A 57671-nucleotide genomic window follows, 5' to 3' on the forward strand; every position below is an offset into this window, starting at 1 on the left:
GATTCTGTTCATTGCTGCATAGATGACAATCTTAAGCATCTGACGTGGTGTAGCCTGATTCTTTCTGATTCTGTTATAAGTCTCATAAAGATCAGAAAGATTCATTTCCTCCACAAATGCACTTACCAGGCGTACCGGATCATCGGATGGAATGGATATTTCTATGTCTAGCGGAAGTTTGATTTGATGATACAAGGAAGATACAGTATAATCTCCTTGTAAGATTTTGTTTAGTAGCATAAACTAATTTTACAGCAAAAATCGGGCTTTTCGAAGCCCGATTTTTGTGTTAAACACAGTATTTTCGCATACAAAAAGGGGCCTCGCACTAGTTTCTTAGTGCGACAGCCCCTTCCTACTTTAATCTTTGATTTACTGAACCTTATCAATTCTACGTGTCAAGGTAACCTTAATTGTCTCTTCCTTGTAGTCATTGTCATGTCTTGCTACTGTCACATCAACAGTAGTGCCTGCTGAAATGTACTTCATGATATTGTTCAATGTATTTACTGATGTTACTGTACGTCCGTTGAAGCCAGTGATAACATCCTCTACCTCGATGCCTGCCTCATCAGCACCTGAGCCAGAAACAACCTGTGCTACATAAACACCAACTGGTACATTGTACTGCTCTGACATCTCTGAAGTGATATCCTTACCAGCGATACCAAGGTATGAAGCATCAAGCTCTGATACTACATCATTGTCTACCATCTGCTGGATGATTGACCATGCAAAAGAAATAGGGATTGCATAACCCATTCCTTCAACCTCTGCATCTGCAAGCTTAACAGATACAATTCCAATAACCTCTCCCTTAGCATTCAAAAGAGCACCACCTGAGTTACCAGGGTTAACCGCTGCATTTGTCTGGATAAGAGAATTTGTAACTACATTTCCATCATCGTCCTGAACTGAAACCTCGCGGTCCTTAGCAGAGATAATACCGTTTGTTACTGATGTTCCATATCCCAAAGCATTACCAATAACGATGGCTGCCTCACCAACTACTGTGGAATCAGAATCACCAAGTGTTGCCACCTTGATAGATGAAAGTGTATCTGATGGAATATCCTTTACTGCAACTGATACTACTGCAAGATCACATGAAGAATCTGTTCCCTTGATTGTACCCTCTACAGCCTGGTCATCATTGAAGGTGATAGTAAGTGTCTCTGCACCGCTGACAACATGATTGTTTGTAGCAATGTAAATGTAATCATCATCCTGTGCAACAATGATACCTGAACCAGCTGACTGTGTAGGCTGCTGCATTGTACCAAAGAATGTCTGGTATTCTTTAATACCAACATTTGTAACCTGTACGATTGCTGGGAGAACATTCTCTGCTATCTCAGAAACATCTGTAGTAATCTTTGTAGCTGTGGTAGTACCTGAAGCTGTGCTTGTAGATTCTACCTTAGAGTCCTTGTCCTCAGTCTTTGTAGATTCGATAGCTGTTTGATTTGCATCCTCCAGCTTCCAAAGTCTATTGGTAACTGCCACAACTGACTGGAATGCCAATCCTGCTACAAGACCGAATACCAACGCAATGGCTGCTGCATTTCCAAGCTTCTTGCCAAAAGTGCTAGTCTTCTTTTTCTTTACTCTATTGCCATCATCATAAGGCGACCACTGATAATATGATTCACCCTGATTAATCTCGTCCTTCTTGTAAGAGTATGTTCCTGAGTTTTTCTGCTCGTCTGTGTTAAAGTCATTGTTGTTATTGAAGTAATCACTCATTTAACTCGCCTTCCTTTCTCATTACATGCCTGTAGTTTAAACCCGTAATGTGATAAGTAAGTGAAAGGTAGTAGTTCTTTTTGCGAAAAACTACTACCTTTATAAATCTTTTTATTCTACAGTAACTGATTTTGCCAAGTTTCTTGGGTGATCAACATCGTAGCCCTTACCAACTGATACGTAGTAACCAAATAACTGCAATGGAATAATTGCAAGTGAGTTAGTAAAGTATCTGTTTGTCTGAGGGATATACATTACAGAATCTGCAACCTTCTCGATATCCTCATTTCCAATTGTAGTAACAGCGAGAATGTAAGCTCCACGAGTCTTGCACTCTACGATGTTAGATACTGTCTTAGCATAAACATTATCCTGTGTAGCAACTGCTGCAACAAGAGTACCATCTTCGATAAGAGAGATTGTACCATGCTTTAACTCGCCGGCAGCATATGCCTCAGAATGAATATATGAAATTTCTTTAAGCTTGAGTGAGCCCTCCATTGAAATAGCATAATCGATACCACGTCCAATGAAGAATACGTCCTTAGCTGCAACAAATCTGTTAGCAAACTTCTGGATACGCTCCTTATTTCCAAGAAGCATCTCGATCTGATCTGGAAGCTTCTTAAGATCCTTGATAAGCTCCTTCATCTCCTCTGGTGAAAGAAGGCCTCTAACCTCTGCAAACTTCATTGCAAGAAGATAGAAAGCGATGAGCTGAGCACTGTATGCCTTTGTTGTAGCAACAGAAATCTCAGGACCTGCCCATGTGTACATAACCTTCTCAGACTCACGAGCGATAGAAGAACCTACTACGTTAACGATAGCAAGTGTCATATTGCCCATAGCACGAGCCATACGAACTGCTTCCTTTGTATCAGCTGTCTCACCTGACTGAGAAACAGCAATAACAAGCTCATTCTCCTGAAGGATTGGATTACGATATCTAAACTCTGAAGCGATATCAACCTCTACAGGAATACGAGCTAAATCCTCGAATACATACTTTGCAGTAACACCTGTATGATAAGCAGAACCACAAGCTACGATACGGATACGAGAGATTGCCTTAATCTCCTCATCTGTCATACCAAGCTCCTCGATATCTACCTTATCATTCTTGATACGTGGATTAAGAGTATCACGAACAGTCTTAGGTTCCTCGTGGATTTCCTTAATCATGAAGTGGTCATAACCACCCTTTTCTGCTGCATCAACATCCCAATCAATTGTCTTTGATTCCTTCTCGATTGGCTGTCCATCTACATCATAGAACTCAATGCTGTTCTCAGTAAGCTTTGCAATCTCCTCGTTCTCGATGAAGTATACCTCACGAGTATACTTAAGAACTGCAGGAACATCTGATGCAATAAGATTTCCATCTTTGCCCATTCCAACGATAAGTGGACTGTCCTTACGAACTGAGTAAATCTCATCTGGGAAATCTGCAAAAATAATACCAAGTGCGTAAGCACCCTCAACACGGTGCATAACCTTTGTTACGCATGTAAGTGGGTCGTTGCCCTGCTTGTAATAATAATCAAGAAGATGTGCAACTACCTCTGTATCTGTCTCTGACTTAAATGTATATCCACGCTTGATAAGCTTTTCCTTAAGCTTTGCGTAGTTCTCGATAATACCGTTGTGAACAACAGCGATTGTCTCTTCCTCGTTAAGATGAGGATGAGCATTTGTTTCACTAGGCTCACCGTGTGTAGCCCAACGTGTGTGGCCAATACCAATAGTACCCTGCATTGTGGCACCATCGTGAGTCTTCTCACTAAGAAGCTTTAAACGTCCCTTAGCCTTCTGGTACTCAATCTTTGCACCATCATATACAGCCATACCAGCTGAATCATAACCTCTGTACTCCAACTTGCTAAGTCCATCAAGCAAAATAGGTGCTGCCTGTGACTTTCCAACATATCCAACTATTCCACACATAATTTTAATCCTCTTATTTAACTGTTAATTAGCTCCATCTTTAGCCTGAGTTATCTCAGCACTTGATTCACTCAAGCCTGTCTCTGACTGGATGTGATCACTTATAACATCAACCATATCATCAGTAGGATCGTAATCTTCCTGATCATATAAGAACTTGTGAAGCTGAACAACATTTGATGTAAGTGTACAAGGTACAACTACACTACCTGTCTTCTTGCTAACTGTCTTTGTCTTAAGTGCAAATGGGAATCCTGAAGACTCTGCCATGTTGTACTTGCCAACATCTGTAGCCATTCCTACACACTGTGAGAATGAAAGGCTAGTAGCAATCTTAGGGAATACCTTATCTGCAATATCATTTAACTGTGAAGGTGAAGCATGCTTAGCCTTCTCAACAATCATCTTAATAACCATACGCTGATTCTCTGCACGACCATAATCGTTGTTTACAGCGTATCTGTTTCTACAGAAACCTACTACCTGAGCACCATTTAAGTGATATGTTCCTGGGCTATCGAAGTAGCAGTCTGAGTACTTCCATCCCTCTTCCTCTTTTGGATAGTAATTAAGGATGTTCTCAACCTCTGCGATGTAACCTGCAAGAGCATTCTGTCCTGTCTCAGGGTTGTTTGTGTCAATCATCTTCTGAGTGATTTCAAGATCGAGACCATCGAGACAGTCTACAATAGTAGCAAGTGCATAGAAGTCAACTGCCACATATCCGTCAATCTTGATATCAAGGTTTGTGTTGAGCATCTCAAGTGCCTTCTCAACACCACCGTGGTTATAAGCGTAATTACACTTACGATAAAGATCATCATCCACCTTAAGGTAAGTATCACGCTGTACTGAAAGCATCTTAACATCCTTTGTATCATTATTAATAGAAACAAGGATGATAGCATCTGAGTTACCACTATCGAGCTTTCCGTTAGAACGGTTATCTACACCGAAAAGTGCGATAGTCTTGTAATTGCTAAGAACCTCTTCTGTAGCTGCATCGAGGTTGTTAGTCTCGATATTATCAATATTGATGTTGTCCCAATTTACCTTGCCGAACTTGCTCCATAAGAAGAATACCAATGCAAGGATTAATAAGATAACAATCTCAACTATAATAATTGTTCTTCTCTTCTTTTTCTTCTGTGCTGCCTTACTCATCTTCTTTCTTCCGGCTGGGCGGCTGTTAGATGGGCGGCTACTTCTTCTATCTGCTGCAGCTCTTGAAGATGCGCGACCACCATCTGGACGAGTCACTGATGGACGTCCGTTTCCTGAGCGTGAGCCTGAAGGACGGCTGCCGGCTGGGCGAGAACCCTGTGGGCGGCTACCCTGTGGGCGGCTACCCTGTGGACGTCTTGCTGCACCCTGGCGTGACTGGCTGCTTCTAGAAGCTGCTGGACGAGAGCCTGCTGGGCGACGTGCACCGGCTGGTCTGCTACCTGCTGGTCTTACTCCCTCTGGGCGTCTGCGTCTTACATCTGGATCATAATCATACATATCTAGTTCATCATCGAGATCTAATCCCCTCTGGGAATCATAATCTCTGTCCAAGTCAAAATCGTAATCGTCAAAATTACTCATCGTACTTTATATTCTCCATTCCTTTTTTCACCAAAATATTATGCTGCCATATAATATGACAGCATTATGGTTAAGTCTACTCTAAAGCTTTGTTAGTTGTCAAGGAATCTATCATATTTAAACAATTCTTAAGAATTTTTAAGAATTACTCTGCTTCCTTGGTTTCCGGTTGTTTTTCAGTACCTGGAAGGATATAGTTTTCCACGCCGATTGGCAGATTTTTATTGTAAAATCCATCTCCCTTTTGAATCATCTCACCATGTTTTTCCATCAGCCTTTCATGGCTACTTTGGGTGGATTCCACATTTCTTTCTTTAAATCTAGCAATTACCCTTGGCACAACAACAGTCCTATAGCCCCTGGCTTTTGCCCTCAGACAGAAATCCAACATGGCATCCCTGCCACTAAGATTTGGATCAAAGCCGTGAAGCATTCTGTACACCTTGGAGTCAATCATGCAACATCCGCCATCTACCATAGACACATCTCTTGGCATGCTGCCCAGGCCATCATAGGTATCCCTGAAAATTCTCTGTCCATGAAAGGCAGGATACTCGGTGCCACTTTCGTCAAAAATATAGCCCGCATTATCATAGGTAAATCCCCTACCTAAAAAACGCACTCCAACTACAGCCACGTCTGGCTGACAAAGGTATCCGTACAGCTTCTTTACGTTATTTCTCGTGAAAAGCTTTACATTCTCTTCACGCAAAAACATATAGTCCTTTCCAAAACGTCTGAAGGACGTGTCATCATAATCAATGTGCCATTTCTTTAGGGACTGGTCCACTCTGCCTGAGCATACCACACCGGTGTTTCGTAAATACGATAATGCCAGTGCCAGATGCTCCTTGCAGGAATATTCTGCTTCTTTACGCTCCTCCTTATTCATTCCTTTTAAGGTAGTTCTCTTATGATACAGAAGGGATGGCACGTGGGCTATTTCCTTTTTCTTGAAGGCAGCCCTTAAAATATATTCATATATATAGGAATATTTTGCTTTTTCATTGAACTCTCCAATCTGCTTGATAAGCTTCTTGGAAATGCAGATAAACTCTCCTATATAATTCATCTGCAAAAATAATTCCTTATTAAAATCGCTCTTAAAGTGTGGGTTCATTCTATCAAGGCCCACCAATTCATCATGATCACTGTAGATGATATATTCCTCTGTTTCGAGAGACTGAAGCTTCTCATTAAGAGAGCTTAAGGTATTCCCACTCAGACGGTCGTGCTGTCCGAGAAATACCACATGGTCACCTTCAGCAAAATGAATTCCAACATTGTAAGCATAGGCTCCGCCATTTTTCTTTTTCAGCCTGCGATAATGAACCTTGTCCACGATATCAGGGAAGAACTCCTTGATGGTAACCTCCAGCTCATTTGTTGGATTGTTGTCCAAAATATATAATTCGAATTCACGATAATCCTGCTGATCTATGGACTCCAGCATATCCTTAAACTGATCCATGTCAGTATCGTAAGTCCAGACAATCAGTGAAAAATAAGCATCGCTCATTATTTCGAACCCTTTCCTCCAAGCACAACCGCAACAGTTTTAAGTAATATCTTCAAATCCAGGCCCAACGACCAGTTGGAAATATACTGGGTATCAAGAGCTACAACATCTTCGAAATCCTTGATATCGCTTCGACCACTTACCTGCCACATTCCCGTAAGCCCCGGCTTGATAGAAAGTCTTGCCTTGTGGTGCAAAGCGTAATTTTCATATTCATCCTCCAGTGGTGGACGTGTGCCAACAATTGCCATGTCGCCTTTTAGTACATTCCAGAACTGAGGCAGCTCATCGATGGAGTACTTGCGCATGAAACGTCCGATTGGGATAACACGTGGGTCGTTTTCCATCTTGAACATATTTCCGGTCATTTCGTTCTGGTCCATCAGCTCCTGCTTTCGTTCCTCAGCATCCATGTACATGGTTCTGAATTTATAGAACTTAAACTTTCTTCCGTTTTTACCGATTCTGGTCTGGCTGAAAAATACAGGTCCCTTGGACTGGAACTTTATTATTGGTGCAAAAATAATGAAAGCAATCACTACCAAAACAAGACCGATAATCGAGCCTAATATATCGCCAAATCGTTTACAAAATGCCTGTCGATTGTTAGCAATATGCATACTAGTGGTAAGTACAATGTATCGGCCATAAGTCTCCATTATTCTGTTAGGCATAAGATGGTCTGTGTGAATAAGGGACACATGAACTGTCAGTCCCTGTTCTACCAAACGTCCTGCAAGACTTTCCTCACTGGATATGGTGTTACCATCAAGGAAAACCTCATCAACCACGTTGGTTCTAAGATATTCAAATAAAGTATCAGCTGCGGCCACAACAGGAATCCCCTGTATTTCCTGTCCAGTCATATCCTTGTCCACAACAACCACACCGTTTACCTTAAATTCGTAATATGGGCTGTGTCCAAGATCTTCCAGACACGCATCTACAGTGGTAGATTCTGCCACCACAATAAGGGATGCCTTATTGACATCCTGAAGCATTCTTTTGCGAATGACACGTTTCCATCCACATCTGAAAATATATGAGATAACTACCATTGCACCGCCTGCTATACCAAGAGCAAATCTTGAGTAGAAGAAGGTAGTCTGCATTGCCTGCATGTATAACAGAATTCCAAGTACATTAACCAGACAATGACCTATGGTAGATACCGCTTCCTGATATTTGTTTCGTCGTAAAATTCCCGTGTAAGTCTCTGTAAAAAGAACTCCTGCCAAATCTATGAATGGCAAAAGCATCGCCATATCCTCATATAATGGATAATGGTCGAATCTGCTAATAAAGATAACTGCGCCTTCAAACTTAATGAAAACACCCATAAAAAGTGCAAGCTCTGCAGCTACCATGTCTAGCAAAATAAAGTCCAGATGCTTTACCCACGAGCGCTTCTTTTTCTTGTACAAGATAACTCTCCCCAACACACTAAATATGTAAAAACCTGATTACTTCCCCAAGTAATTTATTACCTTATATTATAAATGTTATTGACCTTATTATCTACTCAAATGAATAGTCAAATTTTGTCAGTGAAAGATTTGGATTGTAGTAAGGATCACCCTTCTCATACACTTCCTTCCACTTAGACATAAAGTACTCTGTCTCCTTGTCCATACGGGCTTTCTTCTCTGGATCCTCATGGTCTAAGCCACGACTAAGTGACTCCAAGTGATACCACTCTGAAAATGGAGTGTACACGCAGAGCAAATCCTTTGCTCTAAGCTTCAGACAGTAATCCACATCGTTAAAGGCCACTGCAAGCTTCTCATCAAATCCGGCCACGCTCTGGTAGTCAGCCTTGCTGGTAAGAAGACATGCACCAGTTACAGCAGATAAATCCTGCACACAGGTGCTTCGATAGAAATATCCTACCTGCTCTCTTCCGCTTCCATGGAATTGAGAATTTGCCACACCGCCAAGTCCAAGAATAAGTCCTGCGTGCTGAACGGTGTTGTTGCCATAGTATAATCTGGCACCTACTGCACCCACATCATTTCTTCTGACAAATCCCATCATCTCTGAGATAGCGTTTGTATTAATCATTCGTGTGTCGTTGTTCAAAAGGAGAATGTACTCTCCGTCTGACATTTCCACGCCATAATTAACAAGAGCAGAGAAATTAAACTGGCCCTTTGTCTCAGGATGTGCCGCTGTAAAATCAACCACCTTTGCGTTGATGTCTGTTCTGATTTCCAGCTCTTTATAGTAATCAAACAACGCTGCTTCAGTGGAATTATTTTCCACAATAACGAACTGAATATTCTTGTAGTCTGTGTGCTCATGAATGCTGTCGATGCACTGCTGCAAATCCCTGCAATGATTCATGTTAGGAATTACAATTGACAAAAGCGGTGTATCTGGCCACTCGTAAATAGTGCGGTAATATCCCAAATGTGTATCAAGCTCCACGCGGGCTGGCACACCTATTCTCTTGTAGTGCTCCTCTACTGCGCGACGACCATTCTCATATGCATACATCTTTGCCTCTGGATGATCCGCTGTAGAAAGAGGATGTGTACGCCAATGATACAGCACTCTTGGAATGTGATAAATATTCTTACACTGCTCAAGAATTCTAAGATCAAAATCGTGATCCTGAGCGCCATCAAACTCAGACTTAATGCCGCCGCTTGCCTTAACCAAATCAGCTCTGGCAACAAAAAGATGAGTGATGTAATTGTGTGAGCACAACAAATCAATATTAAAATCTGACTTGAAATGAGGAAGGAAATATTCCTTGCCTTCCATGTCAATTTTATCCTCGTCAGAATAGATAGCCTCGATGGTACTGTCCTCATTTAAAGCCTTTGCTATATAAAACATTGCATCAGGTGTGATGAGGTCATCATGGTCGGTAAAGCCAATGAAAGAACCAGTGGCAAGCTCCAAGGCTGCATTAGTATTTCCGGCAATTCCAGTATTGCCCTCCAGCTTCTTGTAGACAATTCTGTCGTCCCACTGTCCACCTGTAGCCTTAAGAATAATATCCCTCAAACCTTCCTTTGGACTTCCATCACCAAGGCAAAGCTGCCAGTTTGGATAGGTCTGTGCTGTGAAAGACTGAATTAACTCCACCAGGAAATTCTCTGGTGTATTATAAAGGGGAATGACTATACTGATTACAGGATTATACGTAAATACGGTATGGCGCTGCTTATCAAGTTCAGCTTCTGTAACAGGATGTGCCTTCAAAAATTTACGATAGCTATAGTGCTCCTGATCGTGACCGATAGCCTTTAAAAAAGTCTTGGTAACGGTTCTACGAACACCGTAGTGCTGAAGATACATCAGCCCCTTTTCAATTTTATTAGTTGGTTCTTTGTACTCTTTAATCTCGTTCATAATATTCCTTATTTTAATTTCAGTAATTGTTTTTCAAAGCAATGCCAGCTGATAAATGCCAATGGCACAACAACAAGTACAGATACCACAAAATTAAGATAGGTATCCATATAGTATGCGCGGTAGCCGTATGGGATTTCACCCAAGTATTCAATGACACGCTGCTGCACGAAGAAGGACATGATGTACACGCCGTAGGAAATATCTCCCACCTTATTGTAGTACTCAGAAATCTTCCAGTAGCTAAAGCCTATACACATAAGAATGTAAGTACCAAATAACGCAAATACGATTTCATAATCAAGGAAGTAGGAGCCAACAATAAATGCCACAACCTTCAGCCAAAAATATCTGTAGCGAAGAACTATTCTCTCACGATAGATGTAGTAGAGCACACCCATCTCAAAGTGCATTGTAAGTCGACCAAGATTTACCAGCACGTCTTTTGACAAGATAAAAACGGTAGCATCTGTCCATAGATAATTAAAATACAGATATACACCACCTGAAAAAGCTACCAGCAAAAATATAAGCTTGTTGCACTTCTTTAAAAATGGGAACAATACAATTACCAAAAGGTAGCAAAGTACTTCGTACTGCAAAGTCCAGATACTTCCGTTGGAGCTGCGATTAATATGGTTTGCAAATACTCCCGGAAGGCTGGTCTGAGATGAATTAAATACTAAATTCATCAGATAACCTTTTATATCTCCGGCAAAATATTCCTTCATAGAAAGACTTGTATAAATCGGTCCAAAAATAAAAGCTGTAACTAAAATAAAAAGCGCTAAAAGAGGCCAGATTCTAAGGAATCTAGCTCTAATATATTTGACTACATCGCCACTTCTTTCATAGCTTCTATAAATTAAAAAACCGCTTATTACAAAGAAAATATCTACGCCCACCTGACCAGAAAGTGCCTTGTGGAATGACAACGTGTACATAATATCTGCCTCAAGATTTGCCTGACATAAGGCAAAAGAATGCATGTACATAACCATCAAAGCGGCTATCAGCCTAACCAGATTTAAGTTGTTATTAGTGCCTTGTGACAAGTCTGCTAATGTGCGTTTATTCTTCATTAATAATTCCTTTAAATTACATATTTTTACGTGTGTCATTTTATCATATACCCAGACCACATACAAATTTACCTATTTTTTCATAGGTCACTATAGTATAATCACAATGAGTTAATTTTGAAATTTACCATCACATTTTGAAGGGAATAATATAAATGAAACAGTCCAAAAACAACGCAATTCAGGGACTTCGATTCTGGGCTATCACCCTTATCATCCTGTCTCACTGCGGTTTCCTGGCTCAGGGTGGATTAGGAAATAATATTTTCTTTGCCATGAGCGGTTTTTTCGTTTGTCAGCCATTTACACAAGACAATTTCGAATTTAATTACTTTACCCCAAAGGCATTTGGTCACTATTACCTAAAGCGTTTCATGCGTATCATCCCAGCCTGCTGGCTGTGCATGTTCTTCGGTACTTGGGGGCTAAACTTTTTTGATTTTAGAAATTTCCAGACTGACAATAGTCTTTTGTTAAATATGTTTTTCATCAAGAGTAAGAACCACCTCTGGTTCCTTCAGCAGGAAGTATTTTTCTATCTGGTAGCTCCATTTATAATTTTGATTATTGCTGCCTTCAAAAAGCTACTCGGAAAATTAGGACTTGCTGCGCTTCAGATGAACCTTGCAGTATTTGCATTTTTAAATCTGCTTGTATTTGTAAGCTATCAGCTTTTGCCAAAGGCACCAGCCCTTTTCCTGAATGGAAATGGTTATGCCTCTCCACTCAGACTGTGGCTCTTTCTTATAGGTATGTCCTTTGCCTACATGCTTAAGCTTGTAAAGCTTTTGGCACCTAAGGTATCTGCCGCTGGAGTTCGTACTTTAGAGATTGTTGGTTCAGTTTATGTAGTTATCTGCCTTATACTTTCTATTGTCAGCTCCGTGGATATTCTGACTCTTATAGATAAGCGTCTGTCAGATTGCTACGTTGGATGGGAGCATCCTGTTCTCATCACTTATATGGCAGCTTTGGCGATTATGATTTTATGTCTTCTTTCTGAGGTAAATATCGTTCGTCGCTTTATGGGTAACAGAGTTTTCACTCTCGTTGGAAATGTAAGCTTTTCAATGTACCTGCTGCACTTTATGCTGATGCTTCACTTTTCTGACCTTTCAGCTTACAGAATTTTCGTGGTTGTTTATTTGCTTTCACTGGCTATGTCTATCGCCATTTATAACTATGTGGAGCAGCCACTTATTAACAAAACAAAGGAGTACCTGAATTGATTTCACGCCTCAAAGATAAAGCCTTCAGACGAGGGCTTTTCACAATTATAAAGTTCATACTTGCCGTAGTTCTGACAGTAATGACTTACTTTACCACAAGACATCTTGCATACGTTACTGTTGGACTTGCTGAGCTCGCACTTATTTTCATTATTTATAATCTAATCGTGGAGAAGAAATGGGGGCGAATCCTTGCCTGCATACTATTTTTCATCTATGTAGGACAGATGACTGTGCTCTATTTTGGAAACAGCTACGTGACTCTTACCATGCTTAAGAATGTAAAGTTTTTACAGGATTTAGGCGGACGAGCTGTTGCTTATATCTTAGGAACTGTTTTAGCACTGGCAATAATTTTCCTTCCTGGAAAAGCTGTCATAAAGTTAAATAAAAGAATTATCCTTTATTTTGTTGTTGCACTTCTTATTGTGGAAGTAGCCGTAAACATTGAGTATAAGCGCTTTAGTCCCGTACAAAGCTTCGCTACAATTTTTGTAGATCAGCTTCGTTACCAGCATGTTAAGCGTGCAGCTGCAGACCCACAGGTAGCTCTTGCCACCTTCCATAAAGACTCTGTTGAGGATGGAATAAATAAGCCAGAAGGCTTGCCTGAGAAGCCAAATATTATTGTTATTTTCACAGAAGGTCTTAGCTCAAACATTATTTCAGACGAACGTGAAATAATGCCAAGTGTAAGGGAGTTCGAGAAATCCTGCATCTCTTTTAAGAATTATTACAACCACACCTTTCCTACACTCCGTGGTGTTCAGGGTCAGCTCTACAGTGGTTATAAGCTGGATGATGACAAAAAGGCTAACAATCTTATCTCCCTTCAAAGTGTTTTAAAGGACCAGGGATACAGAACAGCCTTCGTAAATACGGAACCCTTTAATGAGGAGTTCACTCAGTATTTAAATAATCTTGGCTTCGATGAAATTGTTGAAGATAAGGACAATGTTACTGGCCTTGCTGATGGCATGACGGATGGAGAAGCTTACAGACTTCTCACTCAGACAGTTCATGAGATGGAAGAAAGTGATGAACCGTTCCTCCTTGGAATTTATACCTTTGGCACCCACGTTTCCTTCAACTCAAAAGAGTATCAATATGGTGACGGCGCCAACGGCTTTTTAAATAAGTTTTACAACTGTGACCAGATGTTTAACTACTTCTTGGAAGAGTTCAAATCATCTAAGCTGGCAGATAATACAATACTGGTTTTCACCACAGATCATTCTACTTACGCTGATCAGTCTTACACCGATTTATTCCCTGACCACAAGCGTGATTGCACAGACTTAGATGAAATGCCATTGTTCATCTATCACAAGGATATTCAGCCACAAGAGATAGATGTAGAGGGACGCAATTCTCTTTGCTTCACTCCTACTATTTTGGATTTGCTGGATATCAATACTGAGAACTACTTCCTGGGCACCAGCCTTTTTGACAAGAACGCCAGCAGTTCTTTTGATAAAATGTTTTATGATGCCTCTTATCTTATCAGTACAGAGGACGCCCAGATACGGTATCTGGAAGAGCTGGAAAAAGAAGAATTCCTAAGCCAGGTGTTAGCTTACTTTAGCGCACTGGAGGCAGAAAGATAAATAAAAAAGAAGAACCTGCATTTTCGCAAGTTCTTCTTTTTTTGTTTTCTATAATTAAGCACTCTGCTTCTCGTTGAAGTAAGACATTTCCTTCTCAAGAATCTTAGAGATATCATTAAGATTATTTGCCTTCTCAGAAAGCTTGCTTACTGTCTCAGCAAGTTCAATCATAGATGCACGAGTTTCCTCTGTGCTTGCTGCATTTTCCTGTGAGATAGCTGAAAGTGAATTAATTGTATCAGCAAATACCTTTGTAGCCTTATCAGACTGGTCTACGCTTTCAACAATCTTCTTTGTTACAACAAGTGACTCGTCAATGTTACCAATCATAGTGTTTACAACATCGATCGTTCTGTTAAGAACCTCACCCTGCTTCTCAACTGACTCCTGTACCTGACCTGCATTAGTCATTGTAGCCTGTGAATCAGCAGAAAGAACATTCATGATTTCCTCGATATTCTTTGCCGCTGTAGCTGACTGCTCAGCAAGACCACGAATCTCGTTAGCAACTACTGAGAAGCCTCTACCAGCCTCACCAGCTCTTGCTGCCTCGATACTAGCATTAAGTGAAAGAAGGTTTGTCTGAGCTGCGATAGAATCGATGATTGCAACTGCCTCTACTACAGACTCAACAGCCTTGTTTGTCTTGTCAATCTTAGAAACGATATCCTCGATTGCATTAATTGTCTCCTCAGTAGAAGCCTGAAGCTCCTGTAAAGCAGCTGAGCTTGTCTGAGAATTATCCTGCATGTAACCTGCAAGCTTGTTCATGTGATTTGTATTATCAGTGATGTTCTGGATAGCATCATTGATTTCTTCAACACTTGCAACTGCTTCCTGTAAAGAATCAGCCTGATTTGAAGCACCGTAAGCAACGTGATCTACTGCACTTGTTACGTTCTCAGCTGTCATAGAAATTGTCTCAGCTGTAGCTGAAAGGTACTCTGCTGATGTATCAAGCTCTGAAGATGAGTTTTTAGCACTACCAATTACATCTCCAAGCTTATCCGCAAGGGAAATAATAGCTCTTGCAGTCTGTCCAAGCTCATCACGTCTACGTACAATCTTCTCATTAATTCTTACTGATAAATCACCTGTAGAAAGCTGATTAATAGCCTCAACATTTGCCTTAATAGCATTTGAAAGCTTAATTGCTGCATAAATAGCTATTGAAATAACAATTGCCATTGCAACAAGACCTGTTATTAATGTCTTTAACATCATGCTATTGATGTATGAAAGAAGTGTAGTCTTTGGCATACCTACAAAAGCCATTCCATAACATACATCGTTATAAATAAGTGGCTGGTAAACTACCATGTAATCTACACCATTAATCTCAGTATTTGCATCAGTATATGTCTGATATTTACTTAAAACTGCATCGGCGATTTCACCTTCAATGACGCCGCCTTCACCACCTTCAATAGTTGTACGCTCAACCTTGTTTCCAAGAAAGAATGTGTACTCATATCCGGTAGAGTCATGTAACTCCTTCTCAAGAGTAGAGTTATCTACGTTTGCATTATGCTCTGTTATATTTAGCACCTGCTTATATGTAAGAGATGCAGCCTTGAGTCCCTGCATAGTCTGGTACTCAAGACCATCCTTCAAATTCTGCGCACCAAAAAACAAATTGATTAATTCAAGAGTACCAAGTGTGAATATTACCATACCAATTAGTACTACTTTAACCGATTTTACTGAAACTTTCTTCATGATATTACCTTTCAAGTTTTGTCTAAATTACTAGTTAATACACAACAAAAGGTAATATACACAGTTTCGTCACAATATACTATGGTAAAAATATACAAAAAGTTATAGATTGCATGCAATTATATTATTGATACTCAATCTATAACTTTTTACTCTTAGCATATATTTAATTTTTCCCCTCAAGGGGAAGCCTCTATTCTTCTTTTAATCTATACCATCCATCAAGGATTGAGAGATTTGGATTGTAGTAAGGATCCCCTTTATCCAGAATATCTGGCCATCTCTTCTCAAGCTTTTCAACCTCAGAATTAAATCTGGCAACCTTCTCTCCTGTGTCCTCATATCCACGTGACTTTGACTCATAGTGGTAAAGCTCTGCGTGTGGATTGTAAACAACAAGATATCCCTTATCGCGAACCTTCATACAGAAGTCCACATCATTAAAGGCTACAGCCAGCTCTTCTGTGAGCCCGCCAACCTCTTCAAACACATCTTTACGAACCATCAGGCAGGCAGCTGTAACAGCTGATAAATCCTGAGTTGTAACGGCACGAAACATGTAACCTGGCTCGCTTCTCTCAAGGCCTACAAAGGTGTGACCTGCGATTCCGCCGATTCCCATTACAACGCCCGCATGCTGAACTGTATTGTCAGGATAGTAAAGGAGCGCTCCGCAGATACCTACGTCTGGGCGGAGACAAACATCTACCATCTCTCTGATACAGCCCTCGTTGATAATCTCTGTATCGTTATTTAAAAGAAGGTACATCTCACCACTGGCTGCCTTTGCACCGCAGTTGTTGATTGCAGAGAAATTGAAGCCTGGTGTCTCATAGCGAACAATCTTCACATCAGGGCGACCCTCGATAGATTTGTAGTACTCGAAAGTCTCTGGTTCTGTGGAATTGTTCTCCACGATAACATATTCAATATTCTTGTAATTGCTCTTGGCATCAATTGACTTAATGCATTTGTCCAGATCATCGGTATGATCCTTATTAGGAATGATGATGGAAACTAGTGGCTCCTTATCCCACTGATAAATTGTGCGGTAACATCCGTAGAAGGTATCCTGCTCAACCTTAGCTGGGATGCCAAGTCTGTCGTAGTGTGCCTGAACTGCACGAACTCCAGCATCAAAAGCGTAAAGCTTGCTTTCTGCCGACATGGCTGTAGATGCAGCATGGCTTCTCCAGTGATAGAGAGCCTTTGGAACGTGATGAACATTTCCAGCAGCCTCACAGCAGCGGAGAATGAAATCATGATCCTGAGCACCATCGTACTCTTTATTAAATGCGCCCACCTTCTCATAGATATCTCTTCTGAAGATGAAAAGGTGACAGATATAATTTACGGAACAAAGTAAATTTAAGTTGTAATCTGGCTTGAACACTGGCTCAAAGTATTCCTTTGAGTCCATAGAAATCTTGTCCTCGTCAGTGTAGATAACATCGATGCTGCGGTCCTTGTTGATAGCAGCCACGCACTCGTACATTGCGTTTGGAGCAAGAGTGTCATCGTGATCTGAAAGAACGATGTAATCACCTGTAGCAAGGGCAATGGCAGCATTTGTGTTATCTGAAATGCCAAGGTTTGCCTCAAGGTGTGTATATTTGATACGGCTGTCGCTGCCATATTTCTTCTCAATAAATTTTCCAATGCTATCATCTGGGCTTCCGTCTGCAAGACAAAGCTCCCAGTTAGAATATGTCTGAGCAACGATTGAATCCACAAGCTCTACCAGGAACTTCTCTGGAGTCTGATACATTGGAACCACAATACTCATAAGTGGATTGTAATCAAACTTCTCGTCGCGCTGACGCTGAAGCTCTACCTCTGTAGGGCCAAAGCTTGTAAGGAAATCCATATATGTGTACTTTGGTGCATCAGCATTCTTGAATTTATCAATGGCATGCTTGATTGTAGCGCTAAGTCCGTTGTCCTGACGGTAAAGTTCGATACGCTCCCACAAGGTCTTCTTTGGAAGAAGATTTCCTCCTGTAAGCACATGTGGTGTGTCTACCTTGCAATCATAGACCTGACCATTTGCAGTAATTGTAAGACGAAGCTTCTTGTAATCACCCTTATCAAAAACGATTTCTAATCCTGAATCGCACTTTTCTGTAAGCTCTGGATAAACACCGTAAACATCCTTTCGAAACATACGCTTTACGGAAATTGGGATCTCTTTGTTTCCATCGTAAAGGTGGAACTCCTCAGGAACATTTCCAATTGCCCAACCAAGAATCTGAATCTTGTCATCTGTAACAGCTGCACGCTCGAGATTATACTCATATTCCTTCTTAAGCTTTTCAAGGTCGCGGCCAGTAGCCTTATAAACCACGCTTCTTGTATCACCGAGGACACAGATAAGCTGTAAAGACTTCACATCCTTTAAATTCTCAGGAAGTGCTATCTCACCCACATATTCCTTTGAAACACTCTTATGAGCTGCGATGTAGCGGCGGCGAACCTCATTACCCTCGTTGATGGTGATATCCATCTTGTAAGGCTTTCCGTTCATCTCTGCTACAAGGTCGTAGCCCTTAGGGTTGTCGAAGGGATAAAAGCCCTGGAACAATAATGTATTTTTCTTTGTTAGATGGTATCTGATAAATACCACATTAAAAGTATCTCTCAATATTACACCTCATCAGTCACCTAAAGGTGACAGCTTTCCCTCAAGGGGAAGCCTAGTCAACCTTCCATGAACCTGTTTCTACGTCAAATCTCTGCACTCCGCCACGTGAGTAGCCGTCCTCCACTGTAAGGGACTCTGCAATCTCAGGTGTTAAAGTGCCAGCTGCAATTATATCATAGAATAAATCTTCTACAAGTGCCGAGTCTGTGACCTGCTCCTCCGCCATGTGCTTAGTAGAAATAGCATACTGAATGACATAATCCAAAATACCCTTCTGGAGCTGTTTTACTTCGTCGCTGACATAGTCATCTCCCTTGAAGGATGGCTTTGGCTTGCCATTTTCCATAGTAAAATTAATAAGCTGGCCAAATGGCGCAGATAAAGCATTCTCAAGGAATAGCTGATATCTCATCAGCTTGCTGTCATCTATCAGACGTCTGTCTTTAATTTCAAAAATTGCATCAGCCTTACCGCCGATTCGCTCTGGCTTATTAGAATGAAGAGCTAGATAATGTCCTCTAATATCACGTCCTGTAAGCTTCATAAGGAAGTATTGAATTGTTCCTGAAAAGCCTACATCTACAACTGCAATATCCTTTGAAGTAGCAAGAAAATCCTCGGCATAATTCAGATATGCAGTCTTTTCTGTGGAAGCCTTGGCAAAAATCTCTGCCTTATATGGCTCTAAGGCCGCCATCAATTCCTCTGGCTTTGTCTCGTAGTCAAATTCACGGTCAGCATCATCAGCGTGAAGCTCCAGTCCGAAGCGCTCCACAAGAAGATTGCTAAAGGTACCCTGATATTTCTGAGAGACAAGCTCTCTGATATCTTCATCATTTTCAAGAGCTGGTACTGCACAGGCTCTGCGTGAGGTAAGGAAATAATGGATATCTGGAACCTGGATTCCCTTTCCCTGACAGTAGCCACGGATGAGCTGCTCCAGCATATAGCCTTCGCGGGCCAAAAGCAGTAATCTCTCGCCACTCCTTTTATTTTCCTCAACTACCCACTCAATGAAACGGGCCATAAGAGGACCCATAGTGGTGTAGCCCATGTCATACATATTCCTAAAGTGAAGCTTTCCATGCTCATCAAAGGCAAATGGAGAATTGAAGATACCTCCATTTATGGCCTGTCCTACAACTACCGAGTCAGCCAGACTTCTCTTTGCAAGCTTATCAAAATAAGCAAAATCAGAAAGCACAAGTAAATCACGTGGATTCAGCACAATATGAGTAGCCACATGTCTATCCATAAGAATCTGTGAGTCTGAACGGAAGTTATCTCCTACGTGGATAAAGGTGTTTGCAGGCACATTTGAAAGTACCAAATTCCACATAGAACCATCATCCTTGCGTGCGCCTACCTCGCAGGAAATCAAAAGCTCATCATAATAAGCTATGCCACACTTGTGTAATAATCCCACAACCTCCACGCGGTTAAGGTACATGTCACTGACGAGGATAACACGCTTGCCCATTGATTTCAGAGCATTGTAAACCTCCACCATGTCCTTTCTAGGAATGCATACTGCAGTCTCCACTTCGATTTCCAGCTTCTTAATATCCATGGCGATATCGCCAATAGTCTTGTCCTTGGAAACCTCTACATAAATCTTATCGATTGTAGTAAGCGCGCCATACTGGGCGGTAGCAGCTGCTTCAGCTGATTTTCTAAGCTTAACAAAATCTACCTGCTTGCCAAATTTATTAGCGATAGCTTTCTCCACGATTCTAAACACATCATCAGGCTCATAAACTGTTCTGGTGATAAGTGTATCGAAAATATCAAATGAAATAGTCTCGTATGCAGAAAGCTTCATAATAAGAAGCTCCTTGTCCACCTTGAAATTGCTAAAGAATGGACGAAGACTCTTATTTACCTGCGTATCCTTGTCCTCTAAGTAGAGGATGTAATCGTCATAACCCTGCTTTCTTGAAACAAATGGAAGGATGCGCTCCAAGGCGTGAGCAAGTGTGCCATCTGTCTGACCTGCTTCCTCAGGGAAATCCTCGTAGGTATAACCGTGGTCGAAGACTGGCTTTAAAGCATCCGTACGCGCCCAGAAGAAGGAGCCTGCTGGATAATTGAATACAGAAGGCATATCGCCAAGGTCGTACTCAGCAAAAAGCTGCTGACCCAGTCCTGCATTTGCAAGCCATGAGTAGGCAATCATTGGCACTTCCTCATGAATATCTGGGTATACCAAACCTGCATTTTTATTCTTAAATAAATCAAATATAGAATTAACTTTCTCAGGAGAGCCTAATAAAATCTCTAAAGAAAACTGTCTCCAGCCGTCCTTTTCCTGACCTGAGTAAAGTGATTTCTTACTATGTACATGAAGGAAATAATCGTGCTGCTTTATCTCCTCAGCAAAAGCTACGTAAAGTGGCGCAAGGTCTCGTCCTCTGTTCTGAAGAGGGCGCACAACGGTCTTGTTTGCCATTTTAAGTTCCTTCAGACCTGCCTTAATCACATTAATGTCTGCATCAGGCTGACAGGAAATGTAAAGATCAAAGCGGAATGGGATATTTGAGAAGTAGCTTACAAACTCTGGCAATAAATCCACATAGAAAAGATGAAGATGCACTGCAACAGAAGGCGCTTCCTCTCCTCTGGTCACAGCTTTCTTAGCTTCTTTTGCCGCAAGCTTCGCAGCCTTCTTAGCTTCCTTCTCCGCTCTTTTTGCATCCCTGGCTGGGCTTGGCTTTCCACGAAGAAAAGATGTGAAAGCTCGAATACTCTCTAAAGTTTTGTAGCCTCTGGTATTAACAGTGTTATCGTATATTGTGCGAAGCTGCGCATTTACAGCCTCGATATTTCTGATGTGAACATCCTTTGCAGCAATCAGTTCCTGAAGCTGCTTTATCTGGTAATCACGACTGGCAATAGCAAAATCAGTGCTGGTCTTACTGCGTCCTTCAGCGTGTTCTCTAAGCTCCTTAAGATTCTTCACATCCTTGAAGCAGTATTTGCTCTGGAAGTGATCCTCCATCTTTTGGTACTCTGCCTTTTCTTCATCAGAAATGGCTACCAGATTGCCCGGAAGTTCGCTGAATTTAACCACACGGTAAAGCATGTAATTGATTGGAATAGGGAAATCAAAAGTCCATTCGTAATCAATAATCTGCCATCCTTTATCAGTCTTGATAATGTTATCAAAAATTAAATCTATATCTAAGAATTGACTAGCAAGCACTCCTCTAGGCAAGTCTACATGTCCGAAGACTTTCTCGAACTCTGGTGTGCTTACAAACTCACTGGCCTTTGGGATAAAGGCAGCCTTTACTGCTGCAAGGAAATCCTCTGCATCAGCTGCGGTAAGATGCTGTCCCTGAAGGAATTCGCTTTCGATAGAATCTCCAACAAGCTTACTGTCATTTACGCAAAAATCAGAGCCCTGCAGTAATTCCTGCAAGCCTCTGTAGCTATTAAATACTCTATGAATATGCTCCACAGCCTCCGAGTCGTAAGGCCTTTTCACAACAACCTTTGTGCCGTCACGCTCTACAATATCTGTGATGATGTTATATTTTGGGTTTCTCTCATTGGAGAGCTTCTCGTATAGTAATCGTTCCATTTTTTATTTAGCAATGAGCAGATAGTCGCCTGCTCCTCCCCCTAAATAATCCTCTGCATATATTTCTGTAGTGAATAAATAATCAGGGCTCACTCTGAAAGTAGTGATGTCATTGAAGCCCGCTTCCTTCAAAAGGTTCTTAATAAAGTTTGAAAGTCTGTCCTTTTCAGAGAAGGCATACACCAGTCTGCCGCCCTCTGACAGATGTTTCTTCAAGGTGGAAGGTGTCTCTGAAAGGTGCCCTAGATTGATAATTATATTAAATCTTTCTTTAACTTCTTCGATGGAATCTTCCATGGCTACAGTAACCTGAGCAGCCTGCTCCTGAAGCCACTCTACAATAGACTCACAGTCTGGCTGAATAATCAACACGCTGTCTCCCTTTGTGATTCCAACTGGAGAAAGAACATTACTCCTCATATGGCTGAGATTTTCAATTGCATCAATGGTTCCGGCTTCAAAGATCTGTCTATTATACTTTTCTTGTATCATAGGCTCTCTCTCCTTAAATCAATCTTTAACTTTTGTTACAGTAACCTTTGAATTCATATCATAATATCCAACAGTGTTCTTCGTGCTAACAACTGTGATATTCATAACATCGTAAAGTCTGTGATATGCTACGAAATCCACTCCGTCATAACCTGTGCAGCTGATAGACATCAGGTACTCACCGCCCTGCATATCCATCTTCTGAGTGAAGGTAGCCACGTATTCGCTGCCTTCCTTGCAAAGTCCCACATCGCACTTTTCGTACATGGTGTTAGTGCCTGTTACATCAATTCCCTTAAGAGTCTTGAATGTAAGTGTGAAGATTGGATTCTCGATATCTGTATTGAAGTGCACCTTTGACTTAACTGTAAAGGTGCTGCCCTTCATAATGGCGTTGGTGTAATTGCCATTGTCATCGATAACTGCAAAATCAACAATGCTGGCTCTGCCATCGCCGTACTCATTAACGTTTGGATTAATCTGGTAGTTGGACTTCCAGTTTGTAGAGCCTGTCTGCTCTGACTGGCCGCCATCTGCTGTGCCGTCAGTGTTAAAGGCATCTGCCAAATCTACCTTGCTGGAAAGAACTGGCTCCTGTCCAACAAGAATCTTTTTATAGATATCAATCATATCCTTTGGTGTGCCCTCAGCCACCTTATCACCCTTGTTGATAAGAACTGCTCTGTCGCAGTATTTGCTAATGGCGCCCAAATCGTGGGATACGAAAAGAATAGTCTTTCCGGCTGCCTTGAACTCCTCAAACTTCTTGTAGCACTTTGCCTGGAAGAAAACATCACCTACAGAAAGGGCCTCATCTACGATAAGGATTTCTGGATCGATGTTGATGGCTACTGCAAATGCCAAACGGACAAACATACCTGAAGAGTATGTCTTAACTGGCTGGAATACGAAATCTCCGATATCTGCGAAGCTAAGAATGTCATCCAGCTTTGCATCGATTTCTTCCTTGCTATAGCCAAGCATAGTTCCGTTCAAATATATATTTTCAATTCCTGTGTATTCCTGATTAAAACCTGCTCCCAGCTCAAGGAGTGCTGAGATTCTGCCATCTACGTGCACATCACCCTTCGTAGGGGAAAGTACACCTGTAATAATCTTTAAAATGGTGGACTTTCCAGAACCGTTAGTACCGATAAGTCCTACACATTCTCCCTGCTTTACAGCAAAGGACATATCTTTAAGAGCATAATGCTCCTTATAATTCTTCCTTCTGGTGAGGCCCAGAGTATCAGCTACTCTCGCCTTATTGCTATCGAAAAGCTTGTAGACCTTGTCTACGTGATTAACCTCTATAACGTAATCGCTCATATCGTCTCCTATGTTGCTATATGAGTCAATTCTACCATAATTTCAAAAAAAAGGACACCGGTTTCCCGATGCCCTCTTTTATCTCAGGTGACCCCAACACCTGAGATGGGTGAAAATTTAGCTTTATAATCATGGCGACTACATGGTTATTGAATTTCCACGTAGTCAGTGATTACGCCGTCAACACCAAGACGCTGCAGAGATAACATCTGCCCTTTTGTCTCTGGTGCATAAGAATAAACCTTTCCCCCTGCTTCATGAATAGCTCTTACGGTTCTAGGTGTAAGAGTCTTCATGTTAATTCCATAGTACTCAGCTGGGTATTTGGTAGGAAGTGTAGATTTTCCAAAGGATGCCAGTTTCATAATTGGCTGATTTGGATTAATCTCCTTAATTCCTGACAGATAGTCATAATTAAATGATAAAAATACTACCTTGTCCAAAAGTCCGTATTGCTGAACCTTTTCATATACTTGACCTGCGAATGCTGGATCTTCTCCAATATCCTTCAATTCGCAGAATATACGCATATTTGTAGACTGTAACAGATTTAATACCTGATCCAGTGTTGGAATTCGCTCCTTGGCATATTCCTTGTCATACCATGCCCCTGCATCGAGCTCCAAAAGCTCTTCGTAGGTATGGTCTGCAATTGTTGTTTCTCCGCCGTCAACCTTCTCTAACGTATCATCGTGATAGATTACAAGCTCTCCATCTTTTGTCTTTCTTACATCAAACTCTACCGTTTTAGCCCCGTGTGCATAAGCCCCCGCAAAAGCACTAAGGGTATTCTCCGGATAGGCTCCCGAGTATCCTCTATGAGCCACTACCTGAACTACAATATCTTCATCAGCATCAGCTGGTAAATAATTGAATTCATTGCAGAATGCAAAAGAACAAAGCAAGGCGACCATGCTGATTGCGACGGTTCTCCCTACTCTAGAAAATAACTTACCCCTCATACGCAAGTCCCCCCTTCTCTAGCTAGTTATATTTTACCATATCGCCGCAATTTCAACTCTAAATTGAGCACAAAAAAATGCCCGAAATCATCGGGCATTTTTTATGCACAATTCAGCTTGTTAGTTACTGGCTTATTATTATAAAACATCCGCAAATTGAGACTGTAATTTTTTGAATACATGTGTACCTAATATAAACACGAGGGCTGTGAAAACCCAGAAGTAGGCTGTTAGTACTGGACGTGTCCAGAATCCAGTCTGTCCTATGATACTGTCGCGGTATCCGCTGGTGATGTAGAACATTGGATTAAGCTTGAGCACATAGTTAAGCCAAAGAGGAATTGAACCCTTATGCACCATATAATCAAAGTTCCACATGATTGGGGTAGCCCAAATACCTACCTGAAGGAAGATATTAATGAGCTGAGCCATATCCTTAAAAAATACACAAAGTGCACTGGTGAGATAAATCAATCCAATAACCAGCACCATCATAGCGGCAGAATAATAAATGCACTGGAAAATATACGGTGTGAATCCAAAGCCATAAAGAAAGGCTACCAAAAGTGTGAATAACACGAAAAAGCCATGCACAATCAAAGATGAAACTGCCTTTACGATAGGAAGCACATTAATTGGAAATACAACCTTCTTAACCAGATAATTGTACTCATGAAGTACCACTGTTCCAGCTGAGAGCACCTCACTGAAATAGAACCAGGATACAATACCAGCTGAAAGCCAAAGTACAAATGGTGCATCAATACCGCCCTTTGTACCCTGAGTGCCCTGACTTAATGCCTTGTCAAAAACAATCCAATACACAAGCACTGTGATGACAGGCTGTACAAAAGCCCATATAACTCCGAGAGTGGAGCCTGCAAACTTCTGTTTAAAATCGTTCTTGGCAAGCTTTGTTATTAACTTTCTGTTTTTGATGATATCATTAATCATACTTGTAAATCATTACCTCTGAATTATTAAATACTAATTTAAGATTTTTGCTAGTTGCTTTATAATTGGGATGTTTCTGCTTTGTAACCACAAGATAATCTACTCCCGCTACCCCGAGGGCTGCATCAGCCTCAAAGAAATCTTCACTGTAAAATTTCTCATTCATCGAAAGCTTTGCTTCTAACTGATCCTCAGCTATATCTGAATAATCGTAGCCTTCCAAATAACACTGTCTCTCAGAAAAAGCGCTGGCATAGAAGTAAATGCTTCTGTAATCCAGCTCCTCTGAAAGCCTGTCTACAGCAATAACAGAATCCTCTGGAGTGTTGTCTCTAAGCCAGAAATAAGCTTCCATGGTATCTGCTGATACTAAATCCGCTCTGTCACCAGCCTCCTGCTTATAAACAGCGTTTTGCTTAACATCTGCGTAGCAGAAATATACCACATCTACTGCAAGCAGCAAGGTTCCAATTACAAACCAGGCATGCATCACCTTAAAAATAGGCTCCATACGATGCTCAATCATATATCTTACTGAACAGTAAAACAGTAGTCCTGCTCCAGTAATCACGAAATATCCCTGAGAAAGCCCTGGTACGCTGACAGCAGAAAAACCGATAATTCCCATCAGCACCATACCAATGGCGAACCAGTCGAAAATGTCTCCGATGACACCGTCCTTAATGAGTGCTCTTAATTTCTCTACAGTAAAGGCTACGAACGTAATCACCGTAGGACCCAAAACGCAGATGATAGATAAAATCACCGCAATAACCACCCATGGGAATGCCATGTAATCAAGACCAAGCTTAGTGAAAAGCTGTCCTACTCTGCCTGCCTCAAGAGTACCCTGAGCTGTAACCACCATTGCTCGGTTGTTAGCACCTGAAGGATTAGTTCCAACAGTAACTGTTAAGTATGTAAGCACAAATCCCAAAGTTAAAGTTACATTATATAATAACTTTGGAAGATGGAATTTCCTAGTGATAGCCAATTCTATAACGAACACTGCCCATGTGATACCTACAAGCATAGTAGCTGTGGTGCCCTTAAAGCCTGTGGCTGCCACAGAAAAAATAAACAACAAAATGAGATTTGAAACAGCAAGCTTGTCGTACCAAATCTCTGCCAGCACATCGATTACAAGAATGGTGATGGCAAGAGCAAGTCCCATTGCATTTATGTTGCTGAAAATGTGATTGCCCAGCCATGATACCGGAAGTGTAACACCTGCAAATACAAGTGGTAGCATGCAAGTTCCGGAAATCAAAAGGCCAGAACAATAGAAGAAATATCTGAGAGGCGAAACCTCTTTAAGTCCTCTGATTCTATCGCCAAGTGTAATCAGTGCCATTGTCAGTGGAAAATCGCAGATTATAGCATTTCCATTGAGGTACAGCTTGAACGCATCCATCCCGAAGATGTGCTTGCACATGGCAAAAATCAATTCATAAAAATAATGATAATAGAATGTAAGTCCTTCAATTCTGATGTCAGTATTTGGGAAAGATCTGCTCAGCGATACGATATTTCCCGTGTGGAACAATGCATCATGGTATACCTGAGTGGTAGCTCCTGACAGAGCAAACAGGTATTTAAACTGGAAATTCAGCATTGAAACCACATATATAAATGCAAAGATAATCACATAAGTCCATCTAAAGCGCTCCAGCGCATTGAATACAGATGGTCTGTCATTTTTGAAGTAAACAAAAATCCCAAAAGCTGATGTCACTGGTCCAGCAAACATTATTATGCCTTTGATACCAGTCAATGACTCAATCAAATATAAAATTGCCAGGTATATAAAACCAATAAAAAAGCTTGCCAAAAGTCTTGTCGAAAACTTGAATCTTCTCTGCAAGAGCTTTGTGCATAAAAGCATTCCCGGAATCTGAATCCAGAACACACAATATAGTAGAAATATGAAAGTTATTGGTAAACTAAAAGTCATCTATCGAAAAACCTCTTAATTATCCTTAAGTTGTCCAAGCTTAAAATGCTTTCGACATAACGCCACGTACGAATCATTTGCTCCAAGCATAACCTGTGGGCCTGAGCGAACTACGCCATTCTCATTGTAGCGGCAATTGCAGGTAGCTTTGCGACCACACCAGCAAACTGTCTTTACCTCATGAATAACATCGGCAATTGCGATGAGTCTCTTAGAACCTGGGAACAACTCATTTTGGAAATCTGCACGAAGTCCATAAGCCACCACTGGAACGTCCATAAAATCAACTATATCTGAAAGATAATCAATCTGCTCAGGTGTAGCAAACTGCACTTCATCCACAATGATGCAATCATACTTCTTAATCTCGTCCTCAGACATTTCAACAAGATCCTCAAGAAAGATGCACTCATTCTCGAGACCGATTCTGGAATGAACAACTCGTTCCCCATCTCTTGTGTCCACCGCAGGCTTCACAAGAAGAGCATTCTGTCCAACCTCCTCATAATTGAAGTGTGTCATAAGCGCATTTGCGGTCTTTGACGAACCCATTGCACCGTAGTAAAAATAAAGCTTTGCCATAAAATTATTTCCCTTTTCCCCTTACATAAATTGACAGAAGGCAACTAAACTACCTTCTGTCTAATTAATTACATATTTTAATCTTTCTTGAACACGCTGTCAAAATAGTTTTCCAGCTCATAACCATTGTGAATAAGCTTCACGTTAGCCTTTCCGTGTTCCTTAACATAATATAGAGCATAATCAGCTGCATTAAGATAATCCCACGCTCTATTCTGTGGCTCAGGAACTCTGTTAACAATTCCCTGGGATACTGAAATCTTATCTAGTCCAAGCTCCTTACCAATGTTGGCAACCATATCTCTTATTCGGTCAGCCACAAGAAGAATCTCGCCATCCTCCATATCATAATAATAGAGAATGAATTCGTCACCGCCATAACGTGCCACGAAAACCTTGTCAAAATCTTCGCTGATTTCTCTAAATCCACGGCCCATTGCTGCAAGAAGCTGATCGCCCTTAGCATGCCCGTGGGTATCATTAACCTGCTTGAAGAAATCCACGTCCATCATCTCTACGCCAAGCTTCTGACCCTTTTCAGATGCCATCATAAATAGCTCGTCGATAACGTTATTGAGCTTCATTCTATTGGCAAGTCCTGTAAGCGAATCAGTCTCTGCCTGCGCAGATAAGAACAGGTTCTTTGTCTTCTGCTGAACAAGCTCTGTCTTGAGACGAAGAGTTGTAGTAAATGACTTCTTATTTGTACGATTCCTAATAGAATCGTATCTATAGTAGTTATAACAGCTCTGAGCTATCTTAACCTTGTCACCAACTGCCTCGTACATCTTGATTTTCCAGCTTTCCAAACGAAGTCGGATATTAATTACCTCATCTTCTGCTGACTTTAAATCAATATGACCAAGAATCTGTTCAAGCTCCATGTACTCTCGCTTTTCTAACAGCAAGAGTACCAACGCTTCAATTTCATCAAAGTAAGGTACTACATCTGAAACGTCATAAAAGGCTTTGATACATTCATCCTTGTACATTTCTGCAATTTCACGCTCTTTTATGGCATCAAAATAATACCATCTGGCTAATGAAGCACCAAAGAAATTACTTTCATCTGGATAATCATTATCAAGTTGATTCATCTCCTCAAGAATTGCCTTTGCCTGCAACAAATCGCCTCTGAAGATATAAAGCATCGTAAGCTTGCCATACTCTTCTACCAAAAGCATATTCTTGAGCTTTTCATCTTCGATGAACTGACAGCACTCAATTGCTCTGTAGTGATACTCAAGAGCTTCATTTCTCGCACCCATTTCCTGACAAAGAGAAGCAAAGTTACCGCAAGCAATTGCTTCCTGGAAATACATACGATGGGCTCTCGCCATATCTATACTATTAATATAATTTTCCTGACTTGTTATGAAATGGCCCTCACTCCGCATTATGATTCCCATTTCATTATAACAACGACAAATCAAACGATATTCATCAGTGTTTACTATTCCCTGCAAGCCTGCAGATAAATAATAAACAGCTTGAGAAAGCTCGTTATTCTGACAGAGGGCATCTCCGAGGGTACAACTTGCAAAATTACGCAAATCCTCGTTGCCTTCTTCTTGAGCCATATCAAACAGATCGCACGCAAGATCGACATACTTTTCATTGTCCTTCTTGCGGACAGCCTCCATCTGTTTAATAAGCTCCACCACCTCTGGTGATTGTTTACTTAATAAAACATCATTCAAAACTATCATCCTCGCGTATAAATCAAAATACCTCGGATAGTATATCACAGAAATCGTTACATTTCTACACTGGATGTAAATTAATTCTCTAAATATAACGCCGCGGTAAGAATTCCGCCTGCTGCATTCTCGTAAACAATAAGGTTTTTGCCGTATGTATTTTTAAATTTCAAATCCAACTCATTTCCTGAAATCGTTGCATCCCATCCCTCAGGAAGATAATTAACAGGAAGTGAATGTGGATGTCTTTCGGTGGCCTTCACTCCAGCTACCTTCATAGCTGCGTAAATTGTTGAAGAGACCTGACACACACCGCCTCCAACTCCGATTGCATGCTCCTTATTAATAAATACTGGTGCATCTACAAAGCCATTGGCATGTGTTCTTGGACCGATTGCCTTATTAGCCGAGAATGTCTGACCTGGCGCCACCACTGTACCATTTACGTGTGATGCTGCAATCTGGATATTACCACCACGGGCAGACTCTGGATCATATTCTGTTGCGTACACACCTAAAAGTGTGTAGGTACTAGGAACTGATACCTCTGCTCCTACAGAAGGTGTTGCATCTCTTCCTTCTGCCTTTCCTGAATAAGCATAATGGAAGGCATAGCCTGGAAGATAATCACCATACAATGCTTCCAAATCTGCATTTTTATTCTTGTAATCTGTCGCATTGAAGGTTGCTGAAGCATTTCTGCCTTCATAGATTCCCACTCTGAGATAATGATTTAAAAGCCATAGCTTGCTACCGTTTGATGCTGCTGCAGCATCTGGATACATGGTTGCATAATAATCTGCATCAAAAATCTTTGAGCAGGCCATAAGCTCATCATTGTATGCTGCTTCTGCATTTAGCTTTGGAGCTATGGATAAAGCAGCACCTAACATAACAAGTGACAGAACAGTTCTTACTTGCATTTTCTTCATAATCTTACCCCCTTAAACGTTAAGAATAGTCTAACATTTTTGAGTAAAATAAAAAAGTGTGTCACACAAATGACACACTTTTTAGACATTTTCATATCAAATTAAATTTCGTTTTACTTCTTCTTGCTTTCAGCTTCAAGCTCTTTGCGCTTATTCAAAGCCCAAGCTCTAAGACCCTTTTTCTTCTTTGCATCAACTGGTGCATTGCCACCGCGAAGACCACGAACCTTTGTGATGTAAAGACCTGAAACAGTAGCCTTTACTTCCTTCTTAACTGGCATCTCATCGAAAATCTCTGCATCGCAGATGAGAGTCATCATCTGAGGACCAACCTTAGCCTTAACTACTGGTATCTTAGAATTCTTAGCATACCAAGGTGTAGCTGCAATAACTGACTCAGGAAGACCTGAATTCTTCATCTTTAAGCGCTTCTTATCAATGATAAGCATAGACACCTGCTGTGCTACAGCATCCATCTGAGCCTTCTGCTCTTCCTGACGTGCCTGTGCTTTCTTTCCCATAAAGTAAAGAGCAACCAATGCTGCAATCATTACTACCAGGATCACAAGCAATACGATAATTCCTGTGCTCATTAAAACATCCTCCAATTTCTAAGCTCCTATGGAGCCACACTAGATTGTATTCTAACATGACGGAGACTCAAAATCAATATCAGCATGTTACGGTCTCAAGCCTTAGCACTTCACTTCTCCGTCATGTTTCATTAACGTAGCTGTAGTTACTCCGTCGACTGCTGCAATCTCATCAACCATTGCGCTGCCATCTTTTGTTTTTACTTCTATAATAAGTGTAGTTGCGTATGCTGTTACAGACTTTGAATCAACCTTCTTCTTGTCTGCATATTTGTCCACAATTGTCATTGTGCGCTTTTCAGCCTCGCTGCCCTCCACCTTTACAATCAGAAGCTCAGGTGATGTCATCATTGGAACCATATCCAAAATCACAATGCCGATAGTAACAAAGGCTGCCATAATCACACCCATAGCAAAAAGCCCTGCACCTACCACAATACCAGTTCCAATAGACCAGAAAAGGAAAAGCAAATCCATTGGCTCCTTGATGGCGGTACGGAATCTTACAATAGAAAGAGCGCCAACCATACCAAGGGAAATCACCAGATTTGACTGCATTGCCAAAATAATTCCTGCGGTGATAACTGAAATGATAGACATGGAAACTGCGAAGCCCTTGTTGTAAAAAGTGGTTCTGGTTACATATCTATATACTACAAAGATATAAGCTGCTATTATAAATGTCTCAATCAAAATAACTGAAATTGCTGTAGCAGACATATCTGCTGCACTAAAATTCTCTAATACTGATTTCTTAATTACGTCTGTAAAACTCATCCTAACACCTCTCTAATTGTCGCATATTTTGAAAATGATTGTCTTTGCAGGTTGTTGATATCTACCAGCTGCAAAATGTGTCTTGGCAGGAATTCATCGTACTTAACCTCTAAGATGTGCTGCCCAGCCGGAAGTACTGGTATGGTGCATTCAGTCTTTGAATCCAGAAACCGTTCCACATCAAGACTGCCGCGAATGTTCTTATCAAAGGTGATTCGTACATTACCAACTGGCTCTACAAATGCGCATCTGTCATATTCCACGATGCATTTTGGTTTCATACCTGTCTTTATAGATGCTGCCCAAAGCTCGGTAGTAAGCTGTCCTGAAGCAGACTCTGGCACTGCCTCGAAGCAATTCTGCACATAAGAGGCATCCACAAGCTCTGAAACCTTTTTTGTCATGCCGCGAAGCTTGTACTTCTTTTCCAGATTGATGTAGTCCTTGTTGTCACCGTAATACCTGATTCGATATTTATACCTGTTGTCCGTTCCCGCAAGATTTTCGTTGTAAAGGCTATCGTAATAATCGTCAAAATACAGGCTTCTGATGGTGTAAAAATCATCCTTGTGATGTTCATCCATCTCCATAACAGCACTCAGCCTGTATTTCAACTTTTCCAACGTAATCTCGGACACCAGAAATTTCAGCTCATGTCTGTATTCCAAATTCTCTGTCCTCTCCGTATTTACGATTTGTTTAATACACACTTATTGATATAATGATAATAATATCTATTTCGAAAGGCAATTATAAAATGATTTTAAATAGAAAACAAGTTTCCATTTTTGTAGTCATTATTTCTCTGTTGGTCTTGTCCGGTGGGTTATATTTTTACACTCATGGCAAGACTACCAGACAATTTGATGACCTTTATATTTCCGATAAAAAGCTTGATTCTATGCTACATTCCTACACTCTTTCCCAGTCACCACTTTCTACCTCAATAGTGATGAATGGTCAGCAGCTGATATATGATTATAACGATAATATTTTCTACTATTCTATTGTGCCTGAGGATGGTGAGTTTCCTACAATCACTGTTTTTAATGATGGAAGCACTGGCAAGAAGATAAATGTCTTTGCTCATGGGGCTAAACTTTCTGCTGAGACAATCTCAAGCAATACTCCAATTGACATCATTCTTACTGATGGGGATTCCATGAGTGTTTCGTCCCTCGCGTGCACCACACTTCCTGTGATGAATATTTCTGTTTCTGCTGAGACGGTAAACGAATTGGGGCTTGATGAAACCTACGCAATCAGCGATTATGCTCCTTGCGAAATGTATCTTTACGATAATGAATCTGATTTTGAGGGTGCTTCCAGAGTTACTACCAGCTCTGCCAAAATCCACATGCGAGGTGGCACTACTATAGGCGCACCTCAGCATAGCTACCGTTTGTCGCTTCTCAAAAATGCTGATGATTTTGACAAAAAGAACAAAGCAAATCTTCTGAGACTTCGAGAGGATGATGACTGGATTCTCTTCTCCGCCTATTCAGATTATGAAAAGATTCGCACCCCATTTTGTATGAACCTTTGGCACGATATGGCTGCCGGAAATAATGAATGGCAGGCGCCCAATTCAAACCAGTATAAATACATCGAACTGTTCATTAACAATCGTTATCATGGACTATATGCCCTTACCTATCCTATGGATAAGAAGGTATTTTCCATAAAAGATGGCGAATCCTTATTCAAAAAGAAGGACTGGTCTGGAACCGAATTCTCTCAGGATTTGGAATACTTTGAATACGAAGGCGGTGGCGGCTTCTACTATCTGCCTGGCTATTCTGTGGAATACGGAACTTCCGATGATTATGAGCCTCTTCATGAGCTTTATCACACCATGGCATATTCCGAGGATGTTTCGGAAATCAGAAGCACCTGCGACATCGATAATGCAATAGACCTATGGCTTTTTTATAAGCTCACGCAGGCAGTAGATAACGTATATGCGAATCAGGTTAAGAATCTATTCTCCTGTGTTAAACATTCTGAAACAGGAATGGCTGGCTACAAGGTTTTATTTGCCCCTTGGGACATGGATCAAACCTTCGGAAATCGCTTTGTGGATGGTCAGGGTTCTCACGGCATTTCTAGCTACTTCAATGCTCCTGATTGGGATTTACCTATGGAATGGAGTCCTGTTTATTTCCTCATGGCAAAAGGAGAGCCAGATATTATTGCGCAGGTAAAATCTCGCTATAGCAGTCTTCGTGCTACTCAGTGGTCTGACGAGGAAATGTCAGCGCTGATTGATGACTATGAATCAACCATCTATGATTCCGGCGCATTCAAACGTACTATGAATCGTTGGCCTGATGGAAATTATTATGAGGAAGCGATAGGTCTTACAGACTTCAAGACCTTTGTTTTGGAACGACTGAAATGCATGGATTCATATATTGATAGCCTGCAATAAATCATTTAAGAAAGGCAATTATTTTGCTTAAAAGAAAACATATTTCAATTTTATTAATCGTTATTTCTGTGGCCTTTGTAATTATGGTCGCAAAAACTCAGAAGCCTCAGGAAGGCTATTCCTCTACGGATAGCCTTTATATTTCTGAGTCAGATTTTAATGCTCTTTCATCATCGTCTAATATATCCCAAGTGCCTTTGACCACAGAAATTTATTTCAACGATGAAAAGCTCTTATATGATGATGTAGATAATACTTTTTACTACTCAGTTTTGGAAGGCTCAGATAAAGGGCTGTCGCCGGAGGTTACTATCACCGGTGAAGGTATAAAGCTTGTTCTCTATGGAAATCAGATGTCCTATGAACAGATTGCATCAAATACCCCACTTCAATTAATTTTGATACAGGGTTCTAATGTCAGCATTACAAATCTGATTTGCACCACTCTTCCTATTATGAATGTGGAAATTGGGCAGGATATCATTGATAGTCAGGGACTGGATCTGACCTATGACATAGAAACTGATGCTGCTAGCTCTATCTACCTTTATGACAACAGTTCCGATTTTGATGGTCCTAGCAGGACAATTGTATCAGATTCAAAGATTAGAAAACGCGGTCAGACAAATTCCACTAATCCTGCAAAGGGCTACAGGCTCACGCTTCTAAAAGATAAAAATGATTTTAATGGGGAACGCGTAAAAGAAGATTTACTTGGTCTTCGAAAGGATGATGACTGGATTCTCTATAACGGTTACAGGGATTATGAAAAGGTTCGTAATGTCTTCTCCATGAATCTCTGGCATGACACCTTCTACAAGGATAATGAGTGGAAGGTATCGAATTCCACAGAGTATAAATTTTTAGAGCTGTTTATCAACAATCACTACCATGGTTTATACGCGTTGTGTTATCCACTTGATAAAAAGGAATTTGACCTGAAAGAGGATGAAGCACTTTTCAAGAAGATGGATTGGACTCACAGCGAGCGCAACACCGAGCTTGAATATCAGGAGTATTACGATGGTTCCGGCGGCGATTATGTCTTGCCAGGATATGCTGTTAAAGCCGGAGATATAGAGGATTTTCAAACACTTCTTAATCTTTATGTAAACATGACCTACTCCACTTATCCGGAAGTAATTAGGATGAGTTCTGATGTTACCAACGGCATCGACCTTTGGCTTTATTACAAAGTTTCCGAAGCTGTGGATAATGTTGCAAACGGCGGTGCAAAAAACATGTACGTCTGCATAAAAGACAGTAAAAGTGGTATCGAAGGCAAAAAACTTCTTATCACACCATGGGATATGGATCAAAGCTGGCGTCACGTTTACGAAGGATCTTCCGGAGGTCAGTACTCTTCTAGCACATATGATATGCCTGTAGAATGGGGACTTGTTTATTCCTTGCAAGGAATTGACGACCCACAGATAAACTCTGATATAAAGGCGCGTTACAGATATCTACGCGAAAATGTCTGGTCAAACGAAAACATCCTCGCAGCGCTGGATGGCTACGAGGATGATATATACAACTCAGGGGCTTTCGCTCGTACACAGGCACGCTGGCCAGAGGGGTTATATAACGATCGACGCCTTGGGCTATCTGAGTTTAGGGATTATGTGATTAAAAGGTTTGAATATATGGATTCTTATATTGCGGGGCTTTAATACCCCGCATTTTTTATAAATGCCAAATATCATTGTTGTACTGCTCGATTGTTCTGTCTGATGAGAAGAAGCCTGCGTTTGCAATGTTCTTAATCATCTTACGGCCCCACTCTGTGCGGTTCTCATATGCCTTGTAAGCCTTCTCCTTTGTCTCGCAGTAATCCTTAAAGTCTGGGAATGTCATGAACCAGTCCTTGTTAAGGAGCTCATTGTAAAGACGCTCAAGGTTCTCCTTATGACCAACTTCCACAAGCTTGTCAGATACGATGAAGTCTACACACTTCTTAAGGTTTGCATCCTTCTCATAGTAGTCGCGTGATACATAAGAAGCATCTGCGTAACGCTTGATTACTGTGTCTGAATCCTCACCGAAAATGAAGATGTTATCATCGCCTACAAAGTCGTGCATCTCTACGTTTGCACCGTCCATTGTACCGATAGCAACTGCACCGTTAAGCATGAACTTCATGTTTGAAGTACCAGATGCCTCCTTAGATGCAAGTGAAATCTGCTCGTGAATATCGCAAGCTGGGATAAGCTTCTCAGCAAGTGTAACGTTGTAGTTTTCTACCATAACAACCTTAAGGTATGGGCTAACCTCTGGATCCTTTGCGATGATTTCCTGTAAGCAGAGGATAAGGTGAATGATATCCTTTGCGATAACGTAAGCTGGAGCTGCCTTTGCACCGAAGATTACAGTGATTGGACGAGCTGGCTTCTTGCCCTCTTTAATCTCAAAGTACTTGTTGATTACATAAAGTGCATTCATCTGCTGACGCTTGTACTCGTGAAGTCTCTTAATCTGAATATCGTAAACAGAGTTGTCATCAATCTCGATTCCCTGTGTCTTTGCAAGATAGTTCTTAAGAACAGTCTTACGGGTGTTCTTAACATCAAGGAACTTCTGAACAACTGCATCATCATTCATGAACTGCTCAAGCTTCTTAAGCTCTGTAGCATCCTTCTTGAAGCCTGGTCCGATAAGCTCTTCGATAAGCTTTGCAAGCTCTGGGTTGCAATATAATAACCAGCGACGGAATGTGATACCGTTTGTCTTGTTGTTGAACTTCTCTGGATAGAGCTTGTAGAACTTATTAAGCTCTGTCTCCTTAAGAATCTCGGTATGAAGTGCAGCAACACCATTGATTGAGATACCATAGTGGATATCCATGTGTGCCATGTGTACAAGGTCATCCTTGATGATGGCTACATCTGGGTCACTTACTTTCTTTGCGATTCTGTTGTGGAGCTCGCGAATTATAGGCATGAGCTGTGGAACTGCCTTCATCATGAAGTGGATTGGCCACTTTTCGAGAGCTTCTGCGAGGATTGTGTGGTTTGTGTAGGCAGTACACTTAGAAACCACATCAATAGCCTCGTCCATTGTAAGCCCGCGAATCTGAAGGAGTCGAATAAGCTCAGGGATAACCATTGATGGATGTGTATCATTTATCTGAATAACTGCGTAATCAGCAAGGTCATAAAGGTTTGAGCCCTTCTCAACTGCCTCATCTAAGATGAGCTGAGCTGCGTTACTTACCATGAAGTACTGCTGATATACACGGAGCAATCTACCATTATCGTCTGAATCATCTGGATAAAGGAAAAGTGTAAGGTTCTTTGTAAATTCACCCTTATCGAAGTTGATTCCATCCTTAATAATACTCTCATCTACTGTTTCAACATCGAAAAGATGAAGCTTTGTAGATACTGAGTCATAACCTGTTACGTCGATATCGTACATTCTTGACTGAACGTTGAAGCCACCGAAATCAACCTGATATGTCTTGTCTGTCTTTGTCATCCAGCTATGCTCAGACATCCATGGATTTGGAACCTCGTTCTGAAGATTGTTTTCAAACACCTGCTTGAAAAGACCCATGTGATATGCAAGACCTACACCATCACCATTAAGGCCAAGTGTTGCGATTGAATCAAGGAAGCAAGCTGCAAGTCTTCCAAGACCACCGTTACCAAGTGAAGGCTCAACCTCGATTTCCTCAATCTCTGCAAGTGACTTTCCGCAAGCCTCAAGCTCTGCCTTAACCTCATCGTATAGGCCAAGGTTAATTAAGTTATTTGAAAGAAGCTTTCCAATAAGGAACTCTGCACTGATATAGTAGAGCTTCTTCTTGCCGCCCTTGATTTCCTTATCCTGGGCCTTATCCTTTACATACTCCAATAAACCAATGTAAATCTCTTCATTTGTACACTGGTCCATGTGTCTGCCAAATCTTACCTTGATGTACTCATTTGCTGTCATGTTTATCCTCCTTGTTACGTTCGAATTCATATGATAATAAGAGTATACTGCTAAGATATTCGATTTTACTTGCGAAATTCTATTAAAAAGTGATACTATTCTATCATGATTAATATTAATGAGTATCAAGCCATACACGAAAACGTCAGTCACTTTGACTACAACATACCGTACAACACCTACCCTTGCACAATCCCACTGGACTTTGAAAGCGTGCCTCTGCACTGGCACGAGGATGTGGAATTCATTTATATAAAGAAAGGCTCAGGGGTTATTGTAATCGATGGAGATGAACATATAGTGAACACTGGGGATATTGCTTTTATTATTCCTGGCACTGTTCATGGAATCTTTCAGAACAAGGATGATTCCATGGAATACGAAAACATCCTATTTGATGGAAAATTATTTTCTTCCAGCACCGATGACTTTTTTGATACTTTTCTGCTACCTTTTTTCGGCAATACTGTAGAAGTGCCTCACATCTTTAGACACGGCATTGCCGGCTACGAGAGTATCCGAAAATATCTTGATAGCAACGACAACATTTCCAGCCACCGGGAGGGTGCCTGGGGACTTGCCATAAAAGGAAATCTTTATCTATTGTTGTTTGATCTGGTGACTCTTTACGAAAAGAAGATTGATTCTTCTAATAAGAAAAAAATAGATAAGCTGAAGCCAGTCATTAAATATGTAGAGCTTCATTATAGTGAACAAATGACTGTGGCTGAAATGGCTGACAGGGCTGGCTTTTCTGAGTCCCACTTTATGAGATTCTTTAAGGAAACCTTTGGCGTCAGCTTCATTACTTATTTGAATGATTATAGATTATCCATGGCAGCCCGCCTGCTGCTTGCTACAGAGGATACCATCCTGGATATCTCACAGCAGGTCGGCTTTGAGAACCTGTCGCACTTTAACAGAAAGTTTAAGGAGAAGTATAACAAGACCCCCAAGGAATATCGTGTAAATAAGTAAAGAAACCATATAATATGTATCATGAATGCTGCTCAGGTAATGAAAAGCTGGGTAGCATTTTTGTATTTGCCTAAGTGACTTCAAATCCACAAACACTGGAGACAAGAGCGTTGATAGAATAATTAAAGCTGGAGTTAACATTCCCAAAAACTTCTTGCCAGATCCTATGATGCGTAATGCCATCGAAAAGAAAATAGTTGCCAACACGTATAAAATCAAGGCAGGGAGCTCTTTTGTCGCAGTAGTAAAGGTGCCACTGTAAATAAGGCTGATTACAGTTATTATAGAAGGTGCTATAAAAGCTACAGTGTAATAACCCAAATCTCTGCAGAATCTCATCTTCGAATGCCACCAGATAAACAAACCATTTTCCTGATCTTCCAGATAATACATGGATGTGGCAATTCCGCAAAGCATCAACCACATTGCAAGAATACCTCTAAGTGGCATCAAAATTACTGGCGTTTCATTCATCTCAGAGGAATCCATATAGCTTGCCTTGAATAAACTGTCAGAAAGACCAAAGCTGTCAAAGCTCTTTTCTATGTGAGAAATCTGCTCCGCAGACATTTCTCCATCTGAAATACTTAAGCGCATATAGTTTATCAAAAGCTGCTTTGCCACTGATGGATAGATTCGACTGCAGATTATTTCCTTGCCCAAAAGATGTGAGAGTCCAGCTTCACGGATTATTACCTGTACTCGCTCTGATGGATACTGATTGCTTGCCACCTGCTGCACCAATGCATCTAAATCTTCTGGTACAATCCACCCTTCCGTAAGAATCTGATTTGCCACGTCTGATTTCAAGTCATCTTCGGAATCATAAAACTGATATTGAATAGCACCGGTTTCATGTTCAAGGTTTTCTCTTAACGCCTGAGAGCTGGCATCCTCTCCTGGAATATAGACTCCAATAGACATAATACTATTCTGACCATGGCCAACTTCCTTTAATAGAAATACCATAAGAGGTACCAATAGAAGCATCAATATGTAGCTTTTCTTTCTGAAAAATCTTTTCAGTAAAAGTAGATATCTCATTTTCTAATCTTACGTCTCCTGTTAACAATTGCTCCTAATACAAAAATCACTGTGTAGCCTGCCATTATAAATATATATTTTGGAAGGCTGATATATTCTCCCACAATCATCTTGCTTGAAACTAATGATGAAAATGACTCCCTATGTAATCCTTCCATGTAAGTGAACACCACACCTGTTGGAAGAATCCTTCCTACTTTTTGAAGTATATCTGGGAAAAATGACTTCGGATAAAAGTATCCTGATATATAAGCCATGCCAATATATAGTATAAAAGCTGCCAAAAACTTGTTTATAACCCCTGTTACTATCTCAAAAATGAAAAATCCCAGGGCCGAGAAGAGCAAAACCACAATTATAATATTAAACTCTGATTTAATAAGAAATGTATCTCCAATAATTTCGATGTTTTGTAAAGTAAGCATTCCAAGTCCTGAAAGTCTTCTCACAAAAAATATAATCAACTCCACACAAAAAAGATTCATTAAAAAGTAGGCAAAAAATTCTGCCACAACTTGCCAACCCGCTCCAAGACCTTTTGCGCTGATAAACTGATAGGTAGCATTTTTCTTGCCAAGGAAGAAACTGACACTACAAAAAGACATCAAAAGCAAGAAAAATAAGCTTAAGGAAATGCTGTAATATTCGGGTGTTGTAAGCCCATTGGCAAGACCGAGCTCAGAAAACTCTACCATATCTCCTCTAGCTAACATTGCCCCTACATAAAGCAGTAAAAGCTGGTCAATCTGAGGGTTTACAGCCTCTGACGGAAATCCTGCATTTTTCATTTCTGCCTCAAGTGCTAGTAATCCTTTTTCTGAACTTACAACCAATTCAGATGCAATATCAGCTAGTTCATCCATCATGATGCCAGTTATGCCTCTTTGTCCCGATGTGGCAAAATATTCTAAACTTATATCATTAGATAATGCATTCAACGAATTTATGAATTCGTCGCTTACTAAAACATAGGCTGAAATCTCTCCACTTCTAAGAGCATCCCTGGCCTCCCCTTCATTATCAAACTGCTGGATATCAAGCATTAGCTTACTGTCATCATTGTTCTCAAGCAGGTTTACCCCCATTGTCAGCATGTCATCCTCGGTGGAACCAACAATACCAAGCTTGTATCTCATCTGCTGATCCTTGTAGCTATCGCTGTTTACCACAGCATAGCCTATAGCTCCCACTACTAGACCTACTATCACTGTCATTATCAAAATTCCAGGCAACAGCTTCAGCACTCTTTTCAGTTGTACGATAAAATAATCCCCAAATCTCATTATTCCAGTATCCCAATCAAATGCTGTAAATCACCATCATAAGTATATGGATGAAGCACTCCACCCTTCAAAATAAAGCACTTATTGCAAAGCTCAATCTCCTGAATCTCATGCGTGGAAATTATCATTGCACCACCACTGCTTCTGTAGCTTTCAAAATAATCATAGATTTCATTCCTGCACACCATATCAAGAGCTGCTGTAGGCTCATCCAAGAGCATTAGCTTTGGTCCTCCCTTCATGGCGCAGCCGATAGTAAGACGCTTCTTCATTCCACCTGACATCTTGCTAACAGGAACTTTCAGGAATTCATCGATTCTAAGAAGCTTCAACATGCCATTCTTTAGCTCCTTATCCAGCTCCGCCCTGCTATACCACATTCTAAGATTATCCCAAGCATTTAGCTCCTCTATCAGCGGATTCTCCTGTGGAATATAAGCCAATGTGTTATTCCTCAGCTTGGAATCTTTCAGCAAATCCTTTCCATCAATACAAAAAAAGCCGCCATTTGGCCGCTCTAATCCCGCAAGAATGGATAGCAGTGTGCTCTTACCGCTGCCATTTGCTCCCAATATTCCAATTATCTCACCAGGTCCCAGGGTAAAGCTTACGCCCTGCAGAACCTGATGCTTTCCATAACTTTTTTCAATCCCTTTAATTTCAAACATTATAAAAGCCCCTCATAATCAAAATTTCTATAGAAGTCGCACTCGATTGCAAGATAATCCTTGTAATTTTCCTTAGTCAACTGGTCTGTTCCACTATACAGCCATCCTAAAATCTGAGAATTTATCCAGTCTCCGTGGTGGCACTCATCATTATAGTTATCCAGATTTGATGTTACGTCAAATTCGTTGTTGAAGGAATAAAGATGAATATTATCACACTCCAGCATAAGCTCGATGGCGTACTGCTCCACGGCAAACCAACGGTCCATTACTCCTAATTCCTTCTGTGAGCCCCACCATGCCACAGAGTATGGTGTGACATAATAGTAAAAATCTATATCCGGATTTGCCTTGGCAAGGTCAGTTACATTCTGGGTAATATTGGCCTTCACCATTTCCTTTACTTCATCTACAAATGGCTGAACCTTCTCTGGCGCCTTGTATTCTGTACGACCCAAGAGAGCCGCATCAGGTCCGAACTCCTTTCCCTCCATCCAGTTGGCATAATCATCAAAGGATGTGATTCCTGCTGCTTTTCCGTGTCTTGCATCATCAAGCATAGGAAGGCAGATTTTATAAAAGATATCCTTGTTAAAAATATAATTTACGTCATTGAAAGGATTATTATCGTAAAGATACTCTGGATAATCACCCAGGTCATCTCTAACCTTGTCAGCATCATCCATAAAATAAGCATAGTCCAATGTACGAATAACTACCTTCAAATCCGGATTACACTTGATAGCCTTGGCGATGTTGTCGTTCTGTTCCTTGAAGGTACCTCCAGCGAATGGGACCTTTATAAAGGTACCGCCCCAAAGCTCTTCCGCTTCGCTGGTCTTGAAATTCTCAGCCATGGAGGTTCCTATAATCATCCCATCATATTTGAAATGGCGAATGATACCATCATTCTGGCTTCGCTCATTATTTAGTTCATAGTAAAGATTTGCCTGTGGACCATGATAGTGAAAATATGGATCCACATATATAATCACTGAAGCCACCCCACCAAGAAGTAGGACTACAGCTAAAAGCAAACCAATTAACCAGTTTCTAGATTTCATTCGAGCTCCTAAAAATTAAAATATAAAAATGTACTTATTCCACTGAAGGATAGCACGCTTGCCGCCAACAATACCGCAGTCCAAAGCATATTCTTTACGTTTGGCTTAAACATCATCATTCTCTCATGAGAATTTCTAAAGCCAAGCACAAGTATCAACGCAAGGAAATAATAAATGCCCACATAAATAAATGGCAATGAGTGGGTCACTGGCGTACCATCCAATAAGTATTTCAACGGTGATGTCTGGAATGCATAGAGGATATTCACATCAATATTTGTAAAATCCACATAAAGCATCTGCTTAATAACCTCCACGGCATCACTGATAGTCTCTGCTCTAAAGAATACCCAAGCAAGACAGGTAAATGTCTGTGTGATAATCCAACCAAGGGCTGGGTGCATAGCGTCAAACTGCTTCTTAAAGATTCTGTTGATGATGACAAAGATTCCGTTCATCACACCCCAGAGCACAAAGGTCCATGCAGCACCATGCCACAATCCACTCAAGAAAAATACGATGAAGATATTCACAAGTGTAAGCACTTTTCCCTTACGATTTCCACCAAGTGGAATGTATACGTAGCGGGTAAAAAATCTTGTAAGAGTCTTGTGCCATCTCTTCCAAAACTCAGCAATAGACAGTGATTTGTATGGACTGTCGAAGTTTACTGGAAGGTCGATGTTTAGCATCTTACCAAGTCCAATAGCCATATCGCAGTAACCACTAAAATCAAAGTAAATCTGGAAGTAATAAGCGATAGCAATAAGAATGGCATTTGTAGCCTTCAGCTCAGGCACATTCTCATAGCCCCAATTAACAGCCACACCGAAAACATCAGCAATCAAAATCTTCTTCGCAAGACCCATGGCAAACATGTAAAATCCCATGGCCATATTGTTCCAGTCCACGCGCTTCTTAGCTGGATTCATCAGCTGTGGAATCATCTCGTCGTGTGTGACGATAGGTCCGGCAACCAGCTGTGGGAAGAATGTAACATAACATGCATATGTCAGGAAATCGTAAGTTGGCACCTCACCTCTGTAGGTGTCCACCACGAATGAAATCTGCTGAAATGTGAAAAAGCTGATACCAAGTGGAAGCACAATGTGCATAAGTGGCCAGTCAGTCTTTGCGATGGCATTCACGTTTTCAATGAAGAAATCCATGTACTTGAAATAGCCGATTATTCCAAGATTCACAGCTACAGCCAAAAACATAACTGGCTTACATTTCTTTAATCTTCCGATTGATGCACTCGCCAGATTCTGAAGCTCATCATTTTCAGTAACTGCTTCAAGCATGGTCTGCTTTTGCATGCGTTTCATAAGCGTGTAAAATGTGTAATTGATACATACGCTTGCGATAATAATTAGCAGATAGGCTGGATTAAAATAGCCATAGAACCACAAAGACATTCCTAACAAAAAGGCATGCCCCAAACGATATTTTCCTGTTTTATTGATAAGAAAATACCCGATTATGCAGATTGGCAAAAATAGAAAAATGAATATATATGAATTGAAAAGCATGTACTATATCCCTTCTTATATCTAATATTTATATAATACCAAATCATGACTTGGAAATGTAACTTTTCCCATAGAAATCAGCTCTTTATTGTGCTAAAGTATAAGAAGTTCGTAAAGGAGGATTTTTAGGATGAGTAATGGAATTGGAACTAAATGTGTGCAGGCTGGATATACTCCAGGAAATGGCGAGCCTCGTCAGATTCCTATCGTTCAGTCTACAACATTCAAATATGATACAAGTGAAGACATGGGCAAGCTTTTCGATTTAGAGGCTAGTGGATATTTCTACACACGTCTTCAGAACCCTACAAATGATTATGTAGCTGCAAAGATTGCAGAACTCGAGGGTGGTGTAGCAGCAATGCTTACGTCATCTGGACAGGCTGCAAACTTCTTTGCACTTTTCAATATTTGCGAGTGCGGTAGCCACATCGTAGCATCTTCATCAATCTATGGTGGTACTTTCAATCTTATCGCTGTTACTATGAAGAAAATGGGAATAGATGTGACATTCGTTTCTCCAAAAGCTACTGAGGAAGAGCTTAATGCAGCTTTCCAGGACAACACTCGTGCCGTATTTGGTGAGACTATCGCAAACCCAGCTCTTACAGTTTTAGACATTGAGAAATTTGCCAAGGCAGCTCATGCGCATGGTGTTCCACTTATCGTAGATAACACATTCCCTACACCTGTAAACTGCCGTCCAATCGAGTGGGGTGCAGATATTGTTACACACTCTACTACAAAGTACATGGATGGACACGGCGCAGCGGTAGGTGGTTGTATCGTTGATTCTGGAAAGTTTGACTGGATGGCTCACGCTGATAAGTTCCCAGGTCTTTGTACTCCAGATGACAGCTACCACGGCATCACATACGCTGAGAAGTTTGGCAAGGAAGGTGCTTTTATCACAAAGTGTACAGCTCAGCTTATGAGAGACTTTGGATGCATCCAATCTCCACAGCATGCTTTCATCTTAAATCTTGGTCTTGAGTCACTTCATGTACGTATGCCTCGCCACGTTGAGAACGGTCTTGCTGTTGCTAAGTTCTTATCTGAGCAGCCAGAGGTTAAGAAGGTTACATATCCAGGTCTTGAAGGTGATGAGTATTATGAGATTGCACAGAAGTATCTTCCAAAGGGAGGTTGTGGTGTAGTTTCATTCGAGCTTGAGGGTGGCAGAAAAGCTGCTGAGAGCTTTATGAAGAAGCTTAAGCTTATCGCTATTGAGACTCATGTAGCTGATGCTAGAAGCTGCTGCTTAAACCCAGCAACATCTACACATCGTCAGATGACAGATGAGCAGCTTGAGGCTGCTGGTATCCCAGCAGGTCTTATCCGTGTTTCATGTGGTCTTGAGGATAGCGCTGATTTGATTGCAGATATTAAGCAGGCATTATCATAATAAATTTAGCCAGAATGATTATAAAAATCATTCTGGCTTTTTTATTAATAAAAAAGGCAGGACTCTGTCCTGCCAAATTCATATTCTTTTTTATATCGGCACAAACCTAGCTGGTACACCTGCGTACTTGCCAGGCTTTGTGAGCTTCTTCACTACTACTCCGCCTGCGCAAATGAATGCGTCAGCGCAGATGTCAATATTGTTGCTTACGATGGTGCCGATGCCCAGCCAGCTGTTATCACCTACTGTTACTGTGCCTGCTGTGTGAGCACCTACAGAAACATGAACATAGTCTCCAATCATATTGTCGTGATCTACAGAAGCTGATGTGTTGATGATACAGCCTTTTCCAATTACCGTGCTTGGATTGATAACTGCTCCAGCCATAACTGCTGTACCATCGCCAATTTTCACATCATAGGCAACTACAGCTGATGGATGAATGAGGCTTACAATATCAGCGCCTCTCTCCTCAAGCATCTCCTGAACTTTTCGTCTGATTTTGCCATCACCGATACCTACGATAAAATCGTAATGATGCTCAATATAATAATCTAAATCGGTGTCCTCATCTGCCACTGGATATTCAGCAAGCATGTCGATTTCTGGATTCTTGTCGATGAAAACAATGTCATCATAACCATTTAGAAGCGCCATGTCTGCAAGTACTTTACAGTGCCCGCTGGCACCCATAATTGCGATACTTTTCATACTATCACCTCATCTACTGGAGCTTATGCTCCCATTGCAGCGACAACAATACCTACAATTATTATAACAAGACCCAATGCCTTCTTATTGCTAATCTTCTCGCTAAGGAAAATCTTTCCAAGGATAGCTACCCAAATGTAACCTGTTGCCTCAAGAATTGGTCCGATTGAAAGTGGAACCACCTTGTAGCCAAGTACTGAACAAAGTGATGCACCGAAGAAGAAGAAATATGCGCCGATAACCATTGGGTTCATGTACTCAGCAATCTTGCTAGGATATTCCTTCTCAGCTGCCTTCTTTAAAATAATCTGCGAACAGGAAGCAATGAATGTGCCTGTAAGCATAACAAGTGCGTACTTAAGCATTATTCTTTACCTCCTCAATCTTTTCCTCAGATTTACCTGACACATCTTCGTCGCCAGAAACTACAAAGTATACTCCGACGATTACAATCGCTGCGCCAAGAATCTTCTGGAAAGTAATCTGCTCATGGGTTATCATTAATCCCCAAACAAGTCCCCAGATTGTAGTAACCGCTTTGTTGGCGTATGCCACGATAAGAGGAAGATGCTTGATTACCTGCTGCCATGCGATGGCGTAAAATCCAAGAATAGCAACAACACAACCATAAAGAAGAATCCACTTAAAACTAAGGAATGGATACTTGCCTGCTGCCTTAGCAATAATACTGCTGGCAGATATAATGACAATAATAATGTGTAAAATGATGAACCATTTAATATTTTCTTTTTTCATAATCACCTCAAGGGAATTTTTTTACTTTCCCCAGCTCTCCAACATCTCTTTTACATAGTCAGTGCCCATAATCTTATCGATTGTGCCCTGAACATCAAGTCTCTTTGTATTGTGTGATGTATAAGAATCAGAAGCCATTGTCTGAACCTGACCATCAACGAAGAACTTGTCATAGTTAAGATCACGACCATCAGGAAGTACGCGGTAGTAATCTCCCATATCGATTGCACGAACGCACTCCTCGTTTGTAAGAAGTGTCTCGTAAAGCTTCTCGCCGTGACGTGTTCCGATAATCTTTGTGCCTGTATCACCAAAGGTCTGCTGAACAGCCTTTGCAAGGTCACCAATTGTGCAGGCATCTGCCTTCTGAACGAATAAATCACCTGGCTCACCATGCTCAAATGCGAACATAACAAGGGCTACAGCCTCATCAAGATTCATAAGGAAACGAGTCATGTTAGGGTCTGTAATTGTGATAGGATTTCCTGCCTTAATCTGGTCGATGAAAAGAGGAATAACGGAACCACGTGAGCACATTACATTGCCGTAACGTGTACAGCAGATTGTAGTCTTGCCTGCTGCAACACGAGCGTTTGCGCCGATTACCTTCTCCATCATAGCCTTAGAAATACCCATTGCGTTGATTGGGTAAGCAGCCTTATCTGTTGAAAGACAAACAACTCTCTGAACGCCAGCCTCAACAGCTGCGTGAAGTACATTGTCAGTTCCCTCTACGTTTGTGCGAACAGCTTCCATTGGGAAGAACTCGCAAGATGGAACCTGCTTAAGTGCTGCTGCATGGAAAATAAAATCAACACCTGGCATAGCGTCCTGAACAGAGCGCATGTTTCTAACATCACCAATGTAGAACTTAACCTTTCCAGCATGCTCTGGATGCTCAGCCTGAAGCTGATGTCTCATGTCATCCTGCTTCTTCTCATCACGTGAGAAAATACGGATTTCCTTTAAATCAGAATCTAAAAAGTGCTTGAGTACAGTAGAACCAAAAGAACCTGTACCTCCTGTAATCATAAGGGTTTTATCTTTGAATAAATCGCAGTTCATTTTTAAACTTCCTTTCTCCAAACCATTTTATTCACAATACCAGTGTAAGACTGGATAATTTTAACAACCTTAGTTGACACATTCTCCTCAACATAATCAGGAACTGGGATACCGTAATCACCAGCCTCATTCATATCTATAGCAGTTGTTACTGCCTGAAGAAGTGATGCCTCATCGATACCAGCGATGAAGAAGCAAGCCTTATCAAGTGCTTCTGGACGTTCGGTAGATGTGCGGATGCACACTGCAGGGAATGGCTTTCCAATGCTTGTAAAGAAGCTTGATTCCTCTGGAAGTGTACCTGAGTCTGAAACAACCGCGAAGGCATTCATCTGGAGATGATTGTAATCGTGGAAGCCAAGTGGCTCGTGCATGCGAACTCGTGGGTCAAGCTTGAAGCCTGTAGCCTCGAGACGCTTTCTTGAACGTGGGTGACAGCTGTATAAAATTGGCATGTCATATTTTTCAGCAAGCTTGTTGATTGCTGTGAAAAGCGATGTAAAATTCTTTTCTGTATCGATGTTCTCCTCGCGGTGAGCTGAAAGAAGGATGTACTTCTTTGGCTCAAGTCCGAGCTTTGTAAGAACATCAGAAGCCTCGATAGCCTCTAAATTCTCATGAAGCACTTCTGCCATAGGTGATCCAGTCACATATGTGCGCTCCTTTGGAAGACCGCAGTCTGCCAGGTAGCGGCGAGCGTGCTCAGAGTATGCCATATTTACATCCGAAATAATATCTACTATACGGCGATTTGTCTCCTCAGGGAGGCACTCATCTTTACATCTGTTTCCAGCTTCCATGTGGAAGATTGGGATGTGAAGACGCTTTGCAGCGATAGCTGAAAGGCATGAGTTTGTATCGCCTAGAATCAAAAGAGCATCTGGCTGAATCTCCACCATAAGCTCGTATGACTTTGCGATGATATTTCCTACTGTCTGACCAAGGTTGTCGCCAACGGCGTCCATGTAAACCTCTGGGTCGTCAAGCTGAAGATCCTTGAAGAATACTCCATTAAGATTGTAGTCGTAGTTCTGACCTGTGTGTGCAAGAACACAATCGAAATACTTGCGGCATTTCTTGATAACTGCTGCAAGACGAATAATCTCAGGGCGAGTTCCTACGATAATTAATAATTTTAATTTTCCATTATTTTTGAACATGTTATACCTCTTCACGATATGTATCTGGTCTATCCTGCTCCAAAAGCTCATTAGCCCACATAAGAGTAACGAGATCCTGTGTATCAGATAGATTTATAATGTTGTGTGCATAGCCTGGAAGCATGTGAATAGCCTGAATCTTCTCTCCGCTAACCTCATACTCAATAACTGGGAATGGATTTCCATTTTCATCAACACCTACACGGCGCTGCTGAATCTTTCCATGACCGGAAACCACGATGAAAAACTCCCATTTTGTATGGTGCCAATGCTGACCCTTTGTAATGCCAGGCTTGCTGACATTCACTGAGAACTGACCATGCTCTGCAGTCTTGAGCAATTCGGTAAACGAACCTCGCTGGTCGCAGTTCATCTTTAAATCAAATATCGCTTTATCCTTTGGCAGATAGCTAAGATATGTGCTGTAAAGCTTCTTTGCAAAGCTACCCTTTGGAATATCAGGCATCATAAGTGTGTCTGGCTGCTCCACAAAGCTATCTAAAAGCTCCACAATCTCACCTAGTGTAACAGTGTGTGTCACTGGCACATATGCATACTTACCAGCTGTATCAGGGACCACATTTCCTTCCTCATCATAATCACAGCGATGCTCCTCGCCTCGAAGGGCTGCAAACATCTCATTTACCAAATCATCGATGTAAACAAGTGTAAGCTCTGTGGATGGATCATTCACTGTAATCTCCAAGCCATTAGCCTTGTTATTGCAGAAAGTAGCCACCGCAGAATTGTAATTAGGTCTGCACCATTTTCCAAAAAGATTTGGGAAGCGATAAACCAAAACCTTAGCTCCTGTCTCGTAGCTGTACTTGAAAAACAGCTCTTCACCAGCAAGCTTGCTAGCGCCATAATCGCTGCCTGCATATCTGCCTAAAAGTGTTGCCTGAATAGATGATGAGAGCATCACCGGACAGGTATTGTTATGCTTTTTTAAGGTATCAAGAAGGGTACTGGCAAAACCAAAATTTCCTTCCATAAATTCACTATTGTCTTTAGGACGATTGACCCCTGCCAGATTGAAAACAAAATCACAATCACTGCAGTACAGGTCTAATTCCTCAGGAGTGGAATCTCTGTCATACTCATAGATAGTGAGAGCCTCGCCAAGCGAGTGGAACTTATCTCGACCATCGGAAGCGCATTTAAGTGTTTCCACAAGATTTTTTCCTACAAAACCGGCTGCACCGGTAACTAGAATTTTCAAAATAATCTCTCCTATTGTATAAAAGTGCCTAGGCACCCATAATCCTGTAAATTATACCACACTAGTCTAAATAACAAAAGAGGCGCACATAATGTGCACCTCTTGATAAATCAATCTTCTTTATTTGAATAGTCCTAAAAGCTTTCCAAAGAAACCTTCATTCTTTTTCTTTTTTGTAAAATCGATTTTTGAATACTTTGACAGAACATCTGCTTCCGCATCCATTTTCTCTTTAAAAACAGACATCCATACCACATCTTCATCTTTTCCCTGAAAATGCTCGAAGGCAACCTTTCCATCCTTCAAGGAATTAAATCTTGCCTGAAGATGCTGTAGGCGTTTAAAAGTGTCATCCCACTCAGGGATATGCTCCCTTGCCTCGGTGTAACATTCCTTCATTTTTGCCATATACTTTGCAACACCGCCTTCTTCAAGCTTAAATCTTTGCGCAAGCATGTCATCGAAAAGTATATAAGCATCATAAAATCGTTCGTTAACTATTCTGTTTTTTGTACTAAGCATAACTCAACCCCATCTGTGCTATTTGCAAGTTACTTATATTCTTCCCCGTCTTTTGTAATTATACTATCAACTATATAGATTGGTCTATTCTTAACTTCTGCAAAAATTATAGCCAAATATTCGGATATAAATCCCAAAATTATGAAAAGGACTCCGAACATAAAGCAGAGGGCTACGATAAGTGTAGAGTAGCCACTAGGTGCTGTACCAAGGAAATACTGTACGATAGAATAAATTATTAAAATAAATGCCAAGACTAAAGAAAATACTCCGGCATAAATTCCCATCTTCAAAGGCACGTCTGAGAAATTGCAGATAGCGTTAAGGGAAAGCTTCACAAGAGCTCTAAGATTGTAATTGCTCTCACCTGCCACGCGGGCACTTGCCTCGAATTCAAGTGTAGTCTTTTTAAAGCCAACATTCTGCACATAGCCTCTTAAGAATCTTACACGCTCGCGATAATCCTGCTTAAGCACTAAAGCCACGCGACGTGAAATTGCAAAGAAATCTGACGAATTATTTTCGAACTTTGTCTTACCTGCCATAGCATTCATCACTTTGTAGAATGCAGCCGAGGTGATTCTCTTAAAGATGCCAGCATCTGCTCTAGAAGTACGAATCATGGAAACGACATCATATCCCTGATTAAACTTTTCCACGATTGCTGGGATTGACTCTGGTGGGTGCTGCAAATCTGCATCCATGCAAACCACGCCATCGCCTGTAGAATAGTCGATTCCGGCAATCATGGCCGCCTCGTGACCACGGTTTGCAGCAAAATTAATAACCGCAACCTTTTCATCCTGGCTTGCAAATTCTCTAAGCAAATCCAAGCTTCCATCACGGCTTCCATCATTTACGAAAATTAGCTCATAATCCCAGCCGGTGCGCTGTGATACTTCTTTTAGAATAGGAGTGGTGTGTTCGTAGAACTGTCTGAGCCCAAGCTCCTCATTATATACAGATACAACTACTGAAAGTTTTTTAGTCATAATATTTGGATTCATTCCTTTTTTGAATATTGATTTGTCAAATATTAAATACAAGTTATTATAACATTTTTAAAAGCTTTTCCTCAATACAATAAAAAAGCCTGCGGCAGGCGCCACAGGCTCATAATCCAAAATCAATTCTTCAAATCAAATAATAAACAATCTCTTAGTACAATACACCAGCAGGAATATTCACATTGTACCACACACCATCAACCTCGACTTTATTGGACTTCAAATCACTATTGGTGATAGCCTGAATGCCAAGGGCATCCATGAAAAACTCAAAAGTCTCTGCATAACCTTCATCCATTGTAGGCTGATTTGTCATAGGACCAGTGATGTGATAACTGCGAGTATCTCCACAAGAGCCATAAGTGATGTTTGTCTTCATCCAGTTCTCAACTGCCTTAACCTTCTGAGCATCAGTCATGTCATCAGTAACGATAGTTCCGAGAACATCTATCGCAAAAATCTTATAAGCAATATTATCTGTCTCAGCATTAACCTGTGATGCAAGCACATCCTTAGTAATCTTTACAATACGTCCCTCTTCTACTCCGAAGAACTTGTAGTGATTATAGAGAGCTGCTGCATCATTGCCATAAGCTGCCTTTACATCTGCATAGCGAGCTGCGTAATCTGCTGCAGGGAAATTCTCCTGAGTGATGTCATAGTTATAAACCTTAGCCTCAGCTGTCACTGGGTGAGCTATGAATGCAACACATGCTAAAGACAGAAACAAACAACCTGTAACAATCTTATTAATATATTTCTTCATAAATCCTCCTTCTAGGCTTACAAATATTACATTTTGATTATAACACACTATTCAAAACAAGCCCTAACAACTTCGATGATTCTATCCTGCTGCTCAGGTGTCATCTTGTTATCAGATGGTAGGCAAAGACCTCTCTCGAAGATGTCTACGCCTCTGTCTAAAAGCTTACCATCCTTACCCATTACGCCGCCTGCGATGTAGGCATTTGTAACTGCACGTCCATTTCCCTCACGTGTGATGAATGGATTGAGACGGTAAATTGGCTGCATATGCATTGGCTTCCAGATTGGACGACCTTCGCCGTTGATGCTGGCGATTGCCTGAAGAATCTCTGTTGGACAGCTCTTGCCATGCTCTGGTGTGAAGAGCGCTTCGTGCTCGCCACGAACCTGTGGACACATAGCATCTGCATCAATGATGAGACATGAAAGCCAGTAGTTTGGCTCTGAGTTCTCAAGATCCATAGGATTCATCTGAACTGGAAGTCCCTTGAAGCCTTCCTTATATCTTTCGTAAATCGCCTTCTTCTGTGCGATGTGCTCCTCCAGATATGGAAGCTGACCGCGTATAACTCCGGCGATTACATTGCTCATTCTATAGTTGTAACCAAGCTCCTCATGCTGATACCATGCTGCAGCTTCGCGAGCCTGTGTAGACCACTTGCGAACCTTATCTGCAGCCTCCTTAGAATTTGTAAGGAAGCATCCACCTGAAGAACCAGTAATGATTTTATTTCCGTTAAAGGATATTGTGTTGTAGCTTCCGAATGTACCAGTCTGAGCGCCCTTGTATGTGGCACCGAAAGACTCTGCTGCATCCTCGATAAGGATAGCACCATGTTCTTTGACAATAGCACCAATCTCATCAAGCTTTCCAGGTGTACCATAAAGGTGTGCACAAACAACAACCTTTACTTCTGGATATATCTCGAATGCCTTCTTTAAAGCAACTGGATCCATGTTCCATGTATCATCTTCTGTGTCGATGAAAACAGGAATACCTCCTTCGTAAACTACAGGGTTAACTGTGGCATCGAAAGTCATATCTGTACAGAAAACCTTGTGTCCCTCGAGGCAACCATGGCCAACCTCTGGCATACCGTATGCTTCGATACCAGCTAGCTTCATTGAAAGATGAAGTGATGCTGTACCTGCTGAAAGACCAACAGCATATTTCACGCCGACCTTCTCTGCACATAGCTTCTCAACCTCAGTGATGTTTGTTCCTGCTGTAGTCATCCAGTTGGTGTCATATGCCTCCTGAATGTATTTAAGCTCCTCGCCATGCATGGTAGGAGTAGCAAGGAAAACCTTTTCCTCAAACTTTTCAATATTCTTTGTGTACACTAAAAACTACCTCTCTTCTTGTACTAAGTACTTAGGACGATTCTTTGTCTCAAGATATGCCTTTGCAAGATACTCGCCAAGAATACCCATGCATAAAAGCTGAATACCTGAAACCAAAAGAATTATACAAACCATTGATGGCCATCCACTGGTAGGATCTCCAAAAATCAACGTACGAACAATGATGACTATAATAAACACAAATGCCACCAGGCACATAATCAAACCAAAGATAGATGCCATGATGAGTGGTGTGGTGGAGAATGCTACGATACCATCAATCGCATAAATGAAAAGCTTCCAGAAAGACCATTTTGTCTCGCCGGCAACACGCTCAACATTTTCAAACTCCAGCCATTTGCGCTTGAATCCAACCCAGCCGAAGATGCCCTTTGAGAATCGATTATACTCCTTCATTGAAAGAATTGCATCAACCACCTTGCGGGTCATCATCTGGTAATCGCGGGCACCGTCAACAATATCTGCATTAGAAATCTTATTCATGAGGCGATAGAACTTTCTAGCAAACCATGAACGAATAGGTGGCTCGCCCTTTCTATCTACGCGGCGTGTAGCAACGCACTCGTACTCGCCTGACTCGATGTAAGAAAGCATCTCTGGGAGCATGGCAGGTGGATCCTGCAAATCTGCATCCATGATAACTACGTAATCACCCTTTGACTTTTCAAGACCGGCATAGATACCTGCCTCCTTACCAAAGTTACGCGAAAACGATACATAGTGAACTCTGTCATCCTTAGCAGAAAGCTCTCGGAACACACCAAGAGTATTATCCCTAGAGCCGTCATCTACAAACACAAACTCTAAATCTACAGGGTTAAGTTTTCCCTCTTTTTCTAAATCTATAATCGCCTGATAGAACAATGGTAGTGACTCCTGCTCGTTGTAGCAAGGCACTACGATTGTCAGTATTTTTTTGTCCATATAAAAACCTTTTCCAATTTTGAATTTTTCTTAATGTATTATATCACAACCCCCGTGTGATTCAATAAGCCTGCGCCCCAGGAAGATTTTGCTATATTCCCAGCCAACTTTTACTCATCTAAGAATGCCTGAAGCTCCTCTGGTGTGCCCAGTACGTGAACTCTCTTTGGATCGATGTCAGAAATGTAAATTTCTCCACCCTTTGACAGCAGGTAATCGTACAATGGTGCCACGTACTTCTCGCCGTTTACAAGCTCCTGTGTCTTGCTGTAGTACTCGTTGTATAAATCCTCGTAAAGTCCACAGGTCTTGAAGTAATACGCACCAAGTGTGCAGTAATTAGAGATACGCTGCTTTTCCTTAATTTCTACTACCTTGCCAGCCTCGTCTAATCTTACAAAGCTCCAGTGATCTCCCTCTGCCTGGAAGCATGGGATAAAGCCATCACCCTTAAGCTCTGCGGAATTCATCTCGCCGGCCTCTACATATGTATCAATGTTGTAAATTAAAAGTGCATTGTCTCTATCCCAGAACTGGGCTGCCTTCATAGCTGTAGTAGCCTGACCATCTGTAAGATAATCAAGCACAATTACATGATAATTCTTGATGCCAAGCTCCTGGCATTTTCCGCTAATGAAAGCCTCAACATCAGCTGCCTCATCCTTCATAGCGATGAAAACATACTGATTCACTTCATTTTTGTAGCCTTCTAAGCTGATGAGTGACCACTCAAATAAAGTCTTGCCCTTTGCCTCAATCATGTATTTAGGCACTGTGTAGCCCATCTTTCTAAAACGTGAGCCGAGGCCCCCCATTGTAATTACTATGTCGATTTTACTCATGACATTATTCTCCTTTGTAAACTGTTTATTAATTAAAAAGGTGCTTTCCACTGGCTCGTTACACCCTCAGGTGTTCCAGTGAATGCCTCCATTGTAGCCGATGTTTCTGAGCTAATGCCCTCTTTCTTCAATACCGTATTTACGGTATCAATTATTATCTGAATATCTAATGCGAAGGACACGTTACGAGTGTACCAGACGTCCATGGCGAATTTATCTTCCCAGGATACGCTGTTGCGACCGTGAGCCTGCGCGTAGCCAGTGAGGCCTGGGCGCACATCATGGCGGTGGCGCTGCTCCTCATTATAAAGTGGAAGATATTGTACAAGCAGCGGACGTGGGCCAATAATTGCCATATGTCCCACGAGAATATTAAAAAGTTCTGGTAACTCATCTAACGATGTGCTTCGTAAAAATCTGCCGTACTTGTTCAAACGCACCTCATCTGGCAAAAGCTGTCCTGACGCATCCTTTCGGTTATCCATGGTGCGGAACTTTACTAATTTAAAAACTCGCTCGTGGTATCCAGGCCTTGCCTGAGTGAAGAAGGGATTGCCGCCCATGAAGATGGTTCCCAAGACTATCAGTATCACTAAAAGTGGCGACAACACGACTATCCCTACTAATGCCAATACAAAATCTATTAATCGCTTAAAACATTTTGCATACATAATTATTTATCATTCTCCTGCCCTG

47 protein-coding genes and 1 pseudogene (1 of these 48 running past the window's edge) are annotated in these 57671 nt (G+C 41.2%); 6 read left to right on the forward strand and 42 right to left on the reverse strand.

Going from position 1 to position 57671, the window contains the following annotated elements; all coding sequences use genetic code 11:
* The 8 genes and pseudogenes from BLP54_RS16380 to BLP54_RS03420 form a co-directional block, all read right to left on the reverse strand.
* Positions 1 to 240: pseudogene (locus tag BLP54_RS16380) on the reverse strand (IS5/IS1182 family transposase); the annotation flags it as partial.
* Positions 241 to 372: 132 nt separating this feature from the next.
* Entirely contained in the window at positions 373 to 1746 is a 1374-nt protein-coding gene (locus BLP54_RS03390; RefSeq protein ID WP_090166783.1) for a S1C family serine protease, read from the reverse strand.
* A 111-nt stretch (positions 1747 to 1857) separates the two neighbouring features.
* Positions 1858 to 3690, reverse strand: a complete 1833-nt coding sequence (gene glmS / locus BLP54_RS03395) for a glutamine--fructose-6-phosphate transaminase (isomerizing) (protein WP_090166785.1) — start codon at positions 3688 to 3690, stop codon at positions 1858 to 1860.
* A 24-nt stretch (positions 3691 to 3714) separates the two neighbouring features.
* Positions 3715 to 5277, reverse strand: coding sequence for an LCP family protein (locus tag BLP54_RS03400; RefSeq protein ID WP_090166787.1), 1563 nt, complete (start codon positions 5275 to 5277; stop codon positions 3715 to 3717).
* Between the two features lie 145 nt (positions 5278 to 5422).
* Positions 5423 to 6796 (reverse strand): glycosyltransferase family 2 protein, encoded by a 1374-nt coding sequence (locus BLP54_RS03405; protein ID WP_090166789.1) that lies wholly within the window; start codon positions 6794 to 6796, stop codon positions 5423 to 5425.
* Positions 6796 to 8220, reverse strand: coding sequence for a sugar transferase (locus tag BLP54_RS03410; protein WP_090166791.1), 1425 nt, complete (start codon positions 8218 to 8220; stop codon positions 6796 to 6798). The genes BLP54_RS03405 and BLP54_RS03410 overlap by 1 nt, the downstream gene beginning before the upstream one ends.
* A 94-nt stretch (positions 8221 to 8314) precedes the next feature.
* Complete coding sequence (locus BLP54_RS03415; RefSeq protein WP_090166793.1) at positions 8315 to 10156, reverse strand: glycosyltransferase family 2 protein; 1842 nt, start codon at positions 10154 to 10156, stop codon at positions 8315 to 8317.
* Positions 10157 to 10164: 8 nt separating this feature from the next.
* Positions 10165 to 11238 carry an acyltransferase family protein gene (locus tag BLP54_RS03420; protein WP_176754450.1) on the reverse strand — a complete coding sequence of 358 codons (1074 nt, stop codon included), beginning with the start codon at positions 11236 to 11238 and terminating at the stop codon, positions 10165 to 10167.
* Positions 11239 to 11393: 155 nt separating this feature from the next.
* On the opposite strand from BLP54_RS03420, the gene BLP54_RS03425 reads away from it, so the two are divergent.
* Positions 11394 to 12467, forward strand: a complete 1074-nt coding sequence (locus BLP54_RS03425; RefSeq protein ID WP_090166797.1) for an acyltransferase family protein — start codon at positions 11394 to 11396, stop codon at positions 12465 to 12467.
* Positions 12464 to 14074 (forward strand): LTA synthase family protein, encoded by a 1611-nt coding sequence (locus BLP54_RS03430; RefSeq protein ID WP_090166798.1) that lies wholly within the window; start codon positions 12464 to 12466, stop codon positions 14072 to 14074. Before BLP54_RS03425 ends, BLP54_RS03430 begins: the two co-directional genes overlap by 4 nt.
* Positions 14075 to 14128: 54 nt before the next feature.
* Here the strand turns inward: BLP54_RS03430 and BLP54_RS03435 are convergent, their stop codons facing one another.
* The 14 genes from BLP54_RS03435 to BLP54_RS03500 form a co-directional block, all read right to left on the reverse strand.
* Positions 14129 to 15793 (reverse strand): methyl-accepting chemotaxis protein, encoded by a 1665-nt coding sequence (locus tag BLP54_RS03435; RefSeq protein ID WP_090166800.1) that lies wholly within the window; start codon positions 15791 to 15793, stop codon positions 14129 to 14131.
* A 193-nt stretch (positions 15794 to 15986) separates the two neighbouring features.
* Positions 15987 to 18434: a glycosyltransferase family 2 protein gene (locus BLP54_RS03440; protein ID WP_242870616.1), complete on the reverse strand. Its 2448-nt coding sequence runs from the start codon at positions 18432 to 18434 to the stop codon at positions 15987 to 15989.
* Between the two features lie 52 nt (positions 18435 to 18486).
* Entirely contained in the window at positions 18487 to 22017 is a 3531-nt protein-coding gene (locus tag BLP54_RS03445; RefSeq protein WP_090166802.1) for a rhamnan synthesis F family protein, read from the reverse strand.
* A gap of 3 nt (positions 22018 to 22020) precedes the next feature.
* Positions 22021 to 22509 (reverse strand): hypothetical protein, encoded by a 489-nt coding sequence (locus BLP54_RS03450; RefSeq protein ID WP_090166804.1) that lies wholly within the window; start codon positions 22507 to 22509, stop codon positions 22021 to 22023.
* A gap of 18 nt (positions 22510 to 22527) precedes the next feature.
* The gene (locus BLP54_RS03455) at positions 22528 to 23838 is read right to left on the reverse strand and encodes an ABC transporter ATP-binding protein (protein ID WP_090166806.1); all 1311 of its coding nucleotides are present in this window, start codon (positions 23836 to 23838) and stop codon (positions 22528 to 22530) included.
* A gap of 146 nt (positions 23839 to 23984) precedes the next feature.
* On the reverse strand, positions 23985 to 24800 hold the full coding sequence (locus BLP54_RS03460; RefSeq protein ID WP_090166809.1) for a glycerophosphodiester phosphodiesterase: 816 nt from the start codon (positions 24798 to 24800) through the stop codon (positions 23985 to 23987).
* Between the two features lie 138 nt (positions 24801 to 24938).
* Positions 24939 to 25754 carry an ABC transporter permease gene (locus BLP54_RS03465; RefSeq protein WP_090166811.1) on the reverse strand — a complete coding sequence of 272 codons (816 nt, stop codon included), beginning with the start codon at positions 25752 to 25754 and terminating at the stop codon, positions 24939 to 24941.
* Positions 25747 to 27708 (reverse strand): hypothetical protein, encoded by a 1962-nt coding sequence (locus BLP54_RS03470; RefSeq protein ID WP_090166813.1) that lies wholly within the window; start codon positions 27706 to 27708, stop codon positions 25747 to 25749. The genes BLP54_RS03465 and BLP54_RS03470 overlap by 8 nt, the downstream gene beginning before the upstream one ends.
* A 15-nt stretch (positions 27709 to 27723) precedes the next feature.
* Positions 27724 to 28290 (reverse strand): thymidine kinase, encoded by a 567-nt coding sequence (locus BLP54_RS03475; protein ID WP_090166815.1) that lies wholly within the window; start codon positions 28288 to 28290, stop codon positions 27724 to 27726.
* Positions 28291 to 28367: 77 nt separating this feature from the next.
* Positions 28368 to 29990 carry a GGDEF domain-containing protein gene (locus BLP54_RS03480; RefSeq protein ID WP_176754451.1) on the reverse strand — a complete coding sequence of 541 codons (1623 nt, stop codon included), beginning with the start codon at positions 29988 to 29990 and terminating at the stop codon, positions 28368 to 28370.
* 80 nt (positions 29991 to 30070) lie between these two features.
* Complete coding sequence (locus BLP54_RS03485) at positions 30071 to 30922, reverse strand: VanW family protein (RefSeq protein ID WP_090166818.1); 852 nt, start codon at positions 30920 to 30922, stop codon at positions 30071 to 30073.
* 113 nt (positions 30923 to 31035) lie between these two features.
* Positions 31036 to 31515 (reverse strand): hypothetical protein, encoded by a 480-nt coding sequence (locus BLP54_RS03490; RefSeq protein WP_090166820.1) that lies wholly within the window; start codon positions 31513 to 31515, stop codon positions 31036 to 31038.
* Positions 31516 to 31617: 102 nt separating this feature from the next.
* Positions 31618 to 32292 (reverse strand): DUF4956 domain-containing protein, encoded by a 675-nt coding sequence (locus BLP54_RS03495; RefSeq protein WP_090166822.1) that lies wholly within the window; start codon positions 32290 to 32292, stop codon positions 31618 to 31620.
* Positions 32289 to 32960, reverse strand: a complete 672-nt coding sequence (locus BLP54_RS03500) for a polyphosphate polymerase domain-containing protein (RefSeq protein ID WP_176754452.1) — start codon at positions 32958 to 32960, stop codon at positions 32289 to 32291. The genes BLP54_RS03495 and BLP54_RS03500 overlap by 4 nt, the downstream gene beginning before the upstream one ends.
* Before the next feature lie 89 nt (positions 32961 to 33049).
* On the opposite strand from BLP54_RS03500, the gene BLP54_RS03505 reads away from it, so the two are divergent.
* Together BLP54_RS03505 and BLP54_RS03510 are read left to right on the forward strand one after the other, a co-directional pair.
* Positions 33050 to 34723: a CotH kinase family protein gene (locus BLP54_RS03505; RefSeq protein ID WP_176754453.1), complete on the forward strand. Its 1674-nt coding sequence runs from the start codon at positions 33050 to 33052 to the stop codon at positions 34721 to 34723.
* Between the two features lie 23 nt (positions 34724 to 34746).
* A complete protein-coding gene (locus BLP54_RS03510; RefSeq protein WP_090166830.1) occupies positions 34747 to 36396 on the forward strand; it encodes a CotH kinase family protein in 1650 nt (549 codons plus the stop codon).
* Positions 36397 to 36409: 13 nt separating this feature from the next.
* On the opposite strand, the gene BLP54_RS03515 is transcribed toward BLP54_RS03510, so the two are convergent.
* Positions 36410 to 38659, reverse strand: a complete 2250-nt coding sequence (locus BLP54_RS03515; RefSeq protein WP_090166833.1) for a glycogen/starch/alpha-glucan phosphorylase — start codon at positions 38657 to 38659, stop codon at positions 36410 to 36412.
* Positions 38660 to 38764: 105 nt separating this feature from the next.
* Here BLP54_RS03515 and BLP54_RS03520 point away from each other — a divergent pair, with 105 nt between their 5' ends.
* A complete protein-coding gene (locus tag BLP54_RS03520; RefSeq protein ID WP_090166835.1) occupies positions 38765 to 39637 on the forward strand; it encodes an AraC family transcriptional regulator in 873 nt (290 codons plus the stop codon).
* Here BLP54_RS03520 and BLP54_RS03525 read toward each other — a convergent pair.
* From BLP54_RS03525 to BLP54_RS03545, 5 genes are read right to left on the reverse strand one after another with little or no spacing between them, the layout of a single operon-like run.
* Positions 39542 to 40681 (reverse strand): ABC transporter permease, encoded by a 1140-nt coding sequence (locus BLP54_RS03525; protein ID WP_090166837.1) that lies wholly within the window; start codon positions 40679 to 40681, stop codon positions 39542 to 39544. The two genes, BLP54_RS03520 and BLP54_RS03525, sit on opposite strands and share 96 nt — an antisense overlap.
* The gene (locus BLP54_RS03530) at positions 40678 to 41964 is read right to left on the reverse strand and encodes an ABC transporter permease (protein ID WP_090166839.1); all 1287 of its coding nucleotides are present in this window, start codon (positions 41962 to 41964) and stop codon (positions 40678 to 40680) included. Before BLP54_RS03530 ends, BLP54_RS03525 begins: the two co-directional genes overlap by 4 nt.
* Positions 41964 to 42632 carry an ABC transporter ATP-binding protein gene (locus tag BLP54_RS03535; RefSeq protein ID WP_090166841.1) on the reverse strand — a complete coding sequence of 223 codons (669 nt, stop codon included), beginning with the start codon at positions 42630 to 42632 and terminating at the stop codon, positions 41964 to 41966. Before BLP54_RS03535 ends, BLP54_RS03530 begins: the two co-directional genes overlap by 1 nt.
* Complete coding sequence (locus tag BLP54_RS03540) at positions 42632 to 43696, reverse strand: hypothetical protein (protein ID WP_090166843.1); 1065 nt, start codon at positions 43694 to 43696, stop codon at positions 42632 to 42634. The genes BLP54_RS03535 and BLP54_RS03540 overlap by 1 nt, the downstream gene beginning before the upstream one ends.
* Positions 43697 to 43704: 8 nt before the next feature.
* Positions 43705 to 45114 carry an MBOAT family O-acyltransferase gene (locus BLP54_RS03545; RefSeq protein WP_242870622.1) on the reverse strand — a complete coding sequence of 470 codons (1410 nt, stop codon included), beginning with the start codon at positions 45112 to 45114 and terminating at the stop codon, positions 43705 to 43707.
* 244 nt (positions 45115 to 45358) lie between these two features.
* On the opposite strand from BLP54_RS03545, the gene BLP54_RS03550 reads away from it, so the two are divergent.
* A complete protein-coding gene (locus tag BLP54_RS03550; RefSeq protein WP_090166848.1) occupies positions 45359 to 46633 on the forward strand; it encodes an O-acetylhomoserine aminocarboxypropyltransferase/cysteine synthase family protein in 1275 nt (424 codons plus the stop codon).
* Between the two features lie 90 nt (positions 46634 to 46723).
* Here BLP54_RS03550 and BLP54_RS03555 read toward each other — a convergent pair whose 3' ends face one another.
* The 14 genes from BLP54_RS03555 to BLP54_RS03620 form a co-directional block, all read right to left on the reverse strand.
* The gene (locus BLP54_RS03555; protein ID WP_090166850.1) at positions 46724 to 47344 is read right to left on the reverse strand and encodes an acetyltransferase; all 621 of its coding nucleotides are present in this window, start codon (positions 47342 to 47344) and stop codon (positions 46724 to 46726) included.
* 23 nt (positions 47345 to 47367) lie between these two features.
* Complete coding sequence (locus BLP54_RS03560; protein WP_090166853.1) at positions 47368 to 47709, reverse strand: EamA family transporter; 342 nt, start codon at positions 47707 to 47709, stop codon at positions 47368 to 47370.
* Complete coding sequence (locus tag BLP54_RS03565; protein WP_090166855.1) at positions 47702 to 48100, reverse strand: DMT family transporter; 399 nt, start codon at positions 48098 to 48100, stop codon at positions 47702 to 47704. The genes BLP54_RS03560 and BLP54_RS03565 overlap by 8 nt, the downstream gene beginning before the upstream one ends.
* A gap of 21 nt (positions 48101 to 48121) precedes the next feature.
* Entirely contained in the window at positions 48122 to 49165 is a 1044-nt protein-coding gene (locus tag BLP54_RS03570) for a polysaccharide biosynthesis protein (protein WP_090166857.1), read from the reverse strand.
* A 2-nt stretch (positions 49166 to 49167) separates the two neighbouring features.
* Positions 49168 to 50325, reverse strand: a complete 1158-nt coding sequence (gene wecB / locus BLP54_RS03575) for a non-hydrolyzing UDP-N-acetylglucosamine 2-epimerase (protein WP_090166859.1) — start codon at positions 50323 to 50325, stop codon at positions 49168 to 49170.
* A 1-nt stretch (position 50326) separates the two neighbouring features.
* Entirely contained in the window at positions 50327 to 51547 is a 1221-nt protein-coding gene (locus tag BLP54_RS03580) for a capsular polysaccharide biosynthesis protein CapF (RefSeq protein ID WP_090166861.1), read from the reverse strand.
* A gap of 120 nt (positions 51548 to 51667) precedes the next feature.
* The gene (locus tag BLP54_RS03585) at positions 51668 to 52069 is read right to left on the reverse strand and encodes a DUF6548 family protein (RefSeq protein WP_090166863.1); all 402 of its coding nucleotides are present in this window, start codon (positions 52067 to 52069) and stop codon (positions 51668 to 51670) included.
* Between the two features lie 29 nt (positions 52070 to 52098).
* Complete coding sequence (locus BLP54_RS03590) at positions 52099 to 53061, reverse strand: glycosyltransferase family 2 protein (protein WP_090167123.1); 963 nt, start codon at positions 53059 to 53061, stop codon at positions 52099 to 52101.
* A 166-nt stretch (positions 53062 to 53227) separates the two neighbouring features.
* The gene (locus BLP54_RS03595; protein WP_090166865.1) at positions 53228 to 53842 is read right to left on the reverse strand and encodes a hypothetical protein; all 615 of its coding nucleotides are present in this window, start codon (positions 53840 to 53842) and stop codon (positions 53228 to 53230) included.
* Between the two features lie 47 nt (positions 53843 to 53889).
* Positions 53890 to 55131, reverse strand: a complete 1242-nt coding sequence (locus BLP54_RS03600) for a DegT/DnrJ/EryC1/StrS family aminotransferase (RefSeq protein WP_242870623.1) — start codon at positions 55129 to 55131, stop codon at positions 53890 to 53892.
* A 63-nt stretch (positions 55132 to 55194) separates the two neighbouring features.
* Positions 55195 to 56133: a glycosyltransferase family 2 protein gene (locus tag BLP54_RS03605; protein ID WP_090166867.1), complete on the reverse strand. Its 939-nt coding sequence runs from the start codon at positions 56131 to 56133 to the stop codon at positions 55195 to 55197.
* Positions 56134 to 56243: 110 nt separating this feature from the next.
* Positions 56244 to 56975, reverse strand: a complete 732-nt coding sequence (locus BLP54_RS03610; protein WP_090166869.1) for a glycosyltransferase family 2 protein — start codon at positions 56973 to 56975, stop codon at positions 56244 to 56246.
* Positions 56976 to 57007: 32 nt separating this feature from the next.
* Positions 57008 to 57646: a sugar transferase gene (locus BLP54_RS03615; RefSeq protein WP_090166871.1), complete on the reverse strand. Its 639-nt coding sequence runs from the start codon at positions 57644 to 57646 to the stop codon at positions 57008 to 57010.
* 2 nt (positions 57647 to 57648) lie between these two features.
* Positions 57649 to 57671, reverse strand: partial view of a pyridoxamine 5'-phosphate oxidase family protein gene (locus BLP54_RS03620; RefSeq protein ID WP_090166873.1) — the 3' portion only. Its footprint extends 478 nt past the window's final position; 23 of the gene's 501 nt are visible here — the last part of the coding sequence; its start codon lies off the right edge, out of view — the gene reads right to left on this strand; it ends in the stop codon at positions 57649 to 57651.

This window comes from Pseudobutyrivibrio sp. 49, assembly GCF_900100545.1.
Classification (GTDB): domain Bacteria; phylum Bacillota; class Clostridia; order Lachnospirales; family Lachnospiraceae; genus Pseudobutyrivibrio.

Bases quoted from the DNA above. Each gene is read 5' to 3' on its own strand.
- BLP54_RS03615 (WP_090166871.1), bottom strand. From the start codon at position 57,646: ATGTATGCAAAATGTTTTAAGCGATTAATAGATTTTGTATTGGCATTA.
- BLP54_RS03485 (WP_090166818.1), bottom strand. From the start codon at position 30,922: ATGAAGAAAATGCAAGTAAGAACTGTTCTGTCACTTGTTATGTTAGGT.
- BLP54_RS03545 (WP_242870622.1), bottom strand. From the start codon at position 45,114: ATGTCTTTGTGGTTCTATGGCTATTTTAATCCAGCCTATCTGCTAATT.
- BLP54_RS03540 (WP_090166843.1), bottom strand. From the start codon at position 43,696: ATGAAATCTAGAAACTGGTTAATTGGTTTGCTTTTAGCTGTAGTCCTA.
- BLP54_RS03530 (WP_090166839.1), bottom strand. From the start codon at position 41,964: ATGAGATTTGGGGATTATTTTATCGTACAACTGAAAAGAGTGCTGAAG.
- glmS (WP_090166785.1), bottom strand. From the start codon at position 3,690: ATGTGTGGAATAGTTGGATATGTTGGAAAGTCACAGGCAGCACCTATT.
- BLP54_RS03435 (WP_090166800.1), bottom strand. From the start codon at position 15,793: ATGAAGAAAGTTTCAGTAAAATCGGTTAAAGTAGTACTAATTGGTATG.
- BLP54_RS03455 (WP_090166806.1), bottom strand. From the start codon at position 23,838: ATGAGCGATTACGTTATAGAGGTTAATCACGTAGACAAGGTCTACAAG.
- BLP54_RS03460 (WP_090166809.1), bottom strand. From the start codon at position 24,800: ATGAGGGGTAAGTTATTTTCTAGAGTAGGGAGAACCGTCGCAATCAGC.
- BLP54_RS03560 (WP_090166853.1), bottom strand. From the start codon at position 47,709: ATGCTTAAGTACGCACTTGTTATGCTTACAGGCACATTCATTGCTTCC.
- BLP54_RS03390 (WP_090166783.1), bottom strand. From the start codon at position 1,746: ATGAGTGATTACTTCAATAACAACAATGACTTTAACACAGACGAGCAG.
- BLP54_RS03450 (WP_090166804.1), bottom strand. From the start codon at position 22,509: ATGATACAAGAAAAGTATAATAGACAGATCTTTGAAGCCGGAACCATT.
- BLP54_RS03505 (WP_176754453.1), top strand. From the start codon at position 33,050: ATGATTTTAAATAGAAAACAAGTTTCCATTTTTGTAGTCATTATTTCT.
- BLP54_RS03475 (WP_090166815.1), bottom strand. From the start codon at position 28,290: ATGGCAAAGCTTTATTTTTACTACGGTGCAATGGGTTCGTCAAAGACC.
- BLP54_RS03495 (WP_090166822.1), bottom strand. From the start codon at position 32,292: ATGAGTTTTACAGACGTAATTAAGAAATCAGTATTAGAGAATTTTAGT.
- BLP54_RS03590 (WP_090167123.1), bottom strand. From the start codon at position 53,061: ATGACTAAAAAACTTTCAGTAGTTGTATCTGTATATAATGAGGAGCTT.
- BLP54_RS03525 (WP_090166837.1), bottom strand. From the start codon at position 40,681: ATGAGATATCTACTTTTACTGAAAAGATTTTTCAGAAAGAAAAGCTAC.
- BLP54_RS03415 (WP_090166793.1), bottom strand. From the start codon at position 10,156: ATGAACGAGATTAAAGAGTACAAAGAACCAACTAATAAAATTGAAAAG.
- BLP54_RS03400 (WP_090166787.1), bottom strand. From the start codon at position 5,277: ATGAGTAATTTTGACGATTACGATTTTGACTTGGACAGAGATTATGAT.
- BLP54_RS03445 (WP_090166802.1), bottom strand. From the start codon at position 22,017: ATGGAACGATTACTATACGAGAAGCTCTCCAATGAGAGAAACCCAAAA.
- BLP54_RS03600 (WP_242870623.1), bottom strand. From the start codon at position 55,131: ATGCATGGCGAGGAGCTTAAATACATTCAGGAGGCATATGACACCAAC.
- BLP54_RS03465 (WP_090166811.1), bottom strand. From the start codon at position 25,754: ATGATTAATGATATCATCAAAAACAGAAAGTTAATAACAAAGCTTGCC.
- BLP54_RS03605 (WP_090166867.1), bottom strand. From the start codon at position 56,133: ATGGACAAAAAAATACTGACAATCGTAGTGCCTTGCTACAACGAGCAG.
- BLP54_RS03550 (WP_090166848.1), top strand. From the start codon at position 45,359: ATGAGTAATGGAATTGGAACTAAATGTGTGCAGGCTGGATATACTCCA.
- BLP54_RS03425 (WP_090166797.1), top strand. From the start codon at position 11,394: ATGAAACAGTCCAAAAACAACGCAATTCAGGGACTTCGATTCTGGGCT.
- wecB (WP_090166859.1), bottom strand. From the start codon at position 50,325: ATGTTCAAAAATAATGGAAAATTAAAATTATTAATTATCGTAGGAACT.
- BLP54_RS03515 (WP_090166833.1), bottom strand. From the start codon at position 38,659: ATGACAGCAAATGAGTACATCAAGGTAAGATTTGGCAGACACATGGAC.
- BLP54_RS03535 (WP_090166841.1), bottom strand. From the start codon at position 42,632: ATGTTTGAAATTAAAGGGATTGAAAAAAGTTATGGAAAGCATCAGGTT.
- BLP54_RS03610 (WP_090166869.1), bottom strand. From the start codon at position 56,975: ATGAGTAAAATCGACATAGTAATTACAATGGGGGGCCTCGGCTCACGT.
- BLP54_RS03405 (WP_090166789.1), bottom strand. From the start codon at position 6,796: ATGAGCGATGCTTATTTTTCACTGATTGTCTGGACTTACGATACTGAC.
- BLP54_RS03595 (WP_090166865.1), bottom strand. From the start codon at position 53,842: ATGAAGAAATATATTAATAAGATTGTTACAGGTTGTTTGTTTCTGTCT.
- BLP54_RS03585 (WP_090166863.1), bottom strand. From the start codon at position 52,069: ATGCTTAGTACAAAAAACAGAATAGTTAACGAACGATTTTATGATGCT.
- BLP54_RS03570 (WP_090166857.1), bottom strand. From the start codon at position 49,165: ATGAACTGCGATTTATTCAAAGATAAAACCCTTATGATTACAGGAGGT.
- BLP54_RS03555 (WP_090166850.1), bottom strand. From the start codon at position 47,344: ATGAAAAGTATCGCAATTATGGGTGCCAGCGGGCACTGTAAAGTACTT.
- BLP54_RS03520 (WP_090166835.1), top strand. From the start codon at position 38,765: ATGATTAATATTAATGAGTATCAAGCCATACACGAAAACGTCAGTCAC.
- BLP54_RS03490 (WP_090166820.1), bottom strand. From the start codon at position 31,515: ATGAGCACAGGAATTATCGTATTGCTTGTGATCCTGGTAGTAATGATT.
- BLP54_RS03420 (WP_176754450.1), bottom strand. From the start codon at position 11,238: ATGAAGAATAAACGCACATTAGCAGACTTGTCACAAGGCACTAATAAC.
- BLP54_RS03565 (WP_090166855.1), bottom strand. From the start codon at position 48,100: ATGAAAAAAGAAAATATTAAATGGTTCATCATTTTACACATTATTATT.
- BLP54_RS03470 (WP_090166813.1), bottom strand. From the start codon at position 27,708: ATGACTTTTAGTTTACCAATAACTTTCATATTTCTACTATATTGTGTG.